Raw genomic sequence first — 41740 nt, 5'->3', positions numbered from 1 at the left:
CGTACCATTTCCAACACATAAGGCATATCACGTTCATGTGGGTTACGCCATGCAGCGCCCATACAAAAACGTGAAGAGCCTGATTCTAAAGCTTCTTTGGCCTCTTGAATGACTTTTTCAACGGCAATGCGTTTTTCAGCTTCTAGTTGTGAATCATAATGCGCAGACTGCGAGCAGTATTTACAGTCTTCAGGGCATTTGCCTGTTTTAATGGACAATAAGGTACTGACTTGTACAGTATTGGCAGCAAAATGTTGGCGATGCATACGCTGTGCTTCAAAGACCAAATCTAGAAAAGGCTGTTCATATAACTGCTGAATTTCTTCTCGGGTCCAATCATTACGTACGGTCATCATTTTCATCCTTGATCATTGCGCTTCGCTCTTATACTTTGCGGTATCTTTTCACTATTGAGCAGACGCTATATTTTTGATTTTATTTACCCTTTATCTCCACACAAGAAATAAAGGGTGTGTACTGACAACATAACATGCGGATGCACCGCTTATTGTCTTAATAAAGACCTTAAGCGATTTCCTTTAAATTCAACTCTTCACGCATAAATTCACGTAATTTAAATTTCTGTGCCTTGCCTGAAGCAGTCATTGGAAATTCACTAAAGAAGCGTACATAGCGTGGGACTTTATTGTGCGAAATGTGTTCTGCACAATATTTACGAATCGCTTCTTCGGTACATTCATGGTGTTCATGCAAAATAATACAGGCACACAGCTCTTCGCCATAACGATGATCTGGCACACCAATCACTTGCACATCACAAACTGCATCGTGGGTATATAAGAAATCTTCAATTTCTTTCGGGAATAAGTTTTCTCCACCACGAATCACCACATCTTTAATGCGACCTTTGATTTTCACAAAGCCTTCATCGTCCATTTCTGCAATGTCGCCTGTGTGCATCCAACGTGCAACATCAATGACTTCCTGGGTTTTGTCATGTTCATCCCAATAGCCTAGCATTACCGAATAGCCGCGCACACATAATTCACCTAATTGCCCACGGGGTACAACTTTGCCATCTTCATCCACAATTTTAACTTCCAAGTGTGGATGCACTCGACCGACTGTACTGACACGGCGTTCTACCGAATCATCCGTCGAACTTTGTGCGCTCACAGGTGCTGTTTCGGTCATGCCATAACAAATGGTGATTTGTGACATGTGCATGCGGTCTATCACACGTTGCATAATTTCTTGCGGGCATGGACTGCCTGCCATAATGCCTGTACGCAAGCTAGACAAATCAAATTCATCAAACTGCTCATGCTCTAAAATGGCAATAAACATGGTTGGCACACCATAAGCAGCCGTACATTTTTCTTGCTGAATGGCTTTTAAGGTATCGAGTGGATTAAACACTGCGGATGGATAGACCATGGTTGAGCCATGTGTGATACAGGCCAAATTGCCCATCACCATCCCAAAACAGTGGAATAACGGCACTGAAATACATACACGATCTTGCGGACTTAAATGAATCGCCTCTCCCACAAAATAACCATTATTTAAAATGTTGTTGTGGGTCAGCATGGTACCTTTCGGATTGCCTGTCGTGCCTGAGGTAAATTGAATATTGATGGTTTCATCAAACTGCAATTCACTGGCAATTTGATCTAGCTTTTTCAGCATGTGCGTGGTTGGACTTGGTAGTAAATCCTGAAAACGATGAATACCTGTATGGCTCTGCTCATCAATTTTAATCACATGCTTTAAATGTGGTAATCGCTTAGCATTGAGGACTTTGTTGTCTGCCTGACACAGCTCTGGCGCAATTTTGGTGAGAATTTCCTGATAATTGGTGCTTTTAAATTGCGATGCAATAACCAAACCCTTACAGGAAACCTTGTTCAGCACAAATTCCAATTCATTGCTTTTATAAGCGGGGTTCAAGTTGACCAAAATCACCCCTGCCTTGAAGGCTGCAAATTGAGTGATTGTCCATTCCACACAATTCGGAGACCAAATGGCAAGGCGGTCACCTTTCTTAAAACCGAGTTTTAATAAGCTACAGGCAAAGGCATTGACCTGTTGCTGCAGTTGCTTATAGGTCAGACGCACATTTTGATGCACGCTTACCAAAGCATCCTGATCTGCATATTGCTGGCAAGCCTGATCAAACTTTTCACCAATAGTCATACCTAACAAAGGCTGATTACTGGTGCCATAGGCATAACTTAACCGTACTTGTGTCATTGAATCGATCTCCTTGATTCTTTGTAATTCTGTTTTCCAACACTATTAATTGTTCTATAACGACGATTACTTTTTTGCCTATTCTGTGCGTTGTTCTTATTTCCCTCCTTCCTGTTTCCGCACTGCATTCACACAAAAATCGGCAATTTGTTTGACAAAGTAATCTTTATAATTTTGATCAAACATTACATTGCGAGAAGGATTCAAAGGCTCAATCACCACAAAGGTCATGGATCCAACCACACCTAAAGCTGCAGTGTTTAAGTCTTCAAAATCAAACTCACTATTGACTTTTCCTTCAGCCAAAATTTCCTTGATGCTTTGTTTGATCAATTGTTTACTGCGAAAACGCTCATGTTCCATTTCTGGGTCTACAGGCTCGAACATTAACGAATACGCCAATTGGGGGCTGTTCATCGCACGCTTCACAAAAGTTGTAACTGATTTTTGCAATTTTTGTTTTGGCGTTAAATCTGACTTCGCAATGTGGTCCAAAATTTCAACTTCACGACGAATAGCAGCCGATAAAACTTCAATCAGAATCTGACTTTTATTTTCAAAGTAGCGATACACCAAACCTGTAGACACGCCTGCGCGTTCTGCAATGGCTTGTATAGACGCTTCTTTAAAGCCCCCATGAGCAATAAGTTCACGAGCAGAATCTAAAATCGCATTGCGATTTTGTTCCATACGTTCCTGCATCAATGATGATCTTTTATAACTCATATCTTATTCTCAACCAGATAAAATGAATTGTAAATCATTTTGTGAATTTTAGTTCACTTTTTTAAATTTTCGATGTATGTTAGAACCTAAGCACAACAATAATGCTTGTTTTAGGAACAACAAATATAACCTCAGGATGGATGAATACATGAATTTACAAAGCTTAGACTTCGGTTTGGATGAAACCTTAATCGCACTGCGTGATTCAATCGCTGCTTTTTGTGCAAAAGAAATTGCACCCATTGCACAACAGGTCGATCGTGATAACGAATTCCCTGCCCAGCTTTGGAAAAAATTTGGCGATATGGGCTTACTTGGCTTGACCGTGAGTGAAGAATACGGCGGCACCAACTTAGGCTATTTGGCTCACATCATTGCCATGCAAGAAATTTCTCGTGCATCAGCATCCATTGGTTTGTCTTACGGTGCTCATTCTAACCTATGTGTGAACCAAATTAAGCGAAATGGGACAGAAGAACAGAAGCAGCGCTATTTACCAAAATTAGTTTCAGGTGATTATGTCGGTGCATTGGCTATGTCTGAACCCAATGCAGGCTCAGATGTCGTCAGCATGAAGCTAAAAGCAGAAGATAAAGGCGATCATTACTTACTTAACGGCGCAAAAATGTGGATCACCAATGGTGGTGATGCCGATGTTTTGGTGGTGTACGCTAAAACTGATTTACAAGCAGGTGCCAAAGGCATGACGGCATTCCTGATTGAAAAAAATATGCCTGGTTTTAGTCATGGCAGCCATTTAGATAAACTGGGTATGCGTGGCTCGAATACCTATCCACTATTCTTTGACAATGTAGAAGTACCCAAAGAAAACGTCTTGGGTGGTGTAGGCAATGGCGTAAAAGTATTAATGAGCGGCTTAGACTATGAACGTGCTGTTTTAAGTGCTGGTCCTTTAGGCATTATGGATGCCTGCATGGACACCGTGATTCCTTATATTCATGAGCGCAAACAGTTTGGTCAGGCACTAGGTGAGTTTCAGCTGATGCAAGGCAAAATTGCCGATATGTATTCAACTTGGCTGGCATGTAAAGCACTCGTTTATGCCGTAGGCGCAGAATGTGACAAAGCTGAACACAGCCGCAGTTTACGTAAAGATGCAGCCAGTGCAATTTTATATGCAGCAGAAAAAGCCACTTGGATGGCAGGTGAAACCATTCAAACTTTGGGTGGCAATGGCTATATCAACGAATTCTCTGCAGGACGTTTATGGCGTGATGCCAAACTCTATGAAATTGGCGCAGGTACTTCAGAGATTCGCCGCATGCTGATTGGCCGTGAACTGTTTAACGAAACTGCCTAAAGAATAAATCACAAAAATAGACAAGGATGTTGGCATGAATCAATTACAGAGCAAAATTAATATTCGCAGCGACGAGTTCAAAAACAATCAGGCTGCTATGCAAGCATTGGTCGATGACCTGAGAGAAAAAGTCCAAAAAATTGCTTTGGGTGGTGGTGAAACGGCACGCCAAAAACATTTAGACCGTGGCAAATTGCTGCCACGTGAACGGATTGATCACCTGATTGATCCTGGTACCGCATTTATTGAAATTGGTCAGTTGGCTGCCTATCAGGTCTATCAGGATGATGTACCTGCTGCAGGCGTAGTTGCAGGCGTGGGTCAGGTCAATGGCGTGACCTGTATGATCATTGCCAACGATGCCACTGTAAAAGGCGGAACTTACTATCCACTGACTGTGAAAAAGCATTTACGCGCACAGGAAATTGCCGAACAGAATCACCTGACTTGTATTTATTTGGTCGATTCGGGCGGTGCATATTTACCGCTACAAGATGAAGTCTTTCCAGACCGTGATCACTTCGGACGCATTTTCTATAATCAGGCCCGCATGTCGAGCATGGGTATTGCCCAAATTGCAGTGGTGATGGGAAGCTGTACTGCAGGTGGCGCTTATGTACCTGCTATGTCAGATGAAACCATTATTGTACGCAATCAGGGGACAATCTTCTTGGGCGGCCCACCGCTGGTAAAAGCAGCTACCGGTGAAGTCGTTTCAAGTGAAGACTTGGGTGGTGGTGATGTGCACACTCGCCTTTCAGGTGTGGCAGACCACTTGGCAGAAAATGATGAACATGCCTTGGCGATTGCCCGTAACATTGTGGCGAACTTAAACAAAAAGCCAAACCCACAACCAGAGCAGGTAGAAGCACCGTTATTTGATGCCTCTGAACTGTATGGCATTGTACCGACTGATGCACGTAAACCATTTGATGTACGTGAAGTGATTGCCCGCATCGTCGATGGTTCACGTTTTGATGAGTTCAAAGCACGCTTTGGTACGACACTGATTACGGGTTTTGCCAAACTCTATGGTATGCCTGTCGGAATTATTGCCAACAATGGCATTTTATTTTCCGAGTCGGCACAAAAAGGCGCACACTTTATTGAACTGTGTACCCAACGCAGCATTCCCCTGCTATTTATTCAAAATATCACAGGCTTTATGGTGGGGCGCCAATACGAAAATGAAGGCATTGCCAAAAATGGTGCCAAACTGGTGATGGCGGTGGCGACAGCCAATGTACCTAAACTGACTTTAGTGATTGGTGGTTCTTTTGGTGCAGGTAACTATGGCATGTGTGGTCGTGCCTACTCGCCACGCTTTATGTGGACATGGCCAAACTCCCGTATTTCGGTAATGGGTGGTGAACAGGCATCGAGTGTTCTTTCAACATTAAAACGCGACCAGATTGAAGCCAAAGGTGGTAGCTGGTCGGCAGAAGAAGAAGACCAATTTAAACAGCCAATTCGTGATCAATACGAGCGTCAGGGTCATCCATATTATGCTTCTGCACGTTTATGGGATGACGGTGTGATTGATCCTGCTCAGTCGCGTGAAGTGTTGGCTTTAAGTTTGGCTGCTGCTCTAAATGCCCCAATCCAACCGACCAAGTTTGGCGTGTTCCGCATGTAAGAGGTGACAAAATGGATTATCAATTTTTACAACTCGAACAGCAAAATCAAGTGGCTACGGTTTGGATTAATCGTGCGGAGCTTCACAATGCCTTCAATACCCAAGTGATTGAAGAATTACATGCCTGCTTTCTGCAGTTGAATACGCGTGAGGATGTGCGTGTCGTAATTTTAGCTGGACGCGGCAAAAGCTTCTCTGCAGGCGCAGACCTGAACTGGATGAAGCAGGCAGGTCAAGCCTCTGAAGCAGAAAACCAAGCCGATGCCTTAAAACTGGCGAGAATGCTGCAAAGTTTAGCCACTTTAAAGCAGCCGACTATTGCCCGCGTGCATGGCATTGCCTTTGGTGGTGGTATGGGCTTGGCCTCTGCCTGTGATATTTGTGTTGCCAGCACGGATGCCAAATTTGCTACATCCGAAGTACGTTTAGGACTGGCTCCATCCACGATTAGTCCGTATGTAATTCGTGCCATTGGTGCACGTCAGGCATCCCGCTACTTTTTAACGGCAGAACGTATTTCTGCAGAACAGGCTCAGCAGATTGGTTTGGCACATGAAGTGGCAGCACCAGAACAGCTAGACAGCAAAATTGATGACATTGTACAAGCCCTCTTACTGGGTGGCCCAGACGCACAGCATGCCTCTAAACAACTAATTCAGATGGTCAATCAGCAAGTCTTGACCGAAGACTTATTGCAACAAACTGCACAGCATATTGCGCATATTCGCCAAGGAGATGAGGCGAAAAATGGCTTAAATGCATTTTTGAATAAACAAAGCCCGGCTTGGATCAAGACCACGGCATAATAAAAGAAGGATCGCACTATGTTTGAAAAGATTTTAATTGCCAACCGTGGTGAAATTGCCTGCCGTGTGATTCGTACGGCAAAAAAACTCGGTATTGCCACGGTCGCAGTCTACTCAGATGCTGATGCACAATCACAGCATGTCAAACTGGCAGATGAAGCCATTTATATTGGCGAATCCCCTGCGGCACAAAGTTATTTACAAGTTGACCGTATTATTCAGGCGGCTAAAAGTACCGGTGCGCAAGCCATTCATCCGGGTTATGGTTTCTTGTCTGAAAATGACCAGTTTGCCCTTGCCTGTAAAGACAACAATATTGTCTTTATTGGCCCGCCTGTTGAAGCCATTCTAGCAATGGGGCTTAAGGCCACTTCTAAAGCTTTAATGGAAAAAGCAGGCGTGCCACTAACGCCGGGCTACCACGGCACCAATCAGGATGCAGCTTTCTTAAAGCAACAAGCCGACAGCATTGGCTATCCGGTATTGATTAAAGCCAGCGCAGGCGGTGGTGGTAAAGGTATGCGTCTGGTTGAACGCAGTGAAGACTTTCTGAGCTCACTTGCCTCATGTAAGAGTGAAGCACGCTCTAGTTTTGGCAATGAAGATGTACTAATTGAACGCTATGTGATTCAGCCACGCCATATTGAAGTTCAGGTTTTTGGCGATACTCACGGCAACTATGTGCACTTATTCGAGCGTGATTGCTCGGTGCAACGTCGTCATCAAAAAGTGCTTGAAGAAGCACCTGCGCCTAAAATGCCAGAAGACAAACTCGAAACCATGCGCCAAGCTGCGATTGATGCTGCACGTGCCGTGAATTATGTGGGTGCAGGCACTGTCGAGTTTATTGTCGAGCAAGATGGTACAGCTTATTTCATGGAAATGAATACCCGCCTGCAGGTAGAACACCCAGTCACTGAAATGATTACAGGACAGGACTTGGTAGAATGGCAATTGCGAGTGGCCTTTGGTGAACCCTTACCAAAACAGCAGCATGAATTGCAAATTCACGGTCATGCCCTCGAAGCACGTGTCTATGCCGAAGAACCAGAAAAAGGCTTTATCCCCGCCATTGGTCAAATCAGCTACCTGCATTATCCAGAGCAAAATGATGCTGTGCGCGTAGACAGCGGTATTGTCGAAGGTGATGAAATCAGCACCTACTACGACCCAATGATTGCCAAACTGATTGTCTGGGGCAAAAACCGTGAAGCTGCATTAACACAAATGCACCATGCTTTAGGTCAGTTCCATGTCGATGGTTTGGGCAACAACATTGCCTTTTTAGATCGCTTAGTGCTGTGTGATTCTTTTAAAAATGCCAATTTGGATACAGGGCTTATTCAACGTGAGGAAGCATTTTTACTTAATGCAAAACCTGAAGTGGCTACCGAAACGATTGTTGCTGCTGCGTTAATTGAAGTATTGTCTCGTATTCAAAACAACAAAGCGGCAAATAGCGCTGTTTGGCAAAAAGATCTCTTCTGGCGTTTAAACCTACAAAACGCCCATACAGTGCAATTACAGTGCAATGACCAAACACTCAAAATTCAATTAAAACCGCAATCATCAGGTTTTGAAGCACACTTCAATGGGCAAACACTGAACGTTCAGGGCAAGCTTTTAGATGCGCATCGTCTACAGCTTTGTGTGAATGGTCAGCAACAAAAATTGGCTTTCAATCAAAACGCCCAAGGCATCACCCTATTCCAAAATGGTCAGCGCCATGTGTTTGGCTATGTGCAAGCTAATTTTAAAGGTGATGATCAACAAGACAATGACAACAACTTGACCGCACCAATGCCAGGTGTGATTACCCAAGTCTTGGTCGCAGCCAATGCTCGTGTGAAAAAAGATGATGTGTTAATGACCCTTGAAGCCATGAAAATTGAATATTCAATTCGTGCACCTTTTGATGGCATTGTGGCAAGCTCATATTTCCAAGCAGGTGATCAGGTCAAAGCCGGTGATGAACTGGTCGAGTTTGAAGCCTTGACGGAGGAAGTTGCATGACTGAATTTGTCAAAATTGTAGAAGTTGGACCACGTGATGGTCTGCAAAATGAGAAAACACCACTCACATTGGCAGACCGCAAAAACCTGATTTTGGATTTAATGCAAACGGGTTTAAAAAACATCGAAGTTGGCTCCTGTGTTTCAGCTAAATGGGTACCGCAAATGGCAGACAGCGATGTGCTGTTTGCCGAGTTACCCAAAGACCCGAACATTCAATTCAGTTTACTCACGCCAAATTTAAAAGGTTTTGAGTCGGCTTTAGCAGTAGGTTGCAAAGAGGTTGCGGTTTTTACCGCAGCTTCTGAAAGCTTTACCCGTAAAAACATCAACTGTTCGATTGATGAGAGTCTGGAAAAGTTTAGTGATGTGATGCGCCTCGCCAAAGCACATGATATTCAAGTACGTGGTTATGTATCTTGTATGGTGGACTGCCCTTATGAAGGTGCAATTGAGCCGAAACAGGTCGCTAAAGTCACTCAGCAATTATTGGACATGGGGTGTTATGAAGTGTCCTTGGGTGAAACCATTGGCACAGCAACCCCAGACCGTGTACAAAAAGTTTGGAATGCTTGCTTGGCACAAGTCGATACCAAAGTTCTGGCAGGTCATTTCCATAATACCTATGGTATGGCGATTGCCAATATTTATCAGTCACTCTTACAAGGCATTCGGGTATTTGACTCATCCATTGCCGGTCTAGGCGGTTGCCCATACGCCAAAGGTGCTTCGGGCAATGTCTCGACTGAGGATTTGTATTATCTACTCTCCAACATGGGCTTTGAAACGGGTATTCAGGTGGATGCTTTAATGCAGGCTAGCCGTAATATCAGCGAAGTATTGCAGCGCAACAATCCCTCCAACTATGCCAATGCTTATTGGCAAAAGGCCTGTGCTTAAAGCCCAAATCTGTATGAACAATGCTTTATAAGCAACAAATGCAACGGCAAGTGAATGCCGTATAGAAAATAAATAGAGGTGACAAATGTCCAATAAAGTATATGACAGCGCACAAGCTGCATTAAATGGTGTGGTGCAGGATGGACAGACCTTAGCGGTTGGCGGTTTTGGTTTATGTGGCATTCCAGAAGCCCTGATTGCCGCGCTCAAAGCTACAGGCGCAAAACAACTAACTTGCATTTCTAATAATGCAGGGGTCGATGGTTTTGGTTTAGGTCTATTACTTGAAACCAAACAAATCAAAAAAATGATTTCGTCTTATGTCGGTGAAAATAAAGAATTTGAACGCCAATTTTTAAATGGCGAATTGGAAGTCGAACTCACCCCACAAGGTACACTGGCTGAAAAATTACGTGCAGGCGGTGCAGGTATTCCTGCATTTTTCACTCCTACAGGTGTTGGTACGGTCATTGCAGAAGGCAAAGAAGTCCGTGAATTTAATGGCAAAGACTATATTTTAGAAGAATCCTTAACGGCAGATGTCGCTTTAGTTAAAGCCTATAAAGCAGATAAGGCTGGCAATTTGATTTTCCGTAAAACCGCACAAAACTTTAATCCAGTCTGTGCCATGGCGGGCAAAATCACCATTGCAGAGGTTGAGGAAATTGTAGAGATTGGCGATTTAGAACCCGATGAAATTCACCTCCCGGGGATTTATGTGAATCGCATTGTCCTGAATGCAACTCCAGAAAAACGTATTGAACAAATGACTTTAAAGGCGGAGGCTTAATCACATGGCTTGGACGCGTAATCAAATGGCGCAGCGCGCCGCACAAGAATTAGAAGATGGTTTTTATGTCAACCTAGGCATTGGCTTACCGACACTTGTTGCCAATTATATTCCTGACCATATCGATGTCTGGTTGCAATCTGAAAATGGCTTGCTGGGGATTGGTGAATTTCCGACTGAGGCTACGGTAGATGCCGACCTGATCAATGCTGGAAAACAGACAGTCACCGCGCGTAAAGGTGCCGCCTTTTTCTCTAGTGCAGACTCATTTGCCATGATTCGTGGCGGGCACGTCAATATCGCCATTTTGGGTGCAATGGAAGTTTCAGAAACTGGCGATCTGGCCAACTGGATGATTCCAGGCAAGAAAGTTAAAGGTATGGGCGGTGCAATGGATTTGGTTGCAGGCGTGCAAAAAGTCGTGGTACTGATGGAACACTGTGCCAAAGATGGCACCCCTAAAATTGTATCGCAGTGCAGTTTACCGCTTACGGGTAAAGCGGTGGTGCATCGTATCATTACCGATTTAGGCGTTTTAGATATTACTCCACAAGGGGTAAAACTGGTCGAACTTGCACCTGATGTCAGCTTTGATGAAATTCAAAAAGTTACAGGTGTAGCCTTAGAAAAAATAGCGGCTTAATGTACTTTCTGCCTTTTAATCCCCCTCTCCTCAGCAAGTTTTGAGGCAATGCTTTAAAACTTGCTGAGGAGAGGTTTTATTTTATATTGACTCTCAGACTTTTTACTAAACATCTTTCATACATCCGTTTAAGCGCATAATTCAGTCCCCCCTCATCCTAACCTTTTCCCTAAGGAACAGGGACTTCCAATAATCATTGAATTGATCATTTATGATTAATTTTTGATTTATGAAAACGTTCTACTGAACAAAAAATCATATAAAAATTATTTTCAATTTTGATATTTGAATAATTTTTCGATATTAATCAGCAATAAAAAAAGCCCTCACTTCACAAAGTAAAGGCTGAGTACAAAGTCAATGCTACAAGAAAATGAAACCGTTTTTAAGGTTGTGCTACCTTCTGTTCCACTACACCTGCATCTTCCACACTACGCACCGTACCTGTATCTACATTCGATACTTCAAACTCAATACGGCGGTTTTTAAATTGACCTTCTGGGGTTGCATTGGCAGCAATTGGTTGTTCTGACCCAAAACCAACTGCTTGCAACTGACCTAGGTTTACACCACGTGATACCAAATAATCCACCACAGCCTGCGCACGTTGTTGTGACAAGGTTTTATTGGCATTGGCATCACCCACGGCATCGGTATGCCCTTTGACCGTTAAATGAACTTGTGATGCACGCTGCATCAATACCGCAGCCTGATCTAAAATAGACTTATTGGCTTCTGGAATTTGTGTAGATGCAGAGTCAAAATTAATAATTTGCATGTTCAATGCAGTCGCAATATCCAAGGCTTGAATATTGTCAGGATTAATCGCAGCTAAAGCCTGTTCAGCATTGCTAATACTTGTAGTAACAGCATGATTGACATCTGTTTGCGCAGTTTCTACCGGTTGCTGAGTTACCACCGTCATGTTTTTAGCCAATGGACGGATTTGACTCGCCAAGCGCTCTGCATCAGCAGGATTAGCTGCCTGAATTGAAAGTTGATTACCTACCCAGTTTAAATTGACATTCGGTACACCCTTCAGCATTTTTAAAACACTTGGAATAACGTCTTGATCAATAAACTCTGAGTGATAATTTGCATAATTTTCCGCACCACAACCCGTTGGATGATTGAAAATTTGCTTAACCTCTTTTTGTAAAATTTCCATATAGCTTGGATTATTCAGCAAAATTTGACAGGTAATTAAATTGCCATCACTGCCCGTACTGACTTGTAACATTGCAGCCTGATTGGCAGCCACTTGTGTCTGCGTGGTTGCAGGGACTTGATCACGGTCACTACATGCACGGAATAAAAATGCCAATAAGCCAATTAAAATAATTAAAGCCAAAATTGGCAATAACCAAGAACGACGTTCTTCTACGGGTTCAGCCACAACCACTTCTGGCGCTTGGTGCACAGTCTGCCCTGCAGCATTATTTACACCTAAAGCGGCCAATAATGCTGTTGCCCATTGTGGTAAAGCCGCCTGAATTGAATCTAAATTATTTTGCAATAAATGTTGAATCGCAACTGGGTCTGATGAGCCTGCCTGATTTTCAAGAAAGTTTAAGCTAGGTGCAATTGAACGATTCAGTGTATTTTCAATTTCGACTTGTGGTGCTGTGCCACTCACCATATCCATAAACTGCTGTTTTAAAGACAAGTTTGAACCAAAGACATCGCCCACACGAGGGTTAAGCTGTCGATGCAAATTATCTATTAATTCAGGACGTGAATTTAAAATAGACAATAAAATGGGATAAAAGCTATTCAGTGCCTGATTTTTTTCAAGCAAATGCTGGGTTTCCCCTTCTAATACAATAGATGAGACACTTTGTTTGAGTAGGTCAATAAAATCTGTTTGCATATACAGCCCTCTTTTTTGTCTTTGTTTTCAAGTTGTTTTTTAGTGTATATGCTTAAAATTTAAACAAATGTAATAAATTGTGGTGTTTTGATTTTGTTATGAAATTTGCGTCAACGGAGTGTTGGCTTTCTATTTTTCAATCGCATAAAAAAGCCAGCCGAAGCTGACTTTTATCTAAACTTGAAAATAAAATATCAATCAGAGCAAATTAAGCTGTAAAAACGCGTAATGCCTTGCCTTTCACCACTTGGTTAATTAAAGGCGTATTTTTACCTTGTGACACAATTGTTTCTTTGTTCAGTGTCCATTCCACTTCAGGATCAACCAAGACCCAACCTGCTTCTTGTTCCCAGCGACTTTGCATTTTTGCCACACGTGCAGGAGCAAGCGTCACTTTTTCCACCCATTCCAACGGACTGAACAAGCCTTCTTGAATCAACTGAATTCCAAATGGAATATAGGTATCAAAGGCAGTGAAACCCGACAAGGTATCAGCAAATGGCGCCATTTTGGCAGAACTGTTTAATGGTTCGTGGTGGGTACAAATTGCATCAATCACACCATCTTTTACGCCTTGACGTAACAAGTCTTTGTCTTGCTCTGAACGTAATGGTGGACGCACATGCGCCAAAGAGTTAAAGCCATCAATAATTTGATCGGTTAAATGCAATTGATGCATCGCCACATCACAAGTCACTGGTAAACCTTTGGCTTTGGCATTTTTAATCAGCTCGACTGATGCCCCGCATGACAATAAACCAAAGTGTGCACGTACGCCTGTAGCTTCAATCATGAGTAGATATTTAGCAATTGCCACGGTTTCTGCCAAAGTTGGAATCATAGGCAAACCCTGACGTGATGCAATAAAGCCTTCATGCACACATCCATCTTTAGCAATTTGCGGTTCTTCGGCATAAAACACCACGGTCATGTCCAAACCTGCAGCATATTCCAGTGTGCGAATCACGACATCATCATCTTCAAAAGGCGCATTGGCATTGGACACTGCACTACAGCCGCCTTTTTTCAGTCCCGCCATATTGGCAGGCTGCTTGCCGTTTAAACCTTGAGTTTGAGCACCAATCACTTCTAAATAAATGCCGCCATCCAACATGGCTTTTTCGACCAAACCATGAATAAGTGCGCCGTTATCTTGCACAATGGGTTTAGAATCAGGTGGGGTAAATAAGTGCAGGATGCCATTTTCACGGGCAGCCTTGCCTTCAGATTTGAGTGTGCCGTGCTGTTGCTGACCAGGTTCACGTAAACGTGCGCATAAATCCACCATGGTTGGCATGAGCCATTGGCCTTGGGCATCAATGCTTTCGCTAATATCTGCACTTTCTGCAACCAACTTGCCATTTTCAAGATATACTGTTTGCACGCGATCAATTTGCTGGATTGGGTCAAGCACACGTACATTTTCAATTTTTACAATCGCCATGACTTTTTCCTTATACCGCAATCGCGTCAATCAAACCTTGTTCTTGCAACTGACCTTGCATCGCCAAAGCCAATACCGCCATACGCACCGCAATGCCGTTGGTCACCTGATTTAAAATCACCGATTGAGGGCCATCGGCAATACTCGAATCAATTTCTACGCCACGGTTCATTGGGCCAGGATGCATCACAATACAATTTGGTTTGGCAAGTGCCAAACGCTCTTTGTTTAAACCGTACATTTTGTAGAATTCGGCTTGTGAAGCGAGTGCAGGCGAATCAATACGTTCATTTTGAATACGCAGGGTGATAATTACATCGCAATCTTTAATGCCATCTTCCATTTTGTTAAATAAACGCACACCAGCGCCATATTCATCAAAACCGTAAGGTAATAAGGTATTCGGTGCAATCACGCGAATATCTTTACAGCCTAAAGTTTGTAAGGCTGCCACATCAGAACGTGCAACACGTGAATGTTTAATATCACCAATAATCGCCACGCTTAATTCTTCATAAGGACGTTGTGTTTCACGGCGAATCGTCAACATATCCAACATGGCTTGAGTCGGATGCGCATGACGGCCATCACCTGCATTAATAATGGCAACATTTGGGCATACAGTTTTGGCAATAAAATGTGCCGCACCTGAAGAAGAATGGCGTACCACGAAAATATCCGCTGCCATCGCCTCTAAGTTCCACAAAGTATCACGTAAAGTTTCACCTTTAGAGGTACTTGAACGGGCGATATCAATATTGAGTACATTGGCAGAAAGACGCTTGGCTGCGGCTTCAAATGTGGTGCGGGTACGGGTAGAGTTTTCGAAGAACAAGTTCATCACCGTACGCCCTTCCAGCAAATTATTGGTGATCAGTTGATTTTGTTCATTGAAAAAGGACTGTGCTGTGTCCAGAATTTTAGTAAGGGTTTCTTTGGAAAGACCTTCGATGGTCAAAAAGTGTTTTAAATGCCCATCTTTATTCAATTGAATCTGGCTCGGAGTATGCAATGCCGCCAAATGCATGAGAGATTCCTTATACGTTAAGTTAACGCATTATACAGAAATTGATTTATCAAAGCAGTGCCCGTTGGCGTGATTTCAGCAAAAGAAATGGATGATTTTAAAAATTAAGTCAGTGCTATACATCTAGACTTTCAATGAAAAAACTCGCTTGCTAAAACTCAGCACTCTCTTTGCACTTCAAATTTCAGATCTTTTTGGAAGCAAATCGAGTGCTCGACGCCAAATGCCTTCTAGCGTAATGCACCAATATAATGGTGTGCGACCTGTGCCTGATAAATTTCTTCTTCTGTTGGTTCGTGCGTCTCTTCTAAACTGTCTGTTAGCTCCTCATTATCTTCTTTTTTATCTATGCTCAGATCATTTTGAATATCATTGCCAAGATCATACTGCGGTGCCAATTTCACTAATATTGCTTCCAAACGGGATATATGATGATGCAGTTCGGCGTCTTGTGTCGCCAAAGCCAACTGCACCACATAACGTGCATAATCGGTATTTTCCACTAAATACATCACATCTATTACACGTCCACTCACACGTCTTAAACGGGTATAAATTAAAGTCGCAACCGAAAAAAGTTCACTTTGACCAAGCGCATGCAATGTACTCATCTGAATATAACCCCTTAAATTTTTTTGCTTTTAAAATGCTTTTTTCATTTGCATGATGTTCAGTATGCAACTCACATTTACGCACGCAAATACGATGTGTATTTGCAGCTTGAACTCATGCCACCAAGTATTAGCAAGATGCGTACCAATCATGTGAATATTCAGATATCTAAAAACCAATAAAAAGCGTTAAGCATAAAATGTGATGAACTTAACTCAGATCTAATGTGTAAATTTTCGCTATATCAATGATGACTGCAGAATTTAACCAAGATGCTTATTCAACACTGTTTAAAATTCTGCTGAATTCAGGCTAAATCACTAAGTTTTACCACACAAAATACGTTAAAATAGCCGATTGCTGAATTGCTTTTGGAAATTTTCATGAATTCGAAACCCCGTCTTTCTACATATTGGGTCACCTGTGCAGATGGACTTGAAACCTTACTTCAAGAAGAAATGCAAGGTTTAGGTATTCCAAATATCGAACGTTTACCGGGTCGTTTAATTTTCAAAGGCACACTCGAAAATGCCTACCGTGTCTGCATGTGGTCACGTCTGGCTTCTCGGGTACTCACCCCTATTCATACCCATGAAATTGAATTCAGTCACGATGCACGCGATGTTGCCGAAGAGCTCTATGAAGGTGCGCTTAGCTTTGACTGGTCACTGATTTTTGCACCACAAAGTACATTTGCAGTGCGTTTGCATATCGAACGTGACATTAAAGTAAATAGCCAGTTTGCAACTTTACGCGTTAAAGATGGCGTAGTGGATTCATTTATGGACGCTGTGGGCAAACGCCCAAGCATCGACATCAAACAGCCAGAAATTACGCTGTATGTTTTAGCAGGGAAAACTGAACACACCTACTGTTTAGATTTATCGGGCGACTCGTTGCATAAACGTGGTTATCGTCGTTTTATGACCGATGCGCCAATCAAAGAAAATCTTGCAGCAGCAATTCTGCAAAAAGGTCAATTACAACACATTCAGCCTGACATCATTTTAGATCCGATGTGTGGTTCAGGTACTTTTATTATTGAAGCTTTAATGATGCTGACTGACCGTGCGCCAGGTCTAGTACGTCGTTTTGGTTTTAATGGTTGGCAAGGTCACGACCATGAATTATGGATGAACATTAAAGCTGAAGCAGCAGAACGCCATCAAACAGCATTACAACAACCGCTGCCTAAATTCTATGCTTTTGATGCAGACTGGGAAGCAGTCAAAGCCACCAAGCAAAATATTATTGCTGCCGGTTTTGAAAACTTGCTCGATCAGATTCAAATTGAAGAACGCACTTTGGCCGACTGGCCAGATTTCCAGGCGGAAGGTAAAAAAGCCTTTATTGTCACCAACCCACCTTATGGTGAGCGTTTAGGTGATAAAGCCTCGAACCGTGCCTTGTATTTGGGTTTATCTGCCCTATTGCAAAAACATTTCCCAAATCAAAAAGCAGCTGTAATTGCTGCACAGGTCGAACAAGCCGATGTACTGGCATTTAATGACCCTCAAATTCTACGTTTGATGAATGGTAAACTGCCAATTTACGTACGTTTTGGGACAATCAAACCTGCAACAGTAGCACGTCCATTCTTAGCTGACTGGCAACCTCAGCAATTTGAACCGATTGAAGGTGCAGAAGACTTCACTAACCGATTGCAGAAAAATATGCAAAGCCTGAAAAAATGGGCTGTGAAAGACAACGTCTATTGCTTACGTTTATACGATGCAGACTTGCCTGATTTTAATGTCGCAGTCGATTTATACGGCGATCGTTTGCACGTACAAGAATATGCACCACCGAAAAAAATTGATCCTGAAAAAGCCAAAAAGCGTTTTAATCTTGCATTACAAGCAATTCGTGCTGTAACGGGCTTAGGCCGTGATGCTGTATTTATTAAGACACGTGCCCGCCAAGAAGGTAAAAATCAGTACACCAAACAAAGTACTGCTTCTAAGCGTTTTATCGTGCAAGAAGGTCAAGCGAAAATTTTGGTCAACCTGACGGATTATTTAGATACAGGTTTATTCCTAGACCACCGTCAAATGCGTTTACGCATTGCCAAAGAAGCACGTGGTAAGCACTTCCTAAATTTATACAGTTACACCTCAACTGCAAGTTTGCATGCTGCACTTGGCGGGGCTGCAAGCACCACCAGTGTCGATTTATCTAACACCTATTTAAACTGGTCTAAAGAAAACTTCGTACTGAACGGTTTGACTGTAGACCATGCAGATGAACAGCATCAATTCTTTGCTAGCGACTGTTTTGAATGGCTCAAGGAAGGCCATGAGCAATATGAACTAATTTTCATTGACCCGCCAACCTTCTCGAATTCCAAAAAATTCTATGGAACCTTTGATGTACAGCGTGACCACGTATCTTTAATTAAGCGTGCCATGAACCGTCTAACCACAGGCGGCACGCTGTACTTCTCTAACAATTACCGTGGCTTTGAAATGGATGAAGAAATTGAAGCTATGTTTGATGTGCAAGAAATTAGCCATGAAACCATTGGTCCAGATTTCAAACGTAACACTAAAATCCACCGTGCTTGGAAAATCCAACATCCACCTGTTTAAGCAAAACGATTGCTGATAAAACAAAGCCTGTTCAATTGAACAGGCTTTGTTTTTAAGGAATAGATAAATTTATTGCGGTGTTAAAAACTTCTTTTCACCATATTGATAATGCATAGACAATTTAAACTCATCACCATCGCGATGAATTTGCTGGCTGCTTTGCATCGCACTCAGCATTTGCTCCAACTCCTGATATGACATGCTTTTACCTGCTGCACGCATATAGTTATTCATCATGGTTTTAACCACTTGCTTATTAAAGCTTACATCGGTTTGTGCCTCTAATAAGCTTGGGAACATTTTTGCCAAACCTTCTAAGGTGGTCTGATGCCCTGGCATCACTTTGCCAACAACATCTGCCTGAATACTACCAGTACCTAATTTCAGCTGATTGTGCTTCGATTCAAACTTAAAACCATCATTAATGATTGCAATCATTGCCTGTCTTGCATCTTTTTCAAAGTTTTCTGCTTCTAAGCAGGAGTTGCTTTGTTTTTGAATAATATCAAAGAAGGTCTGCGTTTTCGTGCGTTGTAAGTCTTTAACATCCCAATTGAACTGCAAATCTTGCATTGCGGGTACATTGTCTAAACCCAATTCAGCAATTTTGAATTTGGATTGAATATCAACTGTACGTTCATGCAATTGCGTATCCATACGCCAACTTAGATTTTTCATTTGCCCTGAAGCGTGTGCTTCACGGTCTTGGCGCTGCATTTCAGCAATATTAAATTGGAAATAACCTGGCTCTAAAGCCTGAGCATTCAAGGCTTGATTGGTTTTAAAATGCATACCTTTCAATTGGGTATTTCCAAATTCATCACGTATGCTTAAGGCTGGCAAATCAAGACTCATATTTAAGATTTTATGCTGTCCCTGTACTTGTTTGGCCTGAAACTCAATTTGCATTGGCTCAATTTTAGTATGAAACGCACCCTCTTTTTTTCTATAACAGGTGTTTTTAATTGTGTGGTCGATACCCCAAGCCAATTGACGTGAGTCGTCACCTTCAAAGGCTGTTTAAAAAATTCTGCGTATGCACCCGTTCCCTGCACTAAATCAAGTTGTGAATGAATGGTATAGCCTTTCCATGTACGCTGAATTTGATCGTCACCATTAAACACTAATTTTTCTTTGGCATTACATGGGTCAGGTACAAAGCTCGCATTCCATTTTGCAGAGCCTTGCAAAGCGCCCATTTTATAATCTGTATATTGCACATTCATATTCGGTGCAGGTTTTAAACTTTGCTGATAATGCGCATTTAGACTTTTATCGGCATACAAATTGCCCGCAGCGACAGCCCCCGCCAACACCACAAGCCCCATTCCACCCCATACTATTTTTGACATAGATTCTGCTCAGAATTTATCTATTCTTATTGAACAAAAATTATAATTAATTTAAACAAAAAAAGATAATTGTTTTGCAAATAAATCACTTAAATATAATATCCATCACAAAATAATTAAAATAGCTGTCATTTTTAACCAAAAATTTTACTTATGTGACCTAAATTGTCAGTTACAAAAAACCCAGCCGAAGCTGGGTTTTCTTAAAATAATTAACAGACGCAGCATTAGCTGAGTTTCATTTTCTCAAACACCAATTGCCCTGCTTCAGCTTTAATTAAAATCGTATCGCCTGCAACAAAATCACCTGCTAAGATTTTTTGCGCCAACGTATTTTCAACTTGTTGCTGAATTGCACGTTTCAATGGACGTGCACCATAAACAGGGTCAAAACCTGCATCAATCAATTGATCAAACGCAGAATCGTCTATCGACAAACTCAAATCGCGCTCGCTTAAACGTGCACGTAAGCGATCCAATTGAATATCGGCAATACCACGAATTTGTGCTTTTTCCAGTGAATGGAACACCACCAATTCATCAATACGGTTAATGAACTCGGGACGGAAATGTTGTGATACAGCAGCCATTACCACGGTGCGTACTTCCTCACGGCTTGGATGATCTCCCAATTCACGTACATCATGCGAACCAAGGTTAGAGGTCATCACAATCACGGTGTTTTTAAAGTCCACCACACGGCCTTGAGAGTCGGTTAAACGCCCATCATCCAACACTTGCAGCAAGATGTTAAACACATCAGGATGGGCTTTTTCCACCTCATCAAACAACACTACACTATATGGCTTACGACGGACTGCTTCGGTGAGTACCCCACCTTCCTCATAACCCACATAGCCTGGAGGTGCACCAACCAAACGGCTCACTGAGTGTTTTTCCATAAATTCAGACATATCAATCCGAATCATGGCATCATCGCTGTCAAACAAGAAGTTTGCCAAAGCTTTGGTCAGTTCTGTTTTACCTACCCCTGTCGGGCCAAGGAACAAGAACGAACCACTTGGGCGGTTAGGGTCAGACAGCCCTGCACGTGAACGACGTACCGCATTCGACACTGCTACCACAGCTTCTTCTTGCCCAACAACACGTTTATGCAAGAAGTCTTCCATGTTCAGCAGTTTTTCACGCTCACCCTGCAGCATTTTCGATACAGGAATACCCGTTGCAGCACTGACCACTTCTGCAATTTCATTGTCTGTCACTTTGTTACGCAATAATTTTGGCTCTTCTTTCTCTTCAACCAACTCATCTTGCGCCAATTGTTTTTCCAATTCAGGAATCACACCGTATTGCAAACGTGACATTTCAGCCAAGTCATTTTCACGCTGTGCTTTTTGCAATGCCATACGCGCCTGATCAAGTTGAGTCTGAATTTGCTTGGTGCCTTCAACTAAGGTCTTTTCAGCTTTCCAGACTTCTTCCAAATCATTGTATTCTTTCTGAACTTCAATAATTTGTTTTTCTAAATGCGCAACTTCGGCACGGCTACCAGCATCTTCATCTTTCTTCACTGCTTCAAGTTGCAGCTTTAGCTGAATCAAACGACGCTCTAATTTATCTAAAGCTTCAGGTTTAGAATCTAGCTCCATTTTAATTCGTGAAGCGGCCTCATCCACCAAGTCAATGGCTTTGTCAGGAAGCTGACGGTCTGTAATGTAACGATGCGACATTTTAGCGGCTGCAATAATCGCAGAGTCTAAAATTTTCACCCCGTGGTGCACTTCATAACGCTCTTTCAGACCACGTAAAATTGCAATGGTGTCTTCTACACTTGGCTCATCTACCAATACTTTTTGGAAACGACGCTCCAAAGCAGCATCTTTTTCAATATATTGACGATACTCATCTAAAGTCGTTGCACCTACACAGCGCAACTCACCGCGTGCCAATGCAGGTTTCAACATGTTGCCTGCATCCATTGCACCATCACCTTTACCCGCACCCACAAGCGTATGCAATTCATCAATAAATAAGATGACTTCGCCTTCTTGTTTGGCCAAGTCTTTCAGTACCGCTTTCAGGCGTTCTTCAAACTCACCACGATATTTCGCACCTGCCAATAACGAGCCTAAATCTAAAGATAAAACACGTTTGCCTTTTAAGCTTTCAGGCACTTCACCATTCACAATACGCTGTGCCAAACCTTCAACAATTGCCGTTTTACCTACACCCGGCTCACCAATAAGCACAGGGTTATTTTTGGTACGGCGTGACAACACCTGAACTGTACGGCGAATTTCATCATCACGGCCAATGACTGGGTCTAGCTTGCCCGCCAACGCACGTTCGGTTAAATCAATGGTGTATTTATTGAGTGAGTCACGTTGATCTTCGTGATTATTGCTCATGACTTTTTCATCCCCTCTAATTTTGTCAATCACGCTACGCAAACTGTTTGAAGTCACACCCACACTGTTAAGTAGTGTTTTGGTTGCGCCCACTTCAGCCAAACCAAGTATTACCCAATCGGTCGATAAAAACTCATCACCTGCTTTTTGGGCAAAGCTGTCTGCCAAATTCAGCGCTTTAACCGCTTCTGGGCTTAAATTAATATCACCTGTTGGATTGGCCAAAGTTGGTGCATCGGCAATCGCTTGCTGTAACTTGCTTTGCAAATCACGCAAATTTGCACCTGCTTGTTGTAATAAGCTGATATTGGACGCTTCTTCAAGCAAAGTCGCTAATAAATGAATACCCTCAATGGCGGTATGGTCTTTCCCCATCGCGAGAGACTGGGCATCAGATAGGGCTTGCTGTAAGCGGTTGGTAAACTTTTCAAAACGCATTCTTGTTATTCCTCACAACAAATTGTGTACTTGATGGATATATGGGAACGCTGATGTAAATTTCAATTAAATTTTTATATATTTTTCAAAATCTTAATTAAAATTAACAGATAGATTTTAGTAATAATATTGGACTGATTAGTGTAGATTTCAAGTTTAATCTGGTAATTTTTTATAATGTGGATTTAATCAATATACAGTTGTATATCAATAATTTAATAAGGAGGAAGTGGTGAAATATACAATTTGAAACAATGATTGGCATAAAATACCAATCATTGACTGACTATCTAGTCATAACTCATTCTTGTTCGATAACTTCAAAATCGTGGCTAATTTCTACACCACCATCTGACAGCATTTTACTTGCAGAACAGTACTTTTCTGCAGAAAGTTCAACAGCCTTGGCAACCTGCTTTTCCTTGACTGCCTTGCCTTTGACCACAAAATGTAAGTGAATTTTAGTAAAAACTGCAGGGATGCTATCGGCACGTTCAGCCTTCAACTGACATTCCACATGGGTCACTTCTTGGCGCGATTTCTTTAAAATAGTCACAATATCAAACGAAGCACACCCACCAAGTCCCATTAAGATCAGTTCCATAGGACGTGGTCCACGGTTTTCACCACCATATTCTGCAGATCCATCCATCACTACAGAATGACCACTTTCCGATTTGGCTTCAAAAGCAACGTTCTCTAACCATTGAACACTTGTTTGCATTGCAACTACCTAAAAAAAGCTATAAATTTACACGGGTATTTGTACACTAACATAACTTGAGTTGATAAGGAATTTCATCTCTACTGTGTGACAAGTTCAGACTAGGTCTTGTGCGATCTATTATTTATCCATTTTCGGAACCGTTAGCATGACTTCAAACTTTTCGCAGCTTAGCACCGATGCATTGTCCCCAGGGCAACTGCCGGACTCGGTGAAAGCATTATTAAAACGTGCGTACATCAACCGTTATCCAAAACGGACAACTATTGTTGATGCGGGGACTGAATCTAAATCGTTGTATTTGATTTTAAAAGGTTCAGTATCAATTATTCTTCGCGAAGATGATGATCGTGAAATTGTGGTTGCGTATTTGAATCCAGGTGACTTTTTTGGGGAAATGGGCCTGTTTGAATCAAATCCACAACGTACTGCAGAAGTTCGTACACGTGATGTGTGTGAAATTGCGGAAATTACATACGAAAATTTCCACGAACTTAGCAAACAATATCCAGATTTAAGCTATGCAGTATTTGCACAGTTGGTACGTCGCCTAAAAAATACTACACGTAAAGTGACTGACCTTGCCTTTATTGATGTGTCTGGTCGTATTGCACGTTGTTTGATTGACCTTTCTGCACAGCCAGAAGCTATGATTTTACCAAATGGTCGTCAGATTCGCATTACACGTCAGGAAATTGGCCGTATTGTGGGTTGTTCACGTGAAATGGTTGGTCGTGTACTGAAAACGCTTGAAGAGCAAGGCATGATTGAAACTGATGGTAAAGCCATTCTAATTTTTGATGCTTCTTTGGAGCAAAATGAAGCCACTGATGGCGACTTTGATGACGAATAAGCCATACTCATGCTAAGTAAAAAGCAAATCTTCGGATTTGCTTTTTTATTGCCTGCATAAAACTTATAGCCATTTTCAAATATAAAAATACAATTCTTACGACCATTACAAAGCATCAGCAATTTTAACTGCCACAAACGGTTCAAAATGGTTTAGCCTCTTATAACATCACTTCATAAATATAATCTTGAGCGAGAGGCAATATGCAATTTAAACCATTGGCAAAGACGGGTATTTTAGTTCCAGAAATCTGCTTGGGCACCATGACCTTTGGTGAGCAAAACACGCTATCAGATGCCTTCCAACAACTGGATTATGCCTTGGAACGTGGCTTGTATTTTTGGGATACCGCAGAGATGTACCCTGTTCCACCCAAAGTAGAAACCCAAGGAGCGACTGAAACCATGATTGGTCACTGGCTGCACCAACGTGGCGGACGTGACAAAATATTTCTAGCCTCAAAAATTGCAGGGCCATCACAAGGTGGTAGCCATATACGAGATGGCAAAACCCGCTTTAATGCGCAAGATATTCGCTCAGCCTTGGATGGCAATTTAAAACGCCTACAAACCGATTATATCGACTTATACCAACTACACTGGCCACAACGCCCAACCAACTTTTTTGGCAAGCTTGGGTATGGCAACCCAGAAGCACAGAATACCCAGGAAGTCACCGACTTGGCCGAAACCTTAACTGCATTGCAGCAGGAAATTGAAAAAGGGCGAATTCGTTATATCGGTCTATCCAATGAAACTCCATGGGGCACCATGAAGTTTTTACACTTGGCAGAACAGCTTGGTTTAAGCAAATTCGTGAGTGTGCAAAACCCTTATAACCTGCTCAACCGTAGCTATGAAATTGGCATGTCTGAAATTGCCCATTATGAAGGTGTAGGACTGCTTGCCTACTCTCCTTTGGCTTTTGGTTATTTAACTGGTAAATTCCGCAACGGCGCACGTCCTGCCAGTGCACGCGTCACTTTATATTCACGTTTTAGCCGCTACAGCAACCCTGAAAGTGAATGGGCTACAGAGCAATATGCTCAACTTGCAGAGCAGCATGGCTTGAGCTTAACGCAAATGGCATTAGCCTTTATTAAGCAGCAATTTTTTGTGACCAGTACCATTATTGGAGCAACCACTATGGCACAACTTAAAGAAAATATTGATGCGTTTGATGTCAATTTATCTGAAGAAGTGCTACAGGGCATTGAAGCGATTCATCGTCAGCAACCAAATCCAGCACCGTAATTTCATTTTAAGCACTGCTTTAAAATGAAATTAGAAATTGAAGTAAATAAGTGAGCTGGCGTTTAAATTGAAAACATGAGTTCAGCTATAACGCACCATTTTTATATTGTTTAAAGTCAAAAATTTAAAAAAAGGATGCGCATTTCTATGCACATCCTTTCTTTGATTCATCTGTCTTACTGACTAATGTTATCTTAGCGGCGGTTTTGGTTATAAATTGCCTGAGCTGCAGGTAAGTTTTTACGCATCGCCTCAATACGCTGACTGTTCGATGGGTGCGTTGATAAGAACGATGCACCACCGCCACCTTCAAGTTTGTTCATTTTTTCCCAAAGGGTAATAGCAGCTTGCGGGTTATAACCTGCACGCGCCATAAGCATTAAGCCACCCTGATCGGCACGACCTTCCAAATTACGTGAATAAGGCAAGCCTATGCCAATTTGAGTACCTAATTGCGCTGCAGCAGCACCCAATTGACCGACGTTGTTACCCGCTGCACTTAAGCCAACATTCAACGCCAAGTTTGTTAAAGCTTGCGCACCAATTTTACTTTTAGCGTGTTCTTCTAGTGCGTGCACCATTTCGTGCCCCATAATTGCAGCAATTTCAGCATCGGTCAAATTCAGTTTGTTGACAATACCTGTATAGAACACAACCTTACCGCCAGGTGCAACAAAAGCGTTTACCTGATCAGACTTAAGCACCGCCAATTGCCATTGGAAAGGCTGCCCTGTTTGGCTCATTTGATTGGCATGTGGAATTAAGCGCTGAAAAACAGTGTTAATACGCTTATACGTAGTCGAGCTAGTATCTAACTGATTCTTTGTACGTGCATCTTGCACCATCGCGTTATAGCTTTTAGTTGCCGTCGCATTCAAGGTTGCAGTATCTGCTCCCGCCATGTCTGCAACAGTAGTACACCCAGAAATTGTGATTGCGCCTGCGGCACATAAACTCAACATCAGTTTTTTGTTCATTATAATAATCTCCGCCTTACGAGCTATCTTCATATCAATCAATTATATGAAATCAATTCAAGGCTTTAAATCTATAATCGCTTCATAATCATATTATTTATGTAAACGACACCTAAGCTCTGTACAGATTATATATCTGCATAAGCGTTACAAGAATTAATACAAGAACTGATAACAGAGCCAAAACACCAAACAAAAAATATTTAAGCCCAAGTAGATTTTAGACACTACTTCTACTTTTTCTTCCATTTCTGGATTTTTACGTTTGTAGAGCAAGTACGCATTTTGAATCAGAATCAGTGGAACTAAAATGCAGGCAAAAATGACACTCAAACCAATGAAGGCTTGGTACATAATATTCGGATCATGCTTTTGCGATAAAATCAGCATCATGGCAATGGTCGGTGCTCCACCCATTGCAAATAACAGCGAATAAAAAATCGTACTCGTAATATTTTTATGCATCCTGCATAACCTTAATTAAATTTAATTTTCTAAAAGGCATTGTAACAAGCCACCCTGCGCTGCACAGTGCTTGTCACATGCAACTTTAGTCTTGAAAAAATAGCATATTCTGCATCATCTTCAATATTGAGATGAATGACTTGCTCAAGCTTGATAATAAAAAGCCCCATCATTTAGACAGGGCTAAGTACATCAAAAGATTACTTATGTTTTATGCCGCAGCACAAATACTTAAGCATCAAATGGATGACGTAATACAATCGTTTCTGCGCGGTCTGGGCCAGTAGAAATAATGTCGATTGGACACTCAATCAATTTCTCAAGACGCTTAATGTAGTTAATTGCATTTTCAGGCAATTGTTCCACACTCGTTGCACCCACAGTTGATTCAGACCAACCTGGCATTGTTTCATAAATTGGCTTTAAGTTTTCGTATGCAAGTGCGTCAGAAGAACCTACACAACCTGAATCGGTATTTTCATAACCCACACAGATTTTGATTTCTTCTAAGCCATCTAATACGTCTAACTTGGTTAAGCAGATACCAGAAAGTGAGTTTACATCCACTGAACGGCGTAGAATTTCTGCATCAAACCAACCACAACGGCGCTGACGACCTGTAGATGCACCAAATTCGTGACCCACAGTACCTAAGTGTTTACCAATCGCATCACCCACGTCATTTGCAGCGTCATATACCAACTCAGTTGGGAATGGGCCTGCACCTACACGTGTGGTATAAGCTTTGGTAATACCTAAAACGTAGTCTAAATGTAATGGACCTAAGCCTGAACCAGAGCTTACACCGCCCGCAGTTGTATTCGATGAAGTCACATACGGATAAGTACCATGGTCAACATCAAGTAATGAACCTTGCGCACCTTCAAACATAATGTTGTCACCGTTTTTACGGTAATTATGAATTTCGGTCGTTACATCAACTACTAATGGTGCAATAACTTCACGCCATTGTTCACACAATGCCAATACTTCTTCTAACTGAACAGCTTCTACACCGTAGTATTCTGTTAATTGGAAGTTATGGTAGTCCAGTAATTCAGCCAATTGGGTACGTAACGCTTCGCCACCACGAACCAAGTCTGCAACACGGATTGCACGACGTGCAACTTTATCTTCATAAGCAGGGCCAATACCGCGACCTGTAGTACCAATTTTGGCATTACCACGTTTTTTCTCACGTGCTTGGTCAAGCGCAATGTGGTTTGGCAAAATAAGCGGACAGTTTGGTGAAATACGTAAACGCTCTTTCACTGGCACGCCTTCTTGTTCCAGAATACCCATCTCTTTAATCAGCGCTTCTGGAGAAAGTACAACACCATTACCAATTAAGCACAGTACGTTTTCACGTAAAATACCTGATGGAATGAGGTGTAATACAGTTTTCTTACCACCAACCACGAGAGTATGACCTGCGTTGTGTCCGCCTTGATAACGAACGACTGCAGCCGCCTGATCTGTGAGCAGGTCGACGATTTTACCTTTACCTTCGTCGCCCCATTGGGTACCAAGTACCACAACATTCTTGCCCATAATAGCCTCATTACATCATGCTGTTAAAATTGAAAACCAAGACCTGCGACATGAAACATGCCTTGGCGATTAAATTTTTTCGACAGTCCACTCACCATTTGCAAGTACCAATTGGTGCGTTGCGTATGGAACTGAGTTTAAATCATCATTGCCCAACAATTGAATTACACTAAAGCCTTGCGCACGAGTTTGCTGAACCGCAGCAAGCAAATCTGCCTGAGTACCCTTAGGTGCAACCACAACGGCTGCTGATTCAAAACGGCCTGCGCTTAATACAAACAAGTCACATGAGAAACCTGTTGCAGGGCGTGCACGTCCAAAGTGTTGACCAATACCATCGTAACGGCCACCTTGAGCCAATGGCGCAGCACGATTTGGCGCATACACTGCGTACATTAAGCCAGTGTGATAGTGATATGAACGTAGCTCTACCACATCAATACCAATATGTAGATTTGGCCAGCGTGCCTGAATTTCAGCCTGTGTTGCTTTCACTGCATCAAAAGCCTGCTTAAACTCAGGATTTTCCAATACTGTAGCACTTAAATTGGCTTGTAAGGCATCTAAATCACTGGCAAAGCGACCTAGGGCATAGAAATCTGAACCAAAGTTTAAATCTTGAGTAAAGTCAGCCAGTTCTGGCAATGCTTTACGCTGATATAAATCTGACAATTGGCGTTCAGTCGCTTTGCTTAGCTCTGCCTGTTGAACCAAGCTGCGGAACAGACCCACATGACCTAAGTCCAAATGCACGCCATCGGCCAGACCCGCTTCCTGTAGTAGGCTGATCATCAAATCAACCATTTCTACATCGGCATCAATGCTGTCTGAACCAAATAATTCTGCACCCAATTGCAACGGCGCACGTGTGGTATTAAAACCTTGTGGTTTAGTATGTAAAACTGTACCTGCATAGCAGTAACGTGCAACGCCATCCACAGGATGTACATGCGCATCAATACGTGCCACTTGTGGCGTCATATCGGCACGCACACCCAGTAAACGACCTGAAAGTTGGTCGATGACTTTAAATGTGGCAAGGTCTAAATCTTGATTCGATTCTGAAAGAGAAGATAGAGATTCGATGTATTCAATGAATGGCGTGTACACCAACTGATAACCTCGAGATGCGAGGAAATCCAGTGACTTACGACGCAAGTTTTCAATGACTTGCGCTTGTTCTGGTAATACATCAGCTACACCATCAGGTAATAACCATGTCTCTGAAATGGGCATGTTGTAAACCTAAATTCTTGTTTGCGCGGAACGAATCCGCATAAAAAAATCGGGAGCACACCCGATTTCTCCTAGTTTAGCATGATACTTTTGCTCATGCACCTGACTTTTTCTGAAATATGCGGTAAAAAAAAGCTTGATTCAACACGATATTAAAATGCAATTCTTTAAAAGTCCTGATTCGCTTTAACTGCTTTGGCTAACAAATTGACCAACTCTGCATTCTGCATTTCTAACTGCGTGGTTTTTTGTACAGTTTTATCCAAAGCATCTTGCTGAACTTGCATTTTTTTAGCCAAGTCCTGCATAATTTCTAGCGTCTTTTTCAGGTTTTCTTCCAAATGCAACACTTTCTGTTCCAATTGTTGTTGGTGCTGCACATCGGAGTTGCTGTCTGCCTGATTTCTGAATTGCAACCAAATCAAAAAAATCACGGCTAGCGCCAACAAAAGAATAAATCCCCACAATAAAATAATCATCATCCCACTACTCTATTTTCAATCTTATAGGCTAAATTTGTTATATTCATCAATGAATTAACTTCGGATTTTCATCTAAACACCCATCACTATTACATGCTTTAGCGGCTTTGTATAGCAAACCGTACAAGCTAAAAATCACGCCGCTCGCTGACTAAAAGATTCACACAAGTCGAGTAAACGGTTGGCATAGCCCCATTCATTATCATACCACGCAAAAACTTTGGCCTGATGCCCTACCACCATAGTCTGGCTTAAATCGACAATTAATGAATAAGGCGAATGATTAAAATCACTCGACACTAAGGGCTCATCGGTCACTTGCATAATTTCTGCATAATCATGCGCGGCCGAAGCACACAGCACCTGATTTAATTTGTGCACCGTAATGGGTGACTGCGAAATAAAAGTCAAGTCAATTGCAGCGACGTTGATGGTCGGCACACGAATAGAATAGCCATCAATCCGATCTGCCATTTTAGGCATCACCTGTTTTAATGCACCCAAAGCAGATGAAGTGGTTGGAATAATATTTTGCCCTGATGCTCGGGCACGACGTAAATCACGGTGCGCCTGATCCAGCACAGTTTGATCTGCTGTGACTGCGTGAATTTCGGTCATTAAAGCCGTGTTAATGCCAAAAGCATCATCAATAATTTTAACCAATGGCACTAAAGCCTGCGTGGTACACGACACACTGGAAATAATTTGATCTGTGGATTTGACTTCGTGATGATTGACACCATAGACAATCGCAGCATCGACAGTATCGAATGGGGCTGCACCAATAATGACACGTTTGGCGCCCGCAGTAATATGCTGGGTCGCAGCTTCACGTGAACGAAACAGACCTGTACATTCCAAAACCACATCGACATTCAGTGATTGCCACGGTAACTGTGCAGGTTGCGCCTGATTCAGCACCTGAACTTTGAGTTGTGCCAAGCCCGCAGAAATATTCAGAAAAACCTGTTCATCTTCAAGACTAATTTCGACCTGCCCTTTAAAACGACCGTGGGTACTGTCATATTTAAACAAGTGCACCAAAGTTTCGACATCGGCAATATCGTTAATGGCCACGATTTCAAAATGAAAGTCTTTGGGATTTTCAAACCAAGCCCGCAGCACATTGCGCCCGATTCTACCAAAGCCATTGATTGCCACTCGTTGCATGACTGATCCTTTCATAATGAAATCAAAATTTAAGCAGTGCTATGTTAATAGATTTTGCTCAACTACTGAAAAAAATCAGATCAATTCTGCGAATTTTCACGCAATTTGTTGTTTAATTCGGCAAATTAAAATATCAGCTTTGGTTTTCTACCGCACATCTACGTTTTCTTAACTTTTCTGCATTCCGCTTTATGGCAGTTCGGCATACTCCGTGACCCGCAGTAAGCACTTACTTTGAATGTAAATGTTCATCATCTTCTATTGCAAAGATTTATTCTGCGTAATCGCAACAAAGTTTGCGTCAGAATTGTCATCTATTCACACTAAAATGATTGGTGATAATGGCTTTTTCCGTTATAATTTGGCGTTTTTAAAATTTTAAGCCTGCATGACAGCAAAAGAATTATTTTTGTCAGACTGTCTTGCGTTTAGCCAAATCGGAAATTATGGAGTGACTTGGTTGTGAGTACTCGTTTTATGACATCAGCTGAAATTCGTGAAGCATTTTTGCGTTACTTTGAATCGCAAGGGCATACACGTGTCGCATCGAGTTCTCTAGTACCCACCAACGACCCAACCTTGTTATTTACCAATGCGGGTATGAACCAGTTTAAAGACTGTTTCCTTGGGCTAGAAAAACGTGATTATGTACGTGCTGTCTCTTCTCAAAAATGTGTGCGCGCAGGCGGTAAACACAACGACTTAGACAACGTAGGCTATACCGCACGTCACCATACTTTCTTTGAAATGCTAGGTAACTTCTCGTTTGGTGATTACTTCAAACGTGATGCGATTAAATTTGCTTGGGAGTTTCTAACAGGCGAACAATGGTTGGCGCTACCGAAAGACCGTTTATATGCCACGGTTTATCATACCGATGATGAAGCGTTTGACATCTGGAACAAAGAAATTGGTTTAGATGCATCTCGTATTATCCGTATTGGCGACAACAAAGGCGGCCAATATGCTTCAGATAACTTCTGGGCAATGGGTGATACAGGTCCTTGCGGTCCTTGTTCTGAAATTTTCTATGATCATGGCGATCATATCTGGGGTGGCTTACCAGGCACGCCTGAAGAAGATGGCGACCGTTTCATTGAAATCTGGAACAACGTATTTATGCAGTTCAACCGCACTGCAGATGGTGTATTACACCCGCTTCCAGCACCTTCTGTAGATACAGGTATGGGCTTGGAACGTATTTCTGCAGTATTGCAACATGTGAATTCAAACTACGAAATTGACCTGTTCCAGCACTTACTCAAAAATGCAGCAGAAATTATTGGTTTAGACACAACTGAGCTTGAGGCAACTGCACAGCAAACTGGTAAACCTGTAGACTACCCTGCTTCACTTAAAGTAGTAGCTGACCACGCCCGCTCTTGCTGCTTCCTAATTGCCGATGGTGTAAACCCTTCTAACGAAGGTCGTGGTTATGTTTTACGTCGTATTATTCGTCGTGCAGTACGTCACGGCAACAAATTAGGCGCAACAGGTTCATTCTTCCATAAAATGTTGAAGCCACTCATTGAAGTAATGGGTGATGCCTATCCTGAACTTGCAGCACAACAAGCACGTATTGAAGCGCAACTTCTGAAAGAAGAAGAGCAATTCGCCAAAACACTTGAGCAAGGTTTGAAATTGCTTGAAGGTGAATTAGCGCAACTGAAAGGCTCTGTAATTCCAGGCGAAGTCGTATTTAAACTGTATGACACTTACGGCTTCCCGACTGACTTAACAGCAGACATTGCGCGTGAACGTGAATTGACCATTGACGAAGCGGGTTTTGAAGTTGAAATGGCAGCACAACGCCAACGTGCACGTGACGCAGGTAAATTTGCTGTTGACTACAACTCGATTGTGAAAATTGAAGGTGACACTCAATTCGATGGTTACGATGCTACTGCAGGCGAAGGTCAAATCATCGCAATCTATAAAGATGGTGAGCAAGTTGATGAAGTCGTTGAAGGCGATGAAGCCTTAATCGTACTGAATCAAACGCCTTTCTATGCAGAAAGCGGTGGTCAAATTGGCGACACAGGACTCTTCAAAAACGAAACAGGTATTTTTGAAGTTCAAGACACCAAAAAATCTGGCGGTGCATTTGTCCATCAAGGTATTGTGACGATGGGCAGCCTAAAAGCTGCGCAAACGGTCGAAGCCATTGTAAAAGCAGATATCCGCGAAGCAACTGCACGCAATCACTCTGCAACACACCTGTTACATGCTGCCCTACGTCAAGTTTTGGGTGCGCATGTACAACAAAAAGGTTCATTGGTTGCCTCTGACATTTTACGTTTTGACTTTGCCAATGACCAACCTGTGTCATTTGAGCAATTGCAAGAAATTGAGCGCTTGGTCAATGCAGAAGTCATTGCCAACACTGCCGTGTCTACTGAACTATTAGACATTGAAGCAGCGAAAGCCAAAGGTGCGATGATGCTATTTGGCGAAAAGTATGGTGATGAAGTTCGCGTACTTTCTATGGGTTCTATGATCGAAGATAAAAACTTCTCGATTGAACTGTGTGGTGGTATTCACGTAAAACGTACGGGCGATATTGGCTTATTCAAAATCATCTCTGAAGGTGGTGTTGCAGCTGGCGTGCGTCGTATTGAAGCGATTACAGGCAGCAAAGCCGTTGATGCCGTTCAAAAAACTGAACGTGACATCAGCAGCATCAATGCATTATTAAAAGCGCAAAAAGACCAGACTTTAGAAAAAGTCACCAGTTTGGTCGACACTGCCTCTAGCCTTCAAAAACAAATTGAACAGCTCAATCAAAAATTGGCAAACTTCCAAGCAACAGAACTTCTAAGCCAAGTTCAAGAGATTGCGGGTCGTCAAACGCTGATTACAACGGCTCAAGGTATGGACGCAAAATCACTGCGTAACTTACACGACGGTGTAAAATCTAAACTCGACAATGCAGTGATTGTACTTGCAGGTGTAGAAGACGATAAAGTCAGCTTAATCGCTTCTGTTGCAAAAGACTTTACTGCTACGATTAAAGCAGGTGACATCATTAAACACTTGGCTACAGAGCTAGGTGGTAAAGGTGGTGGTAAACCTGATTTGGCACAAGGTGGCGCGCCACTTAACGAGAAGTTTGCAACAGTAATGGCAGATTTAACTGCTTGGCTTGCGGCAAAATAACTTCACTTTTTGTGTAACTGACCCTGAACCGGTAATTCAGGGTCATGGCTTATATGGAACAACTATGGCACTAATCGTTCAAAAATATGGCGGTACTTCAATGGGTACCCCCGAGCGCATTTTAAATGTTGCTCGTCGTGTGAAGCGCTGGCATGATCATGGCCACCAAGTAGTGGTTGTGGTTTCTGCCATGAGTGGCGAAACCAATCGCCTACTCGCTCTCGCGAAAGCCATTACCGAAACCCCTGACCCGCGTGAACTAGACCAAATGGTGTCTACAGGCGAACAGGTAACGATTTCAATGTTAGCGATGGCGCTGAACTCTATTGGCGTTGCAGCAAAATCACTAACAGGTCGCCAAGTTGGTATTCAAACTGACAGCGCTTTTACCAAAGCACGTATTGAATCAATCAATACCGATGTATTGACTGAAAACCTAGATGCAGGTCGTGTGATTGTAGTTGCTGGTTTCCAAGGCTTCGATGCTGAAGGCAATACCACAACTTTAGGTCGCGGTGGTTCAGACACTTCTGGCGTTGCATTGGCTGCTGCTTTAAAAGCAGATGAATGTCAAATTTACACAGATGTAGATGGCGTATATACCACTGACCCACGCGTTGCACCAAAAGCTAAAAAAGTAGATCGTATTTCTTTTGAAGAAATGCTAGAAATGGCGTCATTAGGCTCTAAAGTATTACAAATTCGTGCGGTTGAATTTGCAGGTAAATACCAAGTCCCTTTACGTGTATTATCAAGTTTTGATAATGACGATGATGGCGCATTCGACGAAGACTTTAAACAAAATGTCGGCACACTCATTACTACTGAATTGGAAGACAACATGGAACAACCTATCATCTCAGGTATCGCGTTTAACCGTGATGAAGCAAAATTAACTATTTTAGGTGTGCCTGATGAGCCAGGTATTGCATCTAAAATCTTGTCACCTATTGGCGCTGCCAATGTTGAAGTTGACATGATCATCCAAAACGTAGAAGAAGATGGTACAACTGACTTTACTTTTACCGTAAACCGTGGCGAACTTGCCAAAGCAAAATCAATTCTTGAAGCAACTGCCAAAGAAATTGGTGCGCGTGAAGTCGCTACACGAGGCGACATCGTAAAAGTATCTATCGTAGGTGTAGGTATGCGTTCACACGCAGGTGTTGCAAGCAAAATGTTTACTGCACTTGCAGATGAAGGCATCAACATTCTCATGATTTCTACTTCTGAAATTAAAATTTCAGTCATTATTGAAGAAAACTATTTAGAGCTTGCAGTACGTACTTTACACACTGTATTTGGTCTAGATCGTGAAAGTGGCGAGTCTAGCGCACGCGCTTAATACACCCTGTCAGAAAATGTAATTGTCTGACAAATTTTGCGAAAAAGTACAAAAAAATAGAGCCACTATAGTTTTTTTTATAGTGGCTCTGTTATATTGAGCAACATGCTTTTATAAATTTTGGCAGATGTGTATCTTATAAAATGAATAATGGTACATTCTGATAAAATTTAATTGTTTTTTATGTGGTTGTGACTTTTAATTTGCTTTAAAAAATCAATGCAGGTTTAGCATTTTGCAAGGAGATAAACATGCTGATTCTGACCCGACGTGTCGGAGAAACATTAATGATTGGGGACCAAGTCAGCGTGACTGTACTTGGTGTGAAAGGTAACCAAGTTCGTATTGGTGTAAATGCCCCGAAAGAAGTATCGGTTCATCGTGAAGAAATTTATCAACGTATTCAACACGAACGTGCCATGCATGAGCACTTACAGCACCTTGATCAAGATTATCAACCTTCATTTGAAGAAGATAACTACTCACAAAATGACTTTAATCGTTAAGCGATTAAATGTGATTGAATATAAAGCGGCCATTGAGCCGCTTTAAATTTTTCTACTGTATGCTTTTCAAAGTGACACGTTTTTTAATGTAATCTCCAGCATTTTTGCATGAAACTTACTGTGAGTTTTCCATTAATTCCAGCGCTTTACGCACTGGGGCAAAACTACGTCGATGCGCAGCGATCACACCGTGCTGAGCAATTGCTTCAAAGTGAGCTTTGGTTGGGTAGCCCTTATGCTTAGCAAAACCAAATTGCGGAAACTCTTGATCAAGCAGTACCATTTCACGGTCACGCGCCACTTTGGCTAAAATGCTGGCTGCAGAAATTTCTGGATGCAAAGCATCCCCCCCTACAACAGCATCACAAGACATACTTAAACCCTGCGGAATTTTATTGCCATCCACTAATACATGCACTGGTTGAATGGAGAGAGCCTCTACCGCACGACGCATCGCCAACAAAGATGCTTGTAAAATATTGTATTCATCAATTTCGGCAGCAGAAGCGTCTGCAATCGCCCAAGCCAGTGCTTTTTCCTGAATTTCAAAAAACAACTTTTCACGTTTCTTTTCAGTTAGTTTTTTAGAATCGTTTAAGCCCTCAATTGGGTTATTCGGATCTAAAATGACAGCAGCAGCAACCACGGAACCTACTAAAGGTCCACGCCCTGCTTCATCTACACCTGCAATTTTCATGTCTATGTTCCAGAAAAATAGGCTGAATATTCAGCCTATTTTGGCACAATAATGTGCCTATATTGAGTTTTGAGTGAGTGAGCTTATCTAACCGCTTCTGCTACACAGGCATTAATGGTTCTAGACACTGCGTTGCTCACAATTGTGGCACGTGCAGCAGGATCAATCGCAGCAGTTGCCAAATCAACTGCAGTCACGTTTTGTGGTGCTTTTTCACTCACACAGCCACAAATTTCAGCTTGAATATTTTGCTTCTGAGTTGATGTCATGACACGTGTTGCAGTATGCCATGCAGGAATGTTGTTTAGCTCAGTGACACATTTCGCATTAATTGCAATTTTAATTGCAGCCATGCCTAGTTGTTGTGTCGCTGTTGGTGCAGGTGTGGTTGTACCCGTGGTTGTGGTACATGCAGATAAAACCAATGCGATAGGTGCCAATACAGCAAGTAATTTTTTCATAAAGGTTTTTCCCATATTAAGGATCATTTGATCTGATGATCATTACAATGCCGCTATTGTGCCTAAACTTCAGCAGTGAAGGAATAGTGATTTGTTATTTCCATCACTATTTTTTGGCCTCATTTCAGCAGCGTTGCAGATTTTCAACACTCCGTTGCACACAGGTGCTTTTTTGCCTATAACGCATTGTTTAGCATGCAAACATCAATTTTGCTCTGAAACACAGCATGAAACAGACGAATCAGTACTACACCCGTACCGCACAAGTTTTACATTGGCTGATGGCAGTTATATTTATTACCGCATGGGCAGTCGGCTTTTTTAGCGGTAATTTTTTAAGTTATGAGTCAGATGGTAGCTTTAAAGGCGATGTAATTACCTTACATAAGAATATTGCCACACCTATTATCTTTTTATTGGTAATTCGACTATTTTGGCGTTATACCCACCCTGCGCCACAACTGCCAGACAGCATGTCACCATTTATGAAAACTTTGGCACACTTAGGGCACTTGGGTTTGTATTTCATGCTGATTGCCATTCCAATTACAGGCTATTTATTTAGCTGGAGCGTGGGGAAACCCGTACCTATACTGTATTTATTTGAAATTCCAGCTTTGTTGGATAAAAACCCTGAGCTGTTGGCCATTGTAAAACCTGTACATACTTATTTGTCTTGGTTTGCGGGTGCAATGGTGGTCGGTCATGTGCTTGCCGCACTGAAACATCATTTTATTGATAAAGATGACGTACTTCGCAGTATGACTCAACAAGGCAAATCATCTAACTAAAACTTTAATTTAAAACAATACAAAACTCTCTCCCACAAAAAAAAGCAGCTTCTATCAAGCTGCTTTTTTTGTAATCTAGCATCGTGTGCATTGCATTAAGTTCAAGCCAATGCCTGAATTTGATCTATCCATTTCTGTTTTTCTTCAGCCGAAATAAACGAGGCTTCAAAAGAGTTGATTGCCAATTGTTTCAGTTCATCATTGCTTAAATCTAAAGCTTGGCTAATTGCAATAAAGTTATCATTCATATAACCACCAAAATAAGATGGATCATCAGAATTAACTGTGACTTTCACCCCTTGTTGCAATAAGCGACGAATATTGTGCTGGGCCATATCATTAACCACACACAGCTTTAAATTACTCAGCGGACATACCGTGAGTGGCATCTTTTCTGCAATTAAACGCTGCAATAACACTGGGTCTTCTTCTGAACGTACGCCATGATCAATACGATTTACTTTAAGCAAATCCAATGCTTCCCAAACATATTCTGCTGGGCCTTCTTCACCTGCATGCGCCACCACTAAAAAACCTGCTTCACGTGCTTTGGCAAAGACACGTTCAAACTTTGCAGGCGGATGCCCCATTTCACTCGAATCCAAGCCCACAGCAATAATCTGATCTTTATAAGGTAATGCCTGCTCTAAAGTTTCAAAGGCCGCCTCTTCACTCAAATGGCGTAAAAAACACATAATCAAATGTGAGCTGATGCCTAATTTTGTCTGTGCATCATCGCAAGCACGTTGTAAACCATTGATGACCGTTGCAAATGGCACACCGCGCTCGGTATGGGTTTGCGGGTCAAAAAACATTTCAGTATGAACCACACGATCTGCAGCACATTTTTCAAAGTAGGCCCACGCCAAATCATAAAAGTCTTGTTCATGCACCAATACTTGTGCGCCTGCATAATAAATATCTAAAAAAGACTGCAAATTATGAAAGTTATAGGCTTGTTTAACTTCTTCTACCGACTGATAAGGAATTTCAATTTGGTTGCGCTGCGCGATGGCAAACATCAGTTCAGGTTCAAAAGTACCTTCAATATGCACATGCAATTCTGCTTTAGGCAATGCACGAATTAACTCTAATGGGTTCATGTTTCATCCTGTTTTGCTATTTTATGGGAGAATTTAAGAAAGAAAAAAGGGTGTAAACTGAGTTTACACCCTTTTGCTGTTTGAGAATATTAACCGCCAAACATGGCAAATTTTAAGGCCCACAATGCTGCAATAATCCATACCATATACGGCACAGACTTCGCTTTGCCTGTAAGTAATTTAATTAACGCATAGCTAATAAAACCCATCGCAATGCCATCGGCAATTGAATAGGTAAACGGCATAAATACCACGGTTAAGAATGCAGGAACTGCTTCAGTGATGTCGTCCCAGTCAATATGCACAATGCCTTGAATCATCAACACACCGACAAATAACAACGCAGGTGCTGTGGCAAAACCAGGCACAGATTGTGCAAGTGGAGCCAAGAACAAGCAGGCAATAAATAATAGACCAACAATAACTGCCGTTAAACCAGTACGACCACCCGCAGCAACCCCTGCAGAAGACTCAATATAAGGTGTGGTGGATGAAGTACCTAATGCTGCCCCCGCTACAATTGCAGATGAGTCAGCAAACAAGGCTTTTTTCAAACGAGGAAGTTTGCCATCTTTTAACAAACCTGCACGGTGTGAAACCCCAACCAACGTGCCTGTAGAGTCGAATAAATCAACCAAGAAAAAGACAAAAATCACACCAATTAAGCTAGCCGTAAACAGACCTTCAAAATCCATTTGCATAAATGTTGGTGCAATAGATGGAATTTCACCTACAACGCCTTTGAATTCACTCAGGCCTAATGCAGTTGAAATGGCCGTAAGGACTAAAATGCTAATGATAATCGCACCGCGAACTTTAAAGTGATGCATCACCACCACCATTAAAAAGCCAAACAATGCCAGTAAAACTGAAGGTTGTTTTAAATCCCCCAAACCAACCAAGGTTGCAGGATTATCAACAATAACACCTGCATTTTTGAGTGCGATTAAGGCAAGGAATAAGCCAATTCCACCACCAATAGCCAGTTTTAATGACATCGGGATAGCATTGACAATCGCTTCACGGATTTTAAACATGCTGATGGCAATGAAAATAATCCCTGAAACAAAGACTGCAGCCAATGCCGTTTGCCATGGTACACCCATGCCCAAACATACGGAATAAGTAAAATAAGCGTTTAAGCCCATGCCCGGTGCAAGCGCAATTGGATAATTGGCAATAATCCCCATGACCAAACAGCCAATTGCAGCGGCTAAACAGGTTGCGACAAAGACCGCGCCATGATCCATCCCTGTTTCAGATAAAATCATCGGATTGACAATAATGATGTAACACATGGTTAAGAATGTGGTTACACCCGCCAAAAGCTCGGTGCGGAATGTGGTCTTGTTTTCGCTAAGTTTAAACAAGCGCTCAAGCATTCCTGCCGAAGATGGATTAGGAGTCGTCATGACCTAGCCCCTGTAATTGAACTGAATAGCAACATGCACAAACCTTAAGTCATTACTCAAACTTGGTTTGTGTTGCAATAATAATAGTGCCGCATAAAAAGTACGCAGTAAAAATAAACTTAATTCACAATCAAGTATTTGATTTCAACAAGATGCAATTTTCAAGATTGTAAATAAAAAAGCCGCATAACATTTATGCAGCCTTATTCATTTTTACTTCATTCAATCAGACACCCAACTACACTTAATGTGTCTTGATTGAGTTTTTGGATTGGCAAATTATACCATAGAGATTTTTTTTAATTTCCAGTTTTTTGAATTAAAGTTAAATTTTTACGATGAAATGACAGCCACAATCCTTTGATAAATGGAGTAATTCACTCGGTATGGCTTAAGTCGATAAATTTTAATCAGTTTCTTGTTTGGTTGGCACTTCAGATCTAACCGCTTTTTTGAGCGATAAATTTGCCGATTCATTCAAAACCTGATTGAGTTCGGTTTGTTTGCGCTTTGCTTCTTCGTGATAGACCAAGTAACCCAACACGACCACCAACACCACCAGCACAGGAATAAGGATGTGTTTCATGCCATTTACTTTTGGTGAACAATTTTAATACATATTAGCAAAAATTATGTGAGGTGTAATTTTTATTTATGAGATGGCTTTGTTGCACAAACCTATCTGTAAAGGCTTTTTCAGCGATATAATTTTCAAATGAAGAAGCCTACACAGAAAATCTACCGCACAACCAATTGGCCCGCATATAACCGAGCACTCATGAGTCGCGGAAATATTGCCATTTGGTTTGA

35 protein-coding genes and 2 pseudogenes are annotated in these 41740 nt (G+C 42.0%); 15 read left to right on the top strand and 22 right to left on the bottom strand.

Annotated features, from left to right (window positions below):
• The 3 genes and pseudogenes from HHA43_RS09650 to HHA43_RS09640 form a co-directional block, all read right to left on the bottom strand.
• Nucleotides 1–353: pseudogene (locus HHA43_RS09650) on the bottom strand (biotin synthase); the annotation flags it as partial.
• A gap of 172 nt (nucleotides 354–525) precedes the next feature.
• Nucleotides 526–2214: an AMP-binding protein gene (locus tag HHA43_RS09645; protein WP_168542530.1), complete on the bottom strand. Its 1689-nt coding sequence runs from the start codon at nucleotides 2212–2214 to the stop codon at nucleotides 526–528.
• A gap of 96 nt (nucleotides 2215–2310) precedes the next feature.
• A complete protein-coding gene (locus tag HHA43_RS09640; protein ID WP_168542528.1) occupies nucleotides 2311–2940 on the bottom strand; it encodes a TetR/AcrR family transcriptional regulator in 630 nt (209 codons plus the stop codon).
• Nucleotides 2941–3088: 148 nt separating this feature from the next.
• Between HHA43_RS09640 and HHA43_RS09635 the strand changes: the two genes are divergently transcribed.
• The 7 genes from HHA43_RS09635 (at nucleotide 3089) to HHA43_RS09605 (ending at nucleotide 11048) form a co-directional block, all read left to right on the top strand.
• On the top strand, nucleotides 3089–4261 hold the full coding sequence (locus tag HHA43_RS09635) for an isovaleryl-CoA dehydrogenase (protein ID WP_104487404.1): 1173 nt from the start codon (nucleotides 3089–3091) through the stop codon (nucleotides 4259–4261).
• A 34-nt stretch (nucleotides 4262–4295) separates the two neighbouring features.
• Nucleotides 4296–5897: a carboxyl transferase domain-containing protein gene (locus HHA43_RS09630; RefSeq protein WP_168542526.1), complete on the top strand. Its 1602-nt coding sequence runs from the start codon at nucleotides 4296–4298 to the stop codon at nucleotides 5895–5897.
• Nucleotides 5898–5908: 11 nt separating this feature from the next.
• Nucleotides 5909–6703 carry an enoyl-CoA hydratase/isomerase family protein gene (locus tag HHA43_RS09625; RefSeq protein WP_104487408.1) on the top strand — a complete coding sequence of 265 codons (795 nt, stop codon included), beginning with the start codon at nucleotides 5909–5911 and terminating at the stop codon, nucleotides 6701–6703.
• Between the two features lie 18 nt (nucleotides 6704–6721).
• Nucleotides 6722–8716: an acetyl/propionyl/methylcrotonyl-CoA carboxylase subunit alpha gene (locus HHA43_RS09620; RefSeq protein WP_168542524.1), complete on the top strand. Its 1995-nt coding sequence runs from the start codon at nucleotides 6722–6724 to the stop codon at nucleotides 8714–8716.
• Nucleotides 8713–9615 carry a hydroxymethylglutaryl-CoA lyase gene (locus HHA43_RS09615; protein WP_168461287.1) on the top strand — a complete coding sequence of 301 codons (903 nt, stop codon included), beginning with the start codon at nucleotides 8713–8715 and terminating at the stop codon, nucleotides 9613–9615. The genes HHA43_RS09620 and HHA43_RS09615 overlap by 4 nt, the downstream gene beginning before the upstream one ends.
• A gap of 85 nt (nucleotides 9616–9700) precedes the next feature.
• Complete coding sequence (locus HHA43_RS09610; protein WP_168461285.1) at nucleotides 9701–10405, top strand: CoA transferase subunit A; 705 nt, start codon at nucleotides 9701–9703, stop codon at nucleotides 10403–10405.
• Between the two features lie 4 nt (nucleotides 10406–10409).
• On the top strand, nucleotides 10410–11048 hold the full coding sequence (locus HHA43_RS09605; RefSeq protein WP_168542522.1) for a CoA transferase subunit B: 639 nt from the start codon (nucleotides 10410–10412) through the stop codon (nucleotides 11046–11048).
• A 385-nt stretch (nucleotides 11049–11433) separates the two neighbouring features.
• Here the strand turns inward: HHA43_RS09605 and HHA43_RS09600 are convergent, their stop codons facing one another.
• The 4 genes from HHA43_RS09600 to HHA43_RS09585 form a co-directional block, all read right to left on the bottom strand.
• Complete coding sequence (locus HHA43_RS09600) at nucleotides 11434–12918, bottom strand: OmpA family protein (RefSeq protein ID WP_168542520.1); 1485 nt, start codon at nucleotides 12916–12918, stop codon at nucleotides 11434–11436.
• 208 nt (nucleotides 12919–13126) lie between these two features.
• Nucleotides 13127–14362, bottom strand: coding sequence for a dihydroorotase (locus tag HHA43_RS09595; protein ID WP_168542518.1), 1236 nt, complete (start codon nucleotides 14360–14362; stop codon nucleotides 13127–13129).
• A 10-nt stretch (nucleotides 14363–14372) separates the two neighbouring features.
• Entirely contained in the window at nucleotides 14373–15389 is a 1017-nt protein-coding gene (locus HHA43_RS09590; RefSeq protein ID WP_168418983.1) for an aspartate carbamoyltransferase catalytic subunit, read from the bottom strand.
• A gap of 230 nt (nucleotides 15390–15619) precedes the next feature.
• The gene (locus HHA43_RS09585) at nucleotides 15620–16000 is read right to left on the bottom strand and encodes a hypothetical protein (RefSeq protein ID WP_168542516.1); all 381 of its coding nucleotides are present in this window, start codon (nucleotides 15998–16000) and stop codon (nucleotides 15620–15622) included.
• Between the two features lie 384 nt (nucleotides 16001–16384).
• Here HHA43_RS09585 and rlmKL point away from each other — a divergent pair, with 384 nt between their 5' ends.
• Nucleotides 16385–18589 carry a bifunctional 23S rRNA (guanine(2069)-N(7))-methyltransferase RlmK/23S rRNA (guanine(2445)-N(2))-methyltransferase RlmL gene (gene rlmKL / locus HHA43_RS09580; RefSeq protein WP_168542514.1) on the top strand — a complete coding sequence of 735 codons (2205 nt, stop codon included), beginning with the start codon at nucleotides 16385–16387 and terminating at the stop codon, nucleotides 18587–18589.
• A 69-nt stretch (nucleotides 18590–18658) separates the two neighbouring features.
• Here rlmKL and HHA43_RS09575 read toward each other — a convergent pair whose 3' ends face one another.
• From HHA43_RS09575 to HHA43_RS09565, 4 genes are all read right to left on the bottom strand, one after another.
• Nucleotides 18659–19498, bottom strand: coding sequence for a DUF945 family protein (locus tag HHA43_RS09575; protein ID WP_228284175.1), 840 nt, complete (start codon nucleotides 19496–19498; stop codon nucleotides 18659–18661).
• A complete protein-coding gene (locus tag HHA43_RS13235; RefSeq protein ID WP_228284174.1) occupies nucleotides 19447–19941 on the bottom strand; it encodes a YdgA family protein in 495 nt (164 codons plus the stop codon). The genes HHA43_RS09575 and HHA43_RS13235 overlap by 52 nt, the downstream gene beginning before the upstream one ends.
• 227 nt (nucleotides 19942–20168) lie before the next feature.
• Complete coding sequence (gene clpB / locus HHA43_RS09570) at nucleotides 20169–22748, bottom strand: ATP-dependent chaperone ClpB (protein ID WP_168418987.1); 2580 nt, start codon at nucleotides 22746–22748, stop codon at nucleotides 20169–20171.
• A 301-nt stretch (nucleotides 22749–23049) separates the two neighbouring features.
• The gene (locus tag HHA43_RS09565; RefSeq protein ID WP_168418988.1) at nucleotides 23050–23472 is read right to left on the bottom strand and encodes an OsmC family protein; all 423 of its coding nucleotides are present in this window, start codon (nucleotides 23470–23472) and stop codon (nucleotides 23050–23052) included.
• Nucleotides 23473–23620: 148 nt separating this feature from the next.
• Between HHA43_RS09565 and crp the strand changes: the two genes are divergently transcribed.
• A complete protein-coding gene (crp, locus tag HHA43_RS09560) occupies nucleotides 23621–24325 on the top strand; it encodes a cAMP-activated global transcriptional regulator CRP (protein WP_167845925.1) in 705 nt (234 codons plus the stop codon).
• 203 nt (nucleotides 24326–24528) lie between these two features.
• On the top strand, nucleotides 24529–25578 hold the full coding sequence (locus HHA43_RS09555; protein ID WP_168526155.1) for an NADP(H)-dependent aldo-keto reductase: 1050 nt from the start codon (nucleotides 24529–24531) through the stop codon (nucleotides 25576–25578).
• 194 nt (nucleotides 25579–25772) lie between these two features.
• On the opposite strand, the gene HHA43_RS09550 is transcribed toward HHA43_RS09555, so the two are convergent.
• The 6 genes from HHA43_RS09550 to HHA43_RS09525 form a co-directional block, all read right to left on the bottom strand.
• Entirely contained in the window at nucleotides 25773–26555 is a 783-nt protein-coding gene (locus tag HHA43_RS09550) for a M48 family metallopeptidase (protein ID WP_168542512.1), read from the bottom strand.
• A 156-nt stretch (nucleotides 26556–26711) separates the two neighbouring features.
• Nucleotides 26712–27020, bottom strand: a complete 309-nt coding sequence (locus HHA43_RS09545; protein WP_168542510.1) for a hypothetical protein — start codon at nucleotides 27018–27020, stop codon at nucleotides 26712–26714.
• 231 nt (nucleotides 27021–27251) lie between these two features.
• Nucleotides 27252–28571: an adenylosuccinate synthase gene (locus HHA43_RS09540; protein WP_168526151.1), complete on the bottom strand. Its 1320-nt coding sequence runs from the start codon at nucleotides 28569–28571 to the stop codon at nucleotides 27252–27254.
• 69 nt (nucleotides 28572–28640) lie between these two features.
• A complete protein-coding gene (locus tag HHA43_RS09535) occupies nucleotides 28641–29807 on the bottom strand; it encodes an ATP phosphoribosyltransferase regulatory subunit (protein ID WP_168542509.1) in 1167 nt (388 codons plus the stop codon).
• A 167-nt stretch (nucleotides 29808–29974) separates the two neighbouring features.
• The gene (locus HHA43_RS09530; RefSeq protein ID WP_168526148.1) at nucleotides 29975–30289 is read right to left on the bottom strand and encodes a hypothetical protein; all 315 of its coding nucleotides are present in this window, start codon (nucleotides 30287–30289) and stop codon (nucleotides 29975–29977) included.
• 135 nt (nucleotides 30290–30424) lie between these two features.
• Nucleotides 30425–31459, bottom strand: a complete 1035-nt coding sequence (locus HHA43_RS09525) for a type I glyceraldehyde-3-phosphate dehydrogenase (protein ID WP_168542507.1) — start codon at nucleotides 31457–31459, stop codon at nucleotides 30425–30427.
• A 462-nt stretch (nucleotides 31460–31921) separates the two neighbouring features.
• On the opposite strand from HHA43_RS09525, the gene alaS reads away from it, so the two are divergent.
• The 3 genes from alaS (at nucleotide 31922) to csrA (ending at nucleotide 36466) form a co-directional block, all read left to right on the top strand.
• Complete coding sequence (gene alaS / locus HHA43_RS09520; RefSeq protein ID WP_323126720.1) at nucleotides 31922–34615, top strand: alanine--tRNA ligase; 2694 nt, start codon at nucleotides 31922–31924, stop codon at nucleotides 34613–34615.
• A 64-nt stretch (nucleotides 34616–34679) separates the two neighbouring features.
• The gene (locus HHA43_RS09515; RefSeq protein ID WP_168418994.1) at nucleotides 34680–35960 is read left to right on the top strand and encodes an aspartate kinase; all 1281 of its coding nucleotides are present in this window, start codon (nucleotides 34680–34682) and stop codon (nucleotides 35958–35960) included.
• A gap of 251 nt (nucleotides 35961–36211) precedes the next feature.
• Nucleotides 36212–36466, top strand: a complete 255-nt coding sequence (csrA, locus tag HHA43_RS09510) for a carbon storage regulator CsrA (RefSeq protein WP_004971589.1) — start codon at nucleotides 36212–36214, stop codon at nucleotides 36464–36466.
• A gap of 115 nt (nucleotides 36467–36581) precedes the next feature.
• On the opposite strand, the gene rnhB is transcribed toward csrA, so the two are convergent.
• On the bottom strand, nucleotides 36582–37163 hold the full coding sequence (gene rnhB / locus HHA43_RS09505) for a ribonuclease HII (RefSeq protein WP_168418996.1): 582 nt from the start codon (nucleotides 37161–37163) through the stop codon (nucleotides 36582–36584).
• Nucleotides 37164–37246: 83 nt separating this feature from the next.
• A complete protein-coding gene (locus HHA43_RS09500; RefSeq protein ID WP_168418997.1) occupies nucleotides 37247–37624 on the bottom strand; it encodes a hypothetical protein in 378 nt (125 codons plus the stop codon).
• 227 nt (nucleotides 37625–37851) lie between these two features.
• On the opposite strand from HHA43_RS09500, the gene HHA43_RS09495 reads away from it, so the two are divergent.
• A complete protein-coding gene (locus HHA43_RS09495) occupies nucleotides 37852–38415 on the top strand; it encodes a cytochrome b (RefSeq protein ID WP_168526144.1) in 564 nt (187 codons plus the stop codon).
• Nucleotides 38416–38516: 101 nt separating this feature from the next.
• On the opposite strand, the gene HHA43_RS09490 is transcribed toward HHA43_RS09495, so the two are convergent.
• From HHA43_RS09490 to HHA43_RS09480, 3 genes are all read right to left on the bottom strand, one after another.
• Nucleotides 38517–39518 (bottom strand): adenosine deaminase, encoded by a 1002-nt coding sequence (locus HHA43_RS09490; RefSeq protein ID WP_168419530.1) that lies wholly within the window; start codon nucleotides 39516–39518, stop codon nucleotides 38517–38519.
• Between the two features lie 89 nt (nucleotides 39519–39607).
• The gene (locus HHA43_RS09485) at nucleotides 39608–40930 is read right to left on the bottom strand and encodes an NCS2 family permease (protein WP_168419531.1); all 1323 of its coding nucleotides are present in this window, start codon (nucleotides 40928–40930) and stop codon (nucleotides 39608–39610) included.
• 406 nt (nucleotides 40931–41336) lie between these two features.
• Nucleotides 41337–41516 (bottom strand): hypothetical protein, encoded by a 180-nt coding sequence (locus HHA43_RS09480; protein WP_168419532.1) that lies wholly within the window; start codon nucleotides 41514–41516, stop codon nucleotides 41337–41339.
• A gap of 129 nt (nucleotides 41517–41645) precedes the next feature.
• Here HHA43_RS09480 and HHA43_RS09475 point away from each other — a divergent pair.
• Nucleotides 41646–41740: pseudogene (locus tag HHA43_RS09475) on the top strand (IS5/IS1182 family transposase); the annotation flags it as partial.

Origin of the sequence: Acinetobacter sp. A2 (assembly GCF_012371325.1) — a bacterium.
Taxonomy (GTDB): Bacteria; Pseudomonadota; Gammaproteobacteria; order Pseudomonadales; family Moraxellaceae; genus Acinetobacter.
Note: the sequence above shows the minus strand (reverse complement) of the source record. Positions and strands in the feature narration are given on the sequence as shown.

What these genes read in the sequence shown, in the direction of transcription:
- HHA43_RS09535 (WP_168542509.1), bottom strand. Translation starts at nt 29,807, where the DNA reads ATGCCCATTTCAGAGACATGGTTATTACCTGATGGTGTAGCTGATGTA.
- HHA43_RS09485 (WP_168419531.1), bottom strand. Translation starts at nt 40,930, where the DNA reads ATGACGACTCCTAATCCATCTTCGGCAGGAATGCTTGAGCGCTTGTTT.
- HHA43_RS09640 (WP_168542528.1), bottom strand. Translation starts at nt 2,940, where the DNA reads ATGAGTTATAAAAGATCATCATTGATGCAGGAACGTATGGAACAAAAT.
- rlmKL (WP_168542514.1), top strand. Translation starts at nt 16,385, where the DNA reads ATGAATTCGAAACCCCGTCTTTCTACATATTGGGTCACCTGTGCAGAT.
- HHA43_RS09500 (WP_168418997.1), bottom strand. Translation starts at nt 37,624, where the DNA reads ATGAAAAAATTACTTGCTGTATTGGCACCTATCGCATTGGTTTTATCT.
- HHA43_RS09490 (WP_168419530.1), bottom strand. Translation starts at nt 39,518, where the DNA reads ATGAACCCATTAGAGTTAATTCGTGCATTGCCTAAAGCAGAATTGCAT.
- HHA43_RS09635 (WP_104487404.1), top strand. Translation starts at nt 3,089, where the DNA reads ATGAATTTACAAAGCTTAGACTTCGGTTTGGATGAAACCTTAATCGCA.
- HHA43_RS09515 (WP_168418994.1), top strand. Translation starts at nt 34,680, where the DNA reads ATGGCACTAATCGTTCAAAAATATGGCGGTACTTCAATGGGTACCCCC.
- HHA43_RS09565 (WP_168418988.1), bottom strand. Translation starts at nt 23,472, where the DNA reads ATGCAAACAAGTGTTCAATGGTTAGAGAACGTTGCTTTTGAAGCCAAA.
- HHA43_RS09615 (WP_168461287.1), top strand. Translation starts at nt 8,713, where the DNA reads ATGACTGAATTTGTCAAAATTGTAGAAGTTGGACCACGTGATGGTCTG.
- HHA43_RS09525 (WP_168542507.1), bottom strand. Translation starts at nt 31,459, where the DNA reads ATGCAACGAGTGGCAATCAATGGCTTTGGTAGAATCGGGCGCAATGTG.
- clpB (WP_168418987.1), bottom strand. Translation starts at nt 22,748, where the DNA reads ATGCGTTTTGAAAAGTTTACCAACCGCTTACAGCAAGCCCTATCTGAT.
- csrA (WP_004971589.1), top strand. Translation starts at nt 36,212, where the DNA reads ATGCTGATTCTGACCCGACGTGTCGGAGAAACATTAATGATTGGGGAC.
- HHA43_RS09545 (WP_168542510.1), bottom strand. Translation starts at nt 27,020, where the DNA reads ATGCATAAAAATATTACGAGTACGATTTTTTATTCGCTGTTATTTGCA.
- HHA43_RS09585 (WP_168542516.1), bottom strand. Translation starts at nt 16,000, where the DNA reads ATGAGTACATTGCATGCGCTTGGTCAAAGTGAACTTTTTTCGGTTGCG.
- HHA43_RS09595 (WP_168542518.1), bottom strand. Translation starts at nt 14,362, where the DNA reads ATGGCGATTGTAAAAATTGAAAATGTACGTGTGCTTGACCCAATCCAG.
- HHA43_RS09575 (WP_228284175.1), bottom strand. Translation starts at nt 19,498, where the DNA reads ATGCAAATTGAGTTTCAGGCCAAACAAGTACAGGGACAGCATAAAATC.
- HHA43_RS09610 (WP_168461285.1), top strand. Translation starts at nt 9,701, where the DNA reads ATGTCCAATAAAGTATATGACAGCGCACAAGCTGCATTAAATGGTGTG.
- HHA43_RS13235 (WP_228284174.1), bottom strand. Translation starts at nt 19,941, where the DNA reads ATGTCAAAAATAGTATGGGGTGGAATGGGGCTTGTGGTGTTGGCGGGG.
- HHA43_RS09645 (WP_168542530.1), bottom strand. Translation starts at nt 2,214, where the DNA reads ATGACACAAGTACGGTTAAGTTATGCCTATGGCACCAGTAATCAGCCT.
- HHA43_RS09605 (WP_168542522.1), top strand. Translation starts at nt 10,410, where the DNA reads ATGGCTTGGACGCGTAATCAAATGGCGCAGCGCGCCGCACAAGAATTA.
- HHA43_RS09625 (WP_104487408.1), top strand. Translation starts at nt 5,909, where the DNA reads ATGGATTATCAATTTTTACAACTCGAACAGCAAAATCAAGTGGCTACG.
- crp (WP_167845925.1), top strand. Translation starts at nt 23,621, where the DNA reads ATGACTTCAAACTTTTCGCAGCTTAGCACCGATGCATTGTCCCCAGGG.
- HHA43_RS09540 (WP_168526151.1), bottom strand. Translation starts at nt 28,571, where the DNA reads ATGGGCAAGAATGTTGTGGTACTTGGTACCCAATGGGGCGACGAAGGT.
- HHA43_RS09600 (WP_168542520.1), bottom strand. Translation starts at nt 12,918, where the DNA reads ATGCAAACAGATTTTATTGACCTACTCAAACAAAGTGTCTCATCTATT.
- HHA43_RS09630 (WP_168542526.1), top strand. Translation starts at nt 4,296, where the DNA reads ATGAATCAATTACAGAGCAAAATTAATATTCGCAGCGACGAGTTCAAA.
- HHA43_RS09495 (WP_168526144.1), top strand. Translation starts at nt 37,852, where the DNA reads ATGAAACAGACGAATCAGTACTACACCCGTACCGCACAAGTTTTACAT.
- HHA43_RS09550 (WP_168542512.1), bottom strand. Translation starts at nt 26,555, where the DNA reads ATGAACAAAAAACTGATGTTGAGTTTATGTGCCGCAGGCGCAATCACA.
- HHA43_RS09530 (WP_168526148.1), bottom strand. Translation starts at nt 30,289, where the DNA reads ATGATGATTATTTTATTGTGGGGATTTATTCTTTTGTTGGCGCTAGCC.
- rnhB (WP_168418996.1), bottom strand. Translation starts at nt 37,163, where the DNA reads ATGAAAATTGCAGGTGTAGATGAAGCAGGGCGTGGACCTTTAGTAGGT.
- HHA43_RS09590 (WP_168418983.1), bottom strand. Translation starts at nt 15,389, where the DNA reads ATGCATTTGGCGGCATTGCATACTCCGAGCCAGATTCAATTGAATAAA.
- HHA43_RS09480 (WP_168419532.1), bottom strand. Translation starts at nt 41,516, where the DNA reads ATGAAACACATCCTTATTCCTGTGCTGGTGGTGTTGGTGGTCGTGTTG.
- HHA43_RS09620 (WP_168542524.1), top strand. Translation starts at nt 6,722, where the DNA reads ATGTTTGAAAAGATTTTAATTGCCAACCGTGGTGAAATTGCCTGCCGT.
- HHA43_RS09555 (WP_168526155.1), top strand. Translation starts at nt 24,529, where the DNA reads ATGCAATTTAAACCATTGGCAAAGACGGGTATTTTAGTTCCAGAAATC.